The sequence below is a fragment of the Nocardia nova NBRC 15556 genome (genome assembly GCF_001613005.1).
GTDB lineage: Bacteria > Actinomycetota > Actinomycetes > Mycobacteriales > Mycobacteriaceae > Nocardia > Nocardia nova.
In genome coordinates this window covers 1-56277 of record NZ_BDBN01000066.1, presented here as the reverse complement: position 1 = coordinate 56277, position 56277 = coordinate 1, and the positions used below count along the sequence as shown (strand labels likewise).

Sequence of the window (56277 nt, the reverse complement as noted above, 5' to 3'; positions counted from 1 at the left end):
GATCGAATTCCTTCAGCGGCAACGTCACCGATTTGCCGTTGACCTGCACGGTGTGGCGGTCCACATCCATGCGCACCGGGCCGGCCTCGAGGACGCCGCTCTCGCCGGACCCGTCCATCTCCTCACCGGCGCCGCGGCGCAGCACCGCCCGGATGCGGGCGATCAGCTCGCGTGAGGAGTACGGCTTGGTGACGTAATCGTCGGCGCCCAGTTCCAGGCCGACCACCTTGTCGATTTCACTGTCGCGGGCGGTCACCATGATCACCGGCACACTGCTGCGGGTGCGCAGCTGCTTGCACACGTCGGTGCCGCTCATCCCGGGCAGCATCAGATCCAGCAGGACGATGTCGGCGCCGGAGCGGTCGAATTCCGACAGCGCGGATGGCCCGTCGCCCACGACCGTGACCTCGAAGCCCTCCTTGCGCAGCAGGAACGCGAGCGGATCGGCCAGCGACTCCTCGTCCTCGACGATCAACACACTGGTCATCGGGTTGCCTCCACACCGTTTTGTCCGGTCCGCCGGCGCGGACCGTCGTCGTTCTTGCCCACCCCGATTGCGGTGGGGCTCTTCCTCTCCGCCGGGGCGGCGGAATTCTGGTTGCCTGATTCGACCGCGGGAATACGCAGCGTGAACGTGGAACCGGTACCCAATTTGCTCCACAACGTGATTTCCCCGTTGTGATTGGCGGCCACGTGTTTGACGATAGCCAGCCCGAGTCCGGTTCCGCCGGTGGCGCGCGAACGCGCCTTGTCCGCGCGGAAGAAACGTTCGAAGACCCGTTCCTGGTCTTCCTTGGCGATACCGATGCCGCGATCGGTGACCGCGATATTGACGTGGCCGTTGCGCAGCGACCGGCTCACCGATACGTGCGAGCCCTTCGGCGAATAGTTGATCGCGTTCTCGACCAGATTCGACAGCGCCGTCACGAGCAGAGTTTCGTCGCCGAGTATTTCCAGTCCACTGTTGGCATCGGTGCTGACGGTGATTCCGGCGGCCTCGGCGGCGGTACGCGACCGTTCGATCGCGGCATTGACCACGGTGTCGACGTCGACCGCCTCGAGCTGCGGCAGCTTCTCGGCCCCCTGCAGCCGCGAGAGCGCGATCAACTCGGTGACCATCTTGCCCATCCGGTTCGATTCGCTGACCAGACGCTGCCCGAAATGCCGCACCGAATCCGGATCGTCGGCCGACTCCAGCATGGCCTCGGCGAGCAGACTCATGGCGCCGACCGGCGTCTTGAGCTCATGGCTGACATTGGCGACGAAATCGCGGCGGGTGGCCTCCATACGGGCCTGTTCGGAGTCGTCGTCGGCGAACAGCACGACGAAGTTCGAATCACCGCGCGAGAGCGGGCGGGCCACACCGCGCACGGCGATGCTGTTGCGGCCGGGCAGCGGATTCTTCAGCGTCTGGTCGAACTCGACATCCTCGCCGGTGGCGATCACCTTCTCCACCGCCGCCCACGCGCGTTCGTCCAGCAACCGGTTGCGGACCAGGCCCAGTTCCTCGGCGCGCGGATTGACCAGCACCACGTCGCGATATTCGTCCACCACGGCGATGCCGCTCTCGGAGGCCAGCACGATCAGATCCAGGACCTGCGACATGGTCAGGCCGGATTCGGCCGCTCGACGCTCGGCTTGCCTGGCGTTCATGTACGGGATGACCAGGCCACCCACGGCCAGACCGACTACGGCCGCGAGGACTGCAAGCAGCACGGCCTGGGGAACGCTCACATAGAGAATCGTACGGTCGCGGACACGTACTCCAAACCCGGGTTGACGAAGTTTCGCGCAGGTCACGGCTGATTCCGCGATCGTTGGCCGGGTGTTCACACAAAGTTGGCCGAGCCCCGGATCGGCCCCGACCGGCGGTTTTCGGCCGCCGGGCAATGGTCGCGCGAACAGTTTTCCTTGCGGCACCGCACATCTGGAGTCCGCGCGAATCGCGCGTGAACACCTCCGGCGTGTCGATCCGCCGCGGCGCTCGTCCAGCGACCCGCGCCGAGTGTGAGGTGCGCCTCAATCTCGCACCGCCGACACCGGCCGGAGACGAAAAGTCCCGGGTACGTACGCCGTTGTACGTTCCCGGGACCGTCGGGGAGCCTCCTACCGGCTCACCAGCCGGAGTCTCCCTTGACCGGGATGTTCACGAAGCTAGGGGCATTCGGATCCAGTTGCAGGTGTTCGGGTTTTAGGCCGGTGTCCGCGAGCATCGGCGCGATCGGCAGGCCCTTGGGGAAGTTGCCGGCGAACACGTCCACCCGCAGGCGATGGCCGGGCGCGAGGACGGCCTGCGTGGCGGGCAGCGCGATGTTCAGTTCGGTCACTTCGCCGGGAACCGTCGGCTGCCGCTTGTCCAGCGAGGTGTAGGCCCGCGGGTCGGTGTAGTCGCCGTTCTCGGACCGGGTGCTGTTCGCCTCGTCGACCTCACGTAGCGAGGCCATCAGTTGCCCCGAGGACAGCACGGTCGACTGCCCGTCCGGCGCGACGTCGTTGACCGTCACCGTCCAATACCCGTCGGCGGCGTCCTGAACGGTGTTGAGCCGCACCGCGATCGGGCCCGAGATGGTGGTCTCCCCGGCGACCGGGGCGCTGGTGAAGGTCAGCGCGTTGGTTTCCGCGATGCGCGAGTCCTTGCCGCAGCCGTCGATGACGGCGAGCACACCGGCGGTCGCCTGCGCGGCATCGTTGGAGCACAGCGTGGTGAGCCCGGGCGCCACCGTCAGACGTGTCGGCGCACCGGTGAATTCGCCGGTCAGCGAGCCGTCGTAGACACTGTTCGCGGTACCGCTGCGGTCGCCCGACAGGTACATGCGACGGTACTTCGCGGCCTCCTCGGCCGGCGCCGACGGTCCGAAACCGCCCTGGGTGATCCAGCCGCCGCCCTGTTCGCGCAGCGTCACCGGACCGTAGGTGTCGATGCCGTTGTCGATTCCCTTGAGCCACTTGTCGAACCACGCGCGCTGCAGTACGTCCAGCCGCGGCGGCAGACCGGGCTTGCCGTACTCGTTGCCCGAGTTGAGGTGGTAGGTGTTGCCCATGAACAGTTGCTTCTGCCCGGGCGGGAGCGGAATCCGGTTGTAGATCTTGGATTCGGAGTAGGTGAACAGATCGTGCCACCCGCCGGTGACGAAGGTCGGCACCTGAATCCGGCCCGGATCACCGATCCACGCCTGCCGTTCCGAGGACATGTCGTTCAACATGTTCTTCACCCGCGGATCGAGGGTGTTCATATCGGTGTTGGTGTAGGCACTCAGCAGTACATCCATATAGGTGTACGGATCGCTGATCCGGTCGTTCAGCCACGTGCTGTCGAATTTTCCGGTCACGATCGACTGCACGTCCGGCACCCATTTGAGGGTGTTGATCGCGGTGAGCCACAGCGGAATGAAGTTGAACCCGAAGCCGCCGCCGGGGGCGAGAACATCGTCGACCAGATCGCTGCCGGGCACCACCGGGAAAATCGCCTTCAGCGCGGGCGGCTGCTTCTCCGCCACCTGCACCTGATTGATGCCCGAATAGGAAATGCCGGTCATCCCGACCTTGCCGTCCGACCACGGTTGCCGCGAAGCCCAGTCGATCACCTCCACGGTGTCCTGCTGCTCGCGTTGGCGCAACATATCCCATTCGCCCTGCGAGAAGCCGGTGCCGCGGACATCGACCACGACCTGGGTGTAACCGCTCTTGATCAGCTGCCGGTCGACGGAGAAGTTGCGCAGCTCGCCGCCGCCGAAGGCCTTGGTCAGATCGGTGACCCCGGACAGCGCGGTGCCGCTCATGTCGATCTGGCGGAACAACCCCAGCAGCGCGTCGGACAGCCCCGGAACCGAGCCCGCGTGGTCGGCCAGATTCGAGACCAGTTTGGTGTAGGGCGTCATGTTCACGACGACCGGCGTGCGGGTGTCGACCGGACGGCTGGCGGCATCGGCGGGCCGGTACACATTGCCCTTCAGCACCGTGCCGTCGCTCATGGTGATCGGCACATCCCAGTCGATGTGGATGTTCGGATACTGCTGCGGGCCGTCCTCGGTGGCGGTCCACGCGGCGCCGGCGGCACCGCCGTCCGGACCGGTCGCGACGGGCCCGGCCTGAGCCGGAGTGGCGAAGAACGGGACGGTCACCGCGGCGGCGACGGCAGCGACTGTGGCGCGTAACGCGTACTTCATCGAACGTGATCCGCCTCTCGAAATGGTCGAACGCCCGAGAGTGTATCTACTGCGGAGTAAGTTGCAAACCAGCGGTTACAACTTCTGCAAGAAAAAACTCTCAACTTCTCAGCCCCTCATCCACGTCGATGACCAGCGGAAAGCCCGGCGGTTTACCTACCGGAAGTTATCCACACCACTCCCCACCGGCCCGGACGCTACTACCGGCGGTGCGCATCGGGGCACGAACCGCCGCTCGGCAATTCGATAGCTACGAATCGGCAGAAGAGATGCAGCTCACAAAACGCTGAGTATCGCATATTCATACGCGCGACCGAGGGAACTTCGACATTCGGAAACCGTACGCACGCAGCGGGTTCGAGATATACGACAACGCGCCGCGGTCGATGACCGCGGCGCGTCGGAAAGTGCGGGAATCCGGTTTATTTACCGCCCTGGCTCGCGACCGCGGCCGCACCCGCGGCTGCCGCCTCGGGGTCCAGATACGCCGCGGGACCGATCGGACGCAGATTCTCGTCCAGTTCGTAGCGCAGCGGAATACCCGTGGGAATGTTGAGGCCGGCGATATCCTCGTCGGAAATACCGTCCAGATGTTTCACCAGTGCGCGCAGCGAATTTCCGTGCGCCGCAACCAGAACGGTCTTTCCGGCCACCAGATCGCGGGAAATCGTGGACTCCCAATACGGCACCATGCGGGCGACGACGTCCTTCAGGCATTCGGTCGCCGGCACGTCGATACCGGCGTAGCGCGCGTCGCCGCTCTGGCTGTATTCGCTGTCGGCCTCGATGGGCGGGGGCGGGGTGTCGTAGCTGCGGCGCCACATCATGAACTGGTCGTCGCCGTACTGATCGCGGATCTGCGCCTTGTTCTTACCCTGCAGCGCGCCGTAGTGCCGCTCGTTGAGCCGCCAGTCGCGGACCACCGGAATCCAGTGCCGATCCGCGGCGTCCAGGGCGATATTCGCGGTGCTGATCGCCCGGCGCAGCAGCGAGGTGTAGACGATATCGGGCAGGATGCCGTGCTCGGCCAGCAGTTCACCGGCCCGTTTACCCTCGGCGACACCCTTGTCGGTCAGGTGCACATCCACCCAGCCGGTGAACAGATTGAGAGCATTCCATTCGCTTTCGCCGTGGCGCAGCAACACGAGGGTGTACGTCATGCAGGTCATGCTAGCGGTGCCGCGCCGGCGAATTTCAGCTGCGCCGGATCGGGCGCTCGCGACCGCCACGAGCCGCGACCTACCAGCTCACGGTCAGATCGTAGGCCGTCAGAATCGCCTGCAGGGCCGGGTTGATCGGCGGAGGCAGCACCTCCACGCCCGGATCCGCCGACGTGACGAGTCCGTTGGAGGTGTGCGCGAGTCCGGTCCGGCGCAGCCAGATGGCCCAGCAGTCCCATTCGCTGCCGTGCCGCGAACCGTAGGCGATCCCGTGCGCGAGGCTGTCGTCGTCGAGCGTGATCTGCCAGATCCGCGTGGAGATCGCCGTCGTGAGCCAGCGCTCGCCGCCACGCAGTTCGGCGACCGTGACCTCCCGCAGGCCGCGCTCCACGAGTGCGATCGGGGCATATCGCGCGATCGCCGAGAGGCTGGAGGCCGCCTCGATATCGATGAACCATCCGTGCGTCGGCAGCGTCAGATGGTAGAGCCGATATTCGCTGAGCCACAACATGTTCAGCTCGCGGGGCGGCCGATATCCCGAACTCTGCCATTCCTCTTTGATCAGCGATTCGAGCTCGTCGTCGGAGCCGACATCGTCGAAATAGTGGGACGCGCGCCGGGGAAGTTTCGGTTTGAGGGGTGCGAGAAGCTCTCCGTACGCGCCCTGTTCGGTACTGGCGGCGTACACGGTCTGCTGACCTTCGACGTCGTAGCGGTTCCACTCCGCCCGTGATTCGTCGCTGGAAATCCCGCGCTGGAGCGGATTGAGCGGTCCATAGGAAGGTTTCGCCAGCCGATAGACCTCGCGAGACGCCGCGGGGAGAAGCGCGAATCCGGTCTTGGCGCAGCGCCGAGCATTTCGGGTTTCGCGCACAGACACCGGTCTCCCTCTTCCGACAGCCTCCCAAAGGGGGAAGTTTATCGAAAGGGAGCTTTCCCGCGCGGCCAGGTCGACCGAGTCAGTTGTCCGAGCCGTCGACGAATGCGACTGCGGCAGCGATGGTCTCGCGGAATCGGTCCGTACGGATCGCCAGGGCGGGCGACTCCTCACCCAGCCGCGGATTGGCTCCGATGAACCACGACCGCGCCACATCGCTGTCCTCGGCGGTCGCCAGGATGATCCAGCACCGATGCGCGACCTGCAGGCGAGCCAGTGCGGCATCCCGGGGCGTCGGCCCTTCGGCATGGGACCACTTGTGCGGCAGCTTGCGGTCGCGGACTCCGGCGATCAACGCCACCAGCGTGGGACCCAGATGTTGGACGAGTTGTCGCGCCAGCTCCGCCGGACGCAGTTTGGCCGTATCGACATGACTGGTGATGGCGAGAGCGTTCGCAACGGTCATCTGTCTCAACCCTCCAGTGCACGTGCCGGCCGCAACACGGGCGGATAGTTCAGTGTAGCCGAAAATGCCACCCTAATGCAACCACTTCTGCTACCTTATCAACCTCCGTATCACCCGTCCGGAACACCGCACTCCCGCTAGGACCTCCCTGTTCCATGCGACTGTCGAGAAATACACGCGGAAGTCACTCCTCGGGACTGCACAGTCCCCCGTCGCCGCCCAGCGACGCCGACGCCCTGACCGTGAGCCTGCACTACCTGGTCTATTACCGGAACGAGTACGAACGCTCCCGGCTGGTGGTCAAGACCCGGGCCAAGCGGGTGGTCGTATGGACCGCCGTCGCCAACGGTGTCATCGCCGTCCTCGGTACCGCGGTCGCCGTCTTCCAGGCTCCCTGGATCGGTCTGCTCAGCACGGGCCTCGCCGCGTCGATCGGCGTGGTCACCGCCTGGGACGGCTTGTATCGCCACCGCGAGATGTGGATTCAGCGCAGCGTCATCATCGGCCAGCTCCAGACACTGCTGCGCGGCGTCGAACTCCGGCGCGCTCAGCACGAAGACCGCGATGTGCTCGCGCGAGAGGCGATGATCGAACTCAATGCGATCCTCGCCGAAGATCTGGAAGCCTGGACCTCGATGCGCCGGACCCAGCCACTGGCGCGCGAAGCCGCCGACACGAGCAAGGACCGCTAGTCCCGCTCTGCTCGAATCCGGTCCGCCTCTGAGGGGTTGTGATCGCTACGAAAGAGTCTCCGGACAGCCGGCAGCGGGCGACATTTCTACAAGACGCGCGGCCGCGACCTCCGGGACGGTAAGGGCATCAGCCGTCCTCAGGAGGAGATATGAAAACTGCCGCTGCCGGTCGGGCGAGACGCGTGGTGCTGCTGCTGGTCAGCGCGCTCGTCGCACTGCTCGTCGGGAACACCACAGGGGTCGCGACGGCCGCACCGGACGATTCCGTGGACCGGATGGTCCCGCTGCCGGACGGCGATATCCACGTCGTCACCAGCGGAGCGCCGAGCGCACGGGCGGTGGTGCTGATCCACGGGACCGGCGGCTCGGTCTCGTGGTGGGATCCGGTACTGGCCGCGCTGGCGGACTTCTACGTGGTGCGGGTGGACCTGCTCGGTCACGGCCGCTCGGCCAAACCGGACAGCGGTTACGGCATGGCCGAACAAGGACGTCGGGTCGGGGCGGTCCTCGACCGGCTCGGCGTTCGGCACGCGATCGTCGTCGGGCACTCCACCGGCGGATACGTGGCGACCGAACTCGCCGCTCAGCGCCGGGATCTGGTGAGCGCGATCGGATTGATCAGCACCGGGTCCCGCCTGGACGCGTTCACCGACAACGGCCCGCTCGGCAACCTGCTGTTCGTCCCGCAGATCGGGCAACCGCTGTGGCCCCTGCTTCCGGACGCCGCCATTCGGTACGCCCTGAGCAGCGCGTTCACTCGCGATGTCGCGATTCCGCAGCAGCTGGTGGACGACTTCCACGGCATGACCTACCGCAGTATCACCGCCACCTCCGACGCATCGGATGTCTATCTGCGGGAACGGCAGGAACCCGACCGCCTCGCCGATCTCGGGCTGCCGAGTCTGGTGCTCTACGGTTCCCGGGACCACCGGTGGCCGGCCGCATCCTTCCAGGACTACCGGCGCGTGCCGGGTGTGCGGATCGAATCGCTCGACTGCGGCCACAGCCCGATGATCGAGGAGCCCGGCCCCACCGGAGAACTCCTGCGCGACTTCGCCGGTCGGCACTGAAGCCGCACGACGCGCCTTCGAGCGCCGGGAGTTCGTGACCCACATCACTGTGCGAGGTGGATGAGTTCTCCCGGCGCGTTCCGTCTACCCGAATATGAGCGCACAGAGCACCGCAGCGGTGAAGGGTCCCGCGTCCTACTTCCCCGCCATCGAGAAGAAATACGGTCGGCCCGTCGAGGAATGGTTCGACATCGTTCGCGGATCGGAGCTGACCAAGCATATGGAGCTGGTCGCCTGGTTGAAGAGTGAGCACGGGCTGGGGCACGGGCACGCGAATGCGCTTGTCGCGCATGTGCGCAGCATCGACAACGGGTAGGCAGCGCGGGACCGGCCCGACAGCGCGCAGGCGCCGGCCGTCGAACCGGCACACGTCCTCAATCGGTCGCGAGAGCCGCCGCGCCCACCAGCGTGGCACCGTCGGTGATCGGGGATTTCAGGACACGAAGTTCACGGATGAAGCCGAGGCCGGCATGTTTCACCACCGCCGCCCGCAGCGGATCCCACAGGGGCGCGCCGGATTCGGCGAAACCGCCACCGATCACGACACGGTCGATGTCGAGCATCGCTGCGGCAGACGAAATGGCTTGTCCCAGAGCTGTCCCCGCGCGCGACAGCGCGGCCGCGGCGACGGCGTCACCCGCTCCGGCGGCGCGTGCCAGTTCCATCCCGGTCGTTCCCGTCCAGCCCTGTGCGCGTGCCCACCGGACCGAGGACATGCCACTCGCGACGGCCTCCACACATCCGACACCGCCGCAGGCACACGGCACATCCCAGCCCGGTACCACGATATGGCCGACGTGCCCGGCATTCCCGGTGCGGCCCACGAGAACTCGGCCGTCGCTGACGATGCCGCCGCCGATTCCGGAGGAGACCGTCATCGCCAACCCGGAACGAACACCGCGTAAACCACCGACGCGACACTCCGCCAATGCCAAGGCCGCGCCGTCGATCGCGAATCGAATATCGGCCTCGGGGAACAGTTCTCGCATCGCGGCGACGATCGGGAAACCGTCACGCCACTCGGGAATGTTCAAGGGCGCGGTGCTACCGGCACCGACATCCACCGGGCCGGCGGCGGCGATTCCGATCGAGCTCACCTCGAATTCGCCGGTGCCACAGGTGTCGTCGGCCGATGCGGCAGCTACCACCTGCCGCAGCAGCTCGCGGCATGCTTCCCAGGCTCCCCGGGAAGGCACGTCGACTCGGCGCATGTGCCGCAACAGGGACAGCGATCGGGGTCGCGCTGCGGGGTCGTCGTACGAAACGGACTCGATCGGCGCCGTCGCGACGGCCGCGGCGAATTTCGTCGCGCCGATATCCACAGCCAGCACGCCCATCTCGCCACCGCCTCCTCAGCGCATCACCCGATCGGATGCACGGTACCCACTCGGCGAGCGAGAGCTGTCAGGACTCCTCGGTATCCACCAGATGCTCGAACGCCCGCAGGTTCTTCAGCGATTCACCGCGCGAGACACGCCATTTCCATTCGCGCCGAATGGATTCCGCGAAACCGAGCTCCAGCAGCACATTGAAGTCGCCGTCGACCGCCTCGAGAATCTGGCCGAAGATGCGGTCCAGTTCGTCGGCGGTCACGGCATGGGTCGCGATGCGGCCGACCAGATAGATGTCACCGACCCGGTCCAGGGTGTAGGCGACACCGTAGAGGCGGCGGTTGCGGCGCAGCAGATACTTGTAGACACCCTCGAAGTTCTCGTCGGGTTTGCGGCAGACGAAGCATTCGAAGCGCACGCCGTGCTTGCCGACCGTCAGCATGACCGTCGTCTTCAGCTTGCGCTCACCGGGCAGCACCACGACGAAGGTGTCCCGGCCCTCGCGGGTGTAGTCGATCTCGCGCTCACGCACGGTGTCGTCGATCAGCTGCGCGGTCTGCGCGATGGTGTCACTCACCGGCGTACCACTCCCATCCGGCGCCGCCACAGCGCCCGCGACCTGGCTTGACTGCTCTCTGTCAGCAACGTACCCGGCATTCGCGAACGCACACCCCGATGCCCGGCCAACGCCTCGGCATAGCAGTCGAGCAACCCGTCGGCGGTGTGTTCCCAGGAGAAACCGGCCGCATGATCCACCGCTGCCGCGCCCATCCGCCGCAACCGTTCCGGATCGTCGAGCAGCCCGCGCAGGGCGGCCGCCCACTCGTCGGCCTGGTGCCCGGACACCAGCATGCCCGAAACACCGTCTCGCACAGCGGTACTCAACCCGCCGACGTCGGCGGCCAGCACCGGTGTGCCGCTGGCCTGCGCCTCGATGGCGACCAGGCCGAACGACTCGTTGTAACTCGGCACCGCGACCATATCCGCGGCCCGGTACACCTGCACCAGACGATGCGGCGGCTGCGGCGGCAGGAATGTCACCCGATCCGAGATGCCGAGCGTGGCGGCCAACTCGATCAGGGCGTCCGGGCGATCCAGACCGGTGCCCGAAGGCCCACCCACGATGAGCACCCGCAGCTTGCGTTCGGGTTCGGCGCGCAGCACCTCGGCCGCCGCGAACACGAGCACATCGGGAGCCTTGAGCGGCTGGATCCGGCCGACGAAGGCCACCACCTGCTCATCCGGCTCGATACCGAATTCGGCGCGCGCGGCCGCCCGGTCACCGGGGCGATAGCGGGACAGATCCGCACCCGGGGGCACCACGTCGATGCGCTCGGATTCGGCGCCGTAGAGCTCGACGAGCTGGCGGGCCTCCTCGGCGGTATTGGCGACCAGCCGATCCGATTCGGCGATGATCTGTTTCTCGCCGACCACCCGCGACAGCGGTTCCGGCGTATCGCCCTCGGCCAGGAATGCGTTCTTCACCGCGGCCAGCGTGTGCGCGGTGTGTACCAGCGGCACCCGCCACCGATCCCGGGCCAGCCAGCCCACCTGCCCCGACAGCCAGTAGTGCGAATGGATCAGGTCGTAGTAGCCGGGCAGCTGCCGGGCCTCCTGACGCAACACCTCCGCCGCGAACGGGCACAGCTGAGTCGGCAGATCGTGTTTGTCCAGCCCCTCGAACGGTCCCGCCACCACATGCCGCACCAGCACCCCCGGCGCGGCCTCGACCACCGGCTCGTCGTTGGAGGATGTCGCACGCGTGAAGATCTCCACCTCCACGCCGCGGCGAGCCAGCTGTAGCGCCGACTGCAGCACGTAGACGTTCATCCCGCCCGCATCGCCGGTACCCGGCTGTGCGAGCGGAGAGGTGTGCACCGACAACACCGCGATCCGATGCGGACGTTGATCCGGGCGATAACTCACACACTCCAGTGTGCACGCCTCGACGCGTCAACCGTTATGCGCTCGTGCCGCGAGTGAGCGTAGTCACACCCATGGCTGGGAGGTGGTGGTGGACGGGATCATCCGAGCGAGACAACGAATTCCGTGAGCTCATCGGCGAAGCGCTGGGGATCCTCGACGAACAGGCCGTGCTGGGCGTCGTCCCAGAACGAGGTGCGCGCCTCGGGGGCGTGCTCGGCGATGTAGCGGCCGTTCGCGACGGGCACCACGGGATCGGCGGTGCCGTGCATGACGAAGACCGGAACGTCGAGGTTGCGCAGGGTTTCGGTGTTGTCGACGGTGCGGTAGAACAGCGCCTTGCGGACGCGGGGCGGAGTCGCGAGGCTGCCGCCGAACAGGCGCTGGGCGTCCTCGCCCTTGTCCCGGCCGGGTCCGGTGTTGGCGTTGCCGAAGGCGGCGAAGCCGCGCATCGCCCGGCCGGCGCTCTCCTCGAACACGTCGGGGATGGCCTTCTGCATCGCCGGCCCGGGCTGGGAACCCTCGACGCCCCGGCCGATCCCGGCCTGCGATCCGCAGTACACCACCCCGGCCACGGCGCCGGTGCCGTACGCGGTCAGGTAGTCGCTGAGCACGATGCCGCCGTAGGACCAGCCCAGCAGCACGGCGTCGGCGGTGATGTTCTCCGCGGCCAGCACCGCGGCGACGTCGGCCGCCCAGTTCTTCGGATCGTCGTATCCGGTCTCGGGCGCATCCGAGTACCCGTGCCCGCGCAGATCGACGGCGACCACGCGGAAGGTCTCGGCCAGAATCTCCGCCGCACGGCCCCAGCACCGCAACGTGCCGGCCCACCCGTGCAACAACACCAGCGGACGTCCCTGTTCGGGCCCGGAGACCTCATACACGATATTGGTTCCGTCCGCGCTGACCACATCCCGAATCGCCATGCTCGCCAGGTTAACGGGGACGCTAGGCTCGATTCCCATGAGCACTCGTCACGCCGTCGTCACCGGAGCGAGCTCGGGAATCGGTGAGGCTACCGCCCGCGAGCTCGCGAAACAGGGCTATCACGTGTACGTGGGGGCGCGCCGGATGGACCGGCTGCAGGCGCTGGCCGACGAAATCGGCGGTACCGCAATCGAATTGGACGTCACCGACGAGTCGTCGGTACGCCTGTTCACGGATGCGGTCGAACGGGCCGACGTGCTGGTCAACAATGCCGGCGGGGCGAAGGGGCTGGCGCCGGTCACCGAGGCCGACCTCGACGACTGGCGGTGGATGTGGGAGACCAACGTGCTCGGCACGCTGCGGGTGACCAAGGCGCTGCTGCCGAAGTTGATCGACTCGGGTGACGGGCTGATCGTCACCGTCACCTCGGTCGCCGCCCTGCAGCCCTACGACAACGGCTCCGGCTACACCTCGGCCAAACACGCGCAGGCCGTCCTGCATCGCACACTGCGCGGCGAGCTGCTGGGCAAGCCGGTGCGGCTCACCGAAATAGCGCCGGGCGCGGTCGAAACCGAATTCTCGCTGGTCCGGTTCGGCGGCGACACCGAGCGCGCGGCCAAGGTCTACGAAGGTATCGACCCGCTGTTCGCCGCCGACATCGCCGAAATCATCGGCTTCGTCGCAAGCCGCCCCCCGCACGTCAACCTCGACACCATCGTGGTGAAGCCGCGCGACCAGGCCGACGCCGGCCGCTTCGCCCGCCGCTGAGCCTGCACCCGGCGCAGCCGGACGCGACCACGACGGCCCGGACTCGACGGGCCGGTCAGCGGGTTCTAGCTGCCGCCGCGCACGGGTCCCGGCGCCACCGGAGTCGCCGATACCACCGGTGCGGGCTGGCCCTGGATCGCCGACATGGTCTTCCAGGTGTCCCAGTCGATGGTCCAGTCGTAGAGGTCGCCGTCGGCGGCGGACAAGGCGATCGACGTGCCGGTGACCTCGACCGGGTCGCCGTACATGGCCGTCGGGAAGTACTGCTGGGCGTCGCTGGTGCTCAAGTTGATGCAGCCGTTGGTGACGTTGGTATTGCCTTGCGCGGAGGCCGATTCCGGGTTCGCGTGGATGAATTCGCCGTTGTTGGAGATGCGTACCGCCCAGCGTTCGCGAACGTTGGTGTAGAACGGCGGATTCGACATCAGGAAGTCTTCGTACTTCTCGGTCACCACGTGAATGCCCGAACGCGTCACGTTGCGCGCCTCGTTGCCCTCGCCGAAACTGCACGGGAAGTCGAACAGCGTCGAACCGTCCCGGATCACCTGCACCCGGTGGCTGGGCGCGTAACCCTTCACGATCTGGCTGCGGCCGATGGTGAACTGCGAGGACAGATCGGAGTTGCCGTAGGCGCCGCCGCCCAGGTCCAGGCCGTACAGCTTGGCGGCGAAGGTCACCGCCGTGCCGGGCGCCCAGTAGTTGCGCGGGCGCCAGTGCGCGCGGGACCCGCCGTTCTCGTCGGGCAGCCAGGCCCAGCCGCCCTCGGTCTCCGGAGTGGTCGTGACGGTCAGCGCCTTCTCGACCGCCTCCTTGTTCTCGACGTGCTTCTTGAACTGCACGATGATCGGCGCGGCGATGCCTACCTCCTGCCCGTCACCGATGTTGATGGTGGCGGGCACGGTCTGTTTGGGGGCGAGGGTGGTGAATTTCGACTCGATCGGCACGGGCTTGTTGTCGGTGCCGACCGCCGTACCCGACCAGGTGTAGGTGACGCCGTAGCCGAGCGGCTCGTTGACCTTGAAACTGCTCCTGTCGGGCGACAGGATGCCGGTGACCTGCTTACCGTCCGGATTGGTCAGGGCGACCTGGTCCAGGCGGCCACTGGTCACGGTCACCGAGACGGGCGCGATCGGGTTGACGTCGCCGGTTCCGTTCCCGGGCTCGAATTTCAGCTTCGCGACCGGGCCGGACTCCTTCGGGGCGGACGAGCCGCTCCCGCCGCCGCCCGAACATCCGGCCACCAGCGCGGCCACCGCCAGCTGGCCGGCCCCGACCAGAACGGCCCGGCGGCCGGCAATTCCTCGAATGTTCACTTCCGCGAATTTACCGCGCCCCTCCGACAGCCCGGCCCGATCGGAACGTGGCGCCCGCCACCCGTCAGAGCTCGAGACCGACGGTCACCGGTTCGGGTTCCAGCCTGATTCCGAAACACTGTTCGACGCCCGCCCGCACGGTGCGCGCCAGGTCCACCAAGTCCGCGGCGCGGGCAGAACCCCTGTTGGTCAGGGCGAGTGTATGTTTCGTCGACAACCGGACGGGAGCGTCCGGACCTGGGAAACCCTTGCCGAATCCCGCGCGTTCGATCAGCCAGCCGGCGGAGAATTTCACCCCGCCCTCGGCGGCATAGGTCGGAATAGTGATATCGCCCACATGGGCCCGGATCGCCTCGACGACGGCGGGCGCCCGATCGTGCGCCACCACGGGATTGGTGAAGAACGACCCGGCGCTCCAGGTGTCGTGGTCGGCCGGATCGAGCACCATGCCCTTGCCGGCGCGCAGGGCGAGTACCGCCTCGCGCACGGCCGCGGCCGGACGGGACTCGCCGTCGGCGGCATCGAAGGCGCGGGCCAGTTCGCCGTATCGCAGTGGGGCGCTGGCACCGTCGGGATTCACCTCGAACTCCACCGCCAGCACCACCGCCCGATCGGAATGCTTGAGCACCGAGGTGCGGTAACCGAAGCCGAGTTCCTCCGGTGCGGCCCATCGGATTTCGCCGCTGACGCGATCCAGCAGGTGAATCCGGCGCAGCGCCTGCGCCACCTCGACGCCGTAGGCGCCGACGTTCTGCACCGGCGTCGCGCCGGCCGAACCCGGAATTCCGGACAGGCACTCGAGTCCGCCGAATCCGGCGGCGACCGTCGTGGCGACCACGCCGTCCCAGTCCGCGCCCGCCTCGGCCGTCACACTGTCGGCTCCGAGCTCGACGGCGTCGGTGGCGATGCGGACGACGACGCCGGCGAATCCGCTGTCGGCGATCAGCAGGTTGGAGCCACCGGCCACCAGCAGCACCGGAACGCCCGCGGTGTCGAGCGTGCGCACCGTCTCGACGAGTGCCTCGGTGGTGCGACATTCGGCGACCGTCGCGGGCCCGCCGACCCGCAGGGTGGTCAGCTGCGCCAGCGGCACCGATTCGCGCACCTGCGCGCCGGTCGCGGCCAGCAACTCCCGCACATTGTCGAATGCCACCACTCGAGATGTCTGCACATCGAAAGACGGTAGCGTGTCACACCATGGCGACACCCCTGGCGTACACAGCTCACTACGCGCACCCCGCCGCGGCGGTGCGTGCTGCGCTCGCCGACGAGCAGTACTGGAAGGACCGCATCGAGGAGGTCGGCGGGCCCGGTGCGCGGCTGGACTCCTTCTCGGCCGACGGGGACCGGCTGCGCGTGGAGATGGTGCAGACCATCCCCGCCTCCGAACTGCCCGCCGCGATCACCTCGGTCCGCCCGGGCGATCTGATCATCCCGCGTACCGAAACCTACGAGGGCCTGTCCGGCGTTTTCGAAGCGCATGTCGAGGGTGCGCCGGCGAAGGTGCGCGGCACGGTCACCCTGACCGGTTCCGACACCGCCTCCCAGGCCGTGGTCGACGGCTCGGTCGAGGTGACGATCCCGTTGTTCGGCAAGAAGATCGAGGCCGTGGTGGCCGAGAAACTGCTGGAACTGCTGGCCTCGGAGACCGACTTCACCAACACCTGGATCGCCAACCACTGATCGGGGCGCTCCCCGGGGACCAGTACCCTGGTCCCCCATGGCCCGCCGATTGGACTATTCCGCTCGCTATCCGCTGCACACCACCGAAGAGGTGTACGCGGCGCTGTCCGACCGCGCCTACTGGGATGCGCGGATGGAGGAGATGCGCAAGCACTCGCCGAACGAGGTGGTCCACCTGCAGGCCGACGGCGACGGTATCGAGGTCGAGGTCCGCCACATCCTGCCGCGCGACATGCTGCCCGAGATCGCGCAGACCGTGATGCGCAAGGACCTGGTGATCACCCGCAAGGAGAGCTACGGGCCGTTCGGTCCCGAGGTCGAGGGTGAGTTCAGCGCATCGATTCCGGCCGGTCCGGGGACGCTGACCGGCACCGTGCGCTTGTTTCCCACCGAAACCGGCTGCACCCTGCGCACCTCACCCGTGGCCAAGGTCTTCATTCCGATGCTGGGGCCCAAACTCGAGCAGATGATGCTGGTCAACCTCGTGGACCTGTTCCGCGCCGAAGCCGAATTCACCCAGCAGTGGCTCGAAGAGCAGCGCCCGACGGCCTGAGTTCCGTGGCTCCACCGCACGCCTGCATCACCACGATGAGACCGCCGGGCCGGCCCCGTGCTGCGAACATCGGACATCTCGGCTCGGCCGGCCACTCGCGCACCGCCGCCGTACCGTCGGCCGGGGGTACGTCCAAGCCGGTGGGCGCCATCACGCGCGGAACCACCGGGATCAATCGGCTGCGCCGCAGCGACCGCTGGCTGAGCCACGATCCACTCGTCGTCGAGCGGCTGCGGTCGGCCGCGGACCCGCTGGTGGTCGATCTGGGCTACGGGGCGAGTCCGGTGACCACGCTGGAATTGGCGGCCCGGCTGCGCCGGGTGCGCGCCGACATTCGCGTCGTCGGTCTGGAGATCGATCCCGAGCGCGTCGTTCCCGCTCGCGACGGCGTGCACTTCGCCCGGGGCGGGTTCGAACTCGCGGGACTGCGGCCGGTCCTGGTGCGGGCGTTCAATGTGCTGCGGCAATACGACGAGAGCGAGGTCGCGCAGGCGTGGGCGACAATTCTCGGCGGATTGGCTCCCGAGGGACTCCTGCTCGAGGGCACCTGTGACGAACTGGGCCGCCGCTGCGCGTGGATTCTGCTCGGCCGCGACGGCCCGATCTCGCTGACGCTGGCCTGGGATCCGTTCACCGTCGCCAAACCCTCCGATATCGCCGAACGGCTGCCGAAGGCGTTGATCCACCGCAATATTCGCGGTGAACGCGTGCACACGCTGCTCACCGCGGCCGACCGGGCGTGGGCGCATGCCGCGCCGATGGCGGTGTACGGGCCGCGCGTGCGCTGGCGGGTGGCGGCGGAACTGTTGCGGGAACAAGGCTTTCCGGTGCGGAACTACCGGCGGCGGATGCGTGATTGCGTCCTGTCGGTGCCGTGGGAGTGTGTGCGGCCCGACTGAATTCGCGGTGCGCGATCGCCGGGTTCAGGCCGCGGCGAGGGCGCGGCGCACCCGTGCGGCCGCATGCGGCGGCAAATTCGCACTCGCCGAAGCGATTTCGTGCGGAATGCAGCGATGGATGGCGACCGCGTCGGCGACCACCTCGTCCAGCGCCCCCTGTCCGATCCCGGTTTCGGCGAGGTCCAGTACGGTCCGCACGGGGGTGGTCACCAGGAACGCACCGGCCGACTCCACATCACCGCGATGCAGCTCGCGGCGCAGGACGACCAGCCGCGGGGCCGCGGGCGGGCGGCCCGCACTCGCGGACAGGTGCAGAAAGCGCGGGCGCAGGCGGCCCAGGCCGTGCAGTTCGGCAGCGCTGTGATGGGAGACGGCGGCGGCGCCGTCGAACCAGGCCGCCCACATCGCGTATTCGTCGAGCGGGCCGTCCGGCCAATCGGCCATGCGCAGAATGCCGAGGCCGGCGCGGATCACGGAACCGTCGGCGAGGGCGCCGCGGATCCGGTGCTCACAGCCGGCCCGCAATACGATGCGCGTGGTGAAGTATCCGGCGTGCCGATCGGCCAGCCGGCGCAGCACCCACCAGCCTTGCTCGGAATCCCCCGGTCGGCGCGCGGCCGCGGCGTCCCCTGCATCGTGCGCGGACATGGGATCAGGTTACGCCGGACCGCTGTGCCTCATGTCACAATCGCGTCGGCACTGCATGACAAGCCTCACAGGCTCCACAGAGCGGGCTCAGAAAGCTCGGGAAGAATCGGTTGCCATGACCACTCCGGACACCGCGGTACCCGCTCCCGCACCGGCGGGTGAACCCAAACGCCGCAACGGGCGGCGGATCGCACTGATCGTCGGACTCGTCGTGCTGCTCGCGCTGGTCGGCACCGCGGCGGGCGCCGAAACCTATCTGCGCCACAAGAATCAGCAGTGCATGGCCTCCCAGGTCGAGAAGGAGCTGGGGTCGAAGGTCGATGTGGGATTCGGGCCGAAGCCGTTACTGCTCACCGCCGTCGACCACAAGGTCCAGTACATCACCGTCGACAGCGACGACGCGAAGTTCGGGCCCGCCGTGGACATGAAGGTGCACGCCCGGCTCAACGACATCACCCTGCTCGACGGCGGGCGCGGCGGCGCGAAGGTCGGCAGCAGCTCCGCCGACGCGACCTGGAGCAACGAGGGCATCGCCCAGACCCTGACCGGGCTCGTCTCCGGCGTGGAATCGGATCCGGCCGGCGGCACCCTGGACGTCAAGGTGCTCGGCGGTATCGCCGATCTGAAGGTTCAGCCGCACATCGTGGACGGCAAGATCGAGGTCAGCACGCAGTCGGCCTCGCTGCTCGGGCTGGGGCTGCCCACCGATCTGGTCGACAGCATCGTCCAGTCGATGACGCAGAGCCTGCAGAACTACCCGCTGGGTATGCAGCCGACCAGCGTGAAGGTCACCGACAACGGCATCTCGGTGTCGCTGCGGGGCGGCCCGACCACCCTGCAGGGCGGTGGCGACACGGAGATCCGCTGCTGATCGAGCCGGGGTGCAGCGAGCCCGGCGCCGCTCGCGGGCTCTACTCCGGGAAGCCGGCCAGCACATCGGCCGAGCGGGACAACCCCAGCCGGGTCGCACCGGCGTCGATCAGTTCGGCGGCCGCGGCGGCGGTGCGAATTCCGCCGCTGGCCTTGATGCCGAGCCGCCCGCCGACGGTCTCCCGCATCAGCCGCACGGCCCGTACCTCGGCGCCGCCCGCGGGGTGGAATCCGGTGGAGGTCTTCACGAAATCGGCGCCGGCGCGTTCGGCGGCACGGCACACCTCGACGATCGCCGCATCCGACAGCGCCGCGGACTCGACGATCACCTTGAGCAGCGCCCGATCCTCGACCGCCTCGCGGACGGTGACGATATCGGCGAGGACCGCGTTGTAGTCCCCCGCGACGGCCGCGCCGATGTCGATCACCATGTCGACCTCGGCCGCGCCCTGCTCTACCGCGAATCGCGCCTCGGTGCCCTTCACCAGGGAGTGGTGTTTGCCGGAGGGAAAGCCCGCGACCGTGGCGACGACCAGCCCGGGCGCGGTCACCGGCAGCATCGACGGAGACAGGCACACCGCGTAGACACCCAGTTCACGAGCCTCGGCGATGGTGTTCGCGACGTCGGCGGCGGTCGCCTCGGGGGCCAGCAACGTGTGATCGATCATCGCGGCGACCTGGGCGCGGGTGTAGGCGGTGGGAACGGTTTCGGACATGGGGACCAAGTCTGGCACAGCCCGCGAGCGTTCAGGGCCGCCGAGCGCTCGCGATCCGATGCGGCCCGCGAATTCGCTTACCCCGGACCGGCTTTGCGGCTCGCTGCCCGGGCGGCGTGATCGAACCGCGTGCGACCTGCGAGGATCGTGCCCATGAGTGGCACCGCGTCAGCCGATGATCGGCGTTTCGTCCTGAGCCTGGGCTGTCCCGACCGACCGGGCATCATCGCCCGCATCACCTCGTTCATCGCCGAGTTCGGCGGGTCGATCGTGGAGGCCGGTTATCACTCCGATCCCGATACCGGCTGGTTCTTCACCCGCCAGGCCATCGCGGCGGCGACCGTGCCGTTCGGCATCGACGAGTTGCGTGAGCGCTTCACCGTGGTGGCCGCCGAACTGGGGCCGCAGACCGATTGGCAGCTGCTGGATTCCGGGCGTCGCCGCCGCGCGGTCCTGCTGGTCAGCCGCGACGGGCACTGCTTGCACGATCTGCTCGGCCGGGCCGCCAGTGGCGAGTTGCCCGCCACTATCGAAGCGGTGATCGGCAACCATCCGGATCTGGGCGAGATGACCCGCGCGCACGGTATTCCGTTCCACCACGTGCCCTTCCCCGCCGATCCGGCCGAACGCGGCCCGGCCTTCGAGCGGGTGCGCGAGCTCACCGACGCCCACGATCCGCACGCGGTGGTGCTGGCGCGGTTCATGCAGGTGCTGCCGGCCGAATTGTGCGAGCACTGGGCCGGGCGCGCGCTGAACATCCACCACAGCTTCCTGCCCTCGTTCGTGGGGGCGCGGCCGTATCACCAGGCCTTCGCCCGCGGCGTGAAGCTGATCGGCGCCACCTGCCATTACGTCACCGCCGACCTGGATGCGGGGCCCATCATCGAACAGGACGTCAGCCGCATCGACCATGCCGACACCGTGCGCGACATGGTCCGGCAGGGCCGCGACATCGAACGCGTGGTGCTCGCGCGCGGACTGCGCTGGCACCTGGAGGGGCGGGTGCTGGTGCACGGGCGGCGCACCGTCGTTTTCTCGTAGCGCGTCTTCTCGTAGCCGGTCTTCTCGTGGCCGGTCTTCTCGTGGCGACGCGGCGGGCCAAGACCGGGCGCCCTTGACCGGCCTTGGCGGACAACACGATTCAGCATCGTGTTGCCGTCCTCGCCGCGCGGAGCCGGCAGAGCGGCTCCGCTACGACAGGTCTTGTGGCGACTTCCCGATCCGAACGTGGGTCACCAGGATGCACCCGCGCCGCGAGTACGTCCAGCCCCGGCGGACAGTCGCCGGGCGCTCAGCCCGCCACCGCACGGCGGCCGAAGCGAGTGACCTCGATCAATCGGCGCAGTTCGGCGTTGAACTCCGCACTCGCCTCGACATTCGCCAGATGTCCGGTGGCGAAGACCGAATAGCGATCCAGATTGCCCGCCGCGGCGAGCTCGTCGGCGATCTTGCGCGACATGCTCTCCGGCAGCAGATTGTCGTAGGCCCCGGCCACGACACTGGTCGGGATGCACAGATTCGCTGCGGCGCCGTGAATTTCGAGTTCGATCAGCGCCAGCGCGTACTTCGCCCGCACCAGCGGACGGCAGGAGCGCACGATCGAGAGCCCGAAGTCCACCTGATCCGCTGTGGCGTACCGATTCATGATGCGCGCCTTGAAGATTCCGCGCACCGGAGCGCCGGCCGGGAACGGCACGGGCTGGCCGAACAAGGCGCGGCCCAGCCAGTCGGGGGCCGGGACGATGTCGTTGAAGATCGGCAGAACCCGGGTTTCGGCGGCGATATCGCCCGCCGTCGTGGTCAGCAGCAGGGCCGCGCTCGCGCGCTGCGCCACCTGCTCCGGATGGAATTTGGCCCAGGCCTGAATCGTGATGCCGCCCATGCTGTGTCCCACCAGGACGGCCTTACGTCCCGCCGGCACAACCGCGTCCAGGACGGCGCACAGATCGTCGGCCAGCTGTTCGGCGTCGAACCGGCCCGTCCCCAGGGTGCTGTCGCCGTGACCGCGCTGGTCGAACGCGATCACGCGGTGGTCGCGGGCGAAGGAGTTGATCTGCGGGTTCCAGTATTCGAGGCAGCAGGACCAGCCGTGCACGAAGACGATCACGTCGCCGTCGGCAGGGCCGTACGCGTGTACCCGCAGCCGGGCGCCGTCGGTCGTCGTGACCGAGACGACCTCTGCGTCGGGCGCGCAGTTCAACTCGGCCGTGCGGTAGGTACGCGAACGCATTTTCGCGCGGTATCCGCCGGTCAGAGCGCCGATGCCGGTCCGAAGGGCGGCAACGTTCTCGGGCAGGTTCACCAGCATGAGCACTCCTTTGTGTCCTACCGCACGTTACCGCGCTAGCAACGGTGCTTGCTAGTGCAAGCAGCGAAGAATTTCCGGTTTCGCACTTTTGTCCGGCGAAGCCGCACCTCAGCGCTGCTCACACCCCCACAGAGACCGAATACCCATTCCGCCCAACGGCATTCACATCCGCCGGCGCAACGTCCCACTACCCGCTTCTATCGGCCGGCGCCACAGAAGTGCTACGCCGAATTCGCCAAGCGATTGCCGAACCGGCTAGGCGGTCGCCTCGCGCACGTGCCGCGAGGCGTACGTCTCGTCCAGCACCTCGGCGAGTTCATCGTTGAACGCCTCGTATGCCTCGACGTTGCCGAGGTGGCCGGTCGACAGTTCGACCAGCTTGCGGAACGCGCCGACCGAGCGCAGTTCCTCGGCCAGGCGCTCGGAGTGCACCGGCGGCGTCATATCGTCCACGGAACCGGAGATCACCGTGGTCGGCACGGTCACGCAGCGGGTACAGCTCTGCAGGGCCAGCTCGGCCAGCAGGAAGCCGAAGCGCGAACGCACGCGCGCCGGGCAGGAGCGCACGATCGCCAGGGCGAAATCGACCACCTCACCGGCCGCGGCCAGAGTCATGATCTGGCGGCGGAAGATCCACTTCACCAGCCGGATCGGCGGGAACACCACCGGCAGGCCGAGTCCGAGGCGACCGATCGGGAACGGCAGCGCGAGCGGACCGCGATTGAAGCGCGGCACCACGGTGGTCTCGGCGATCAGGTCACCGGAGGCGGTATTGGCCAGCACCACCGCATCGGCCCGCTCGGCGACCTGCCGCGGATACCGGCCGGCCCAGGCCTGAATGGTCATTCCGCCGAGACTGTGCCCGACGAGGACCGCGCGCTGACCGGGGCGCAGCATGGCATCCAGGACGGCCGCGAGATCGTCGGCCAGCAGATCGGTGGACAGCGGTGCGGTGCCGGATTCGCTCTCGCCGTGACCGCGCTGGTCGTAGGCGATCACCCGGTATTCGCCGGCGAAGGCGTTGATCTGGGGATTCCAGTATTCGATGCAGCAGGTCCAGCCGTGCGCCAGCACGATCGCCTCGCCGTCGGCGGGGCCGTAACTGTGCACGCGCAGCCGGGCGCCGTCGGACGCGGTCACCGCGGTCACCTCACACGGCACCGCCGGGGAATTCAGTGCGGGCAGGTCGTAGGACCGGGTGCGCAGTGCGGCGCGATGGGCGGCCGGCAGCCCGCGGAGACGCTTCACGATCCCCGCCACCGTGCTGGGCAACGTTGCCTGCATGAGAACACTCCTTTGTGTGTTACCGATCGATACAGTAACCCGAAGGAGTGGGTGCTTGCTAGTGCAAGCGCGGGGTTCGCTGTTTTACCAGCGCGGACCGCGCTGAATTTCGTCGACCTTAGGCCGCACATCGGCCAGATAGATACCCGTGGCGATCACCGCGGCGATCCCCAGCAATCCCACCGGCGTGCGAGCGAGCAGCAGGAAACCGAGGGCGACCGCCAGAATCGACACCCAGATCGGTTTGGTGAGTTTGTCCACGGCCGTGAACGCGTCGGCGCGCTGCCGGATCGCATGCACCAGCGCGAAGATGGTCGCGGCCATCGCGGCGAGCCAGAGCAGCCACAGGATTGCACTAGTCAGCTGGTACACAGCACCCATGATAGAAGCAACGCCCGCATGCGGCAGTGCGCATGCGGGCGTTGCGGGATCCGGTACGACCCGGATCCGTGTGACGGTTCCGGATTACCCCTCGGCCGGTCTTTGCTGCGGCCGAATTACTTCTTGGCCGGAGTGGTCTTCTTCGCGGTGGTGGTGGTGGTGGGCTTGGCCGGCGCCTTCTTGGCGGGGGCCTTCTTCGCCGGGGCCTTCTTGGCCGGGGCGGGCTCCTCGGCGGCAGCCTCGGTGGTCACCGCGACGACCTCGGCGTCGACGACCGCGGCGGCCTCGTCGGCCTGCTCGGCCGCTTTACCCAGAAACCCGCGAGCCTGATCGGACACCTTGGTCAGCACATCCTCGGCCCGGGTGACGACATCGGTGTAGATGTTCTCCACCTTGTCGAAACGCTCGTCGAAGCCGGGGTTGGAACGCAGCCGGTCGACGGTCTCCTCGCCGCGCACGGCCAGATCCGAGTAGAGATCCACCAGCTGGCGGTAGTACTGGTCGACCAGCTTGCGCAGCTCCTCCGGGGTGAACTTCTCGCGCAGTTCGGCGAGGTCGTCCGGCAGTTCGGAGGGCAGTCCGGTCAGGCGGCCGCGCAGCGTCTCGATCTGATCCTGCACATCGGCCGGCAGATTCGACAGGCGCTCGCGAGCCTCCTCGACGCGGGAGTTCACATCGACGGTGGCGGCGCGGTCGCGGACGCGGTCGACGATGTCGTTGACCGCCGCGTAGAGCGCGTCACCGGCTCCGACGGTCGCGTAGATCGGCTTGGTCACAGTGACGTTGGGCTGGGTCATGGTTGTTCGCTCTCCTGGCGTGGCGAGATTTCGGTAGTACTGCCATCGGTGGCATGGTGCGGAACCTCGTTGTCCCTTGGGCTTTCGGGTGCACCGCCCCTCGGGCTCTCGGGCACACCGCCCCTGCTCCCCCCTGGAACGCCCCCCTCGGATTCCCCCTGAACGGATTCCGAGACGTTCCCTCCGTTGTCGTTCCCCCCGTTTTCGCGGCGGAACGATTCGTAGATGTCCAGGAGCACCTGCTTCTGCCGTTCCGTGATGTCGGTATCGGCCAGCAGTGCGTCCCGCACCGGGCTGTGCTCTCTCTGTTCGAGATAGCCGGCCCGGACGTACAAGACCTCCGAAGACACGCGCAGACCCTTGGCGATCTGCGTGAGTACCTCGGCGGACGGGTTGCGCAATCCGCGCTCGATCTGACTCAGGTACGGATTGCTCACCCCCGCCAGCTGTGCGAGCTGACGCAACGAGACCTGAGCGGCCTCCCGCTGCGCCCGGATGAAGCCTCCGATGTCGTGCGCCGCGTTGGCTACGCGACCCACCCGGTCTCCGGGAACCGCAGACGTCTCTGCGGTTTCCCCCGTGTTCCGATCAGAAACCTCTGGTTCCTGTGCCATCACACTGCTCACCTTCCGGCGGTTGTACGGTCGATTCTAAATGAGGGTGCTAACTCTTGCAAGCACCCTTGTTAGCACTATTTCAGCAAACTTCGGGCAGCGGCCGTCAGAAGCCTGGGAAGAGTAAATGGGATACGGCGTAAATCGCCAGGCCGGCAAGTGATCCGACCACCGTTCCGTTGATCCGGATGAATTGCAGATCGCGCCCCGCCTGCAATTCGATCTTGCGACTCGCCTCCTCGGCATCCCAGCGGGCAACCGTGTCGCTGATCAGGGCCGCGATCTCGGAACCGTAGTTGGCGACGAGATATCTCACACCGCGTTCAACCCAAGCGTCCACTTGTTTTGTCAGTTCGGGTTCGTCGACCAGACGCTGACCCAACTGCTGCACATTCTCCGAGATCTTGCGGCGCAAGGTGCTGTTCGGATCGTCGGCCGATTCCAGGATCATCCGTTTGGCCGCACGCCAGGTCGCACGCGCCATTCCGGTTATTTCCTCGCGCCCCATGATCTCGGCCTTCACCCGCTCGGCCTTGGCGATCATCGCCTCGTCGTACTGCAGATCGCGAGCGAAATCCTCGAGAAATCGGTTCGCCGCCATTCGCACTTCGTGATCGGGTTGTGAGCGAATCTTCCAGGTGAATTCCACCAATTCCCGGTAGATCTTCTCCGAAAGCAGGATATTGGCGAATTTCGGCGCCCACGACGGGGCGTCGCGCATGACGATCCGGTCCAGGGTCTCCTGACTCGCCAGCGCCCACTGGTGGGCGCGTTCGGCCAGCAGATCCAGCAGCGGCTCCTGCCGGTTCTCGGCCAGCAGTTCGGCGAGCACCCGCCCGATCGGCGGCCCCCACTGCGGTTCGGCGATGCGCTTGACGATGGTCTGGTCGATGACCTGCTCGACATCGGAGTCGCGCAGCGCGCCGATCACCGCACGCAGAATGGTCGACGACTCCTCCGACACCCGCGCGGCGTGCCGGAAATCGGCCATCCACGTTCCGAGGCGCAACGAGATCTGCGCCGAATTCACCTTCGTCGCCACGGTGTCGGGCGAGAGGAAATTGGTGCGGACGAAATCGCCCAGGCTGGTGCCGAGCTGATCCTTCTTCTTGCGGATGATCGCGGTGTGCGGAATGGGCAGGCCCAGCGGATGCCGGAACAGCGCCGTGACCGCGAACCAGTCCGCCAGCGCGCCGACCATGCCGGCCTCCGAGGCCGCGCGCACGTAGCCGACCCAGCTGCCGCCGATACCGTTCGAGCCGAGCCAGCAACAGACCAGATAGACGACCGTGGCCGCCACCAGGAAGCCGGTCGCGACCATCTTCATCTTGCGCAGATCGCGTTTCTTCCCGGATTCGTCCATCAGGTCGGCGAACGAAGACGGTGGTCCGGGCGCGCCCCGGGCCGAGGACCGTGTGGCATTTCCCACTCCCGCCCGGGTATCGGGGTGCGCGTTCGCTTCCGCCAGGACGGGGGCGCTGCCGGCAGATTGCTCCATATCCCCATTCTGGCCGGAATATCGGCGTCGCCGGCGTGCGCCCGCGCACCCCCCGCCCGCGCCCGCCTCCGGCGAACGCCCCCGAGCCGAGAGCCGGGCCACTCGGCGAACCGGGAACATCACCTCGGCGAAGGACTTAAGCTGGTGGTGCCCTTATCCCCGGATCCAGGAGTCCCCTCGAGCATGACCACACATCGTGCCGCGAGCGCTGCCGTCGACTCCGCTGCGGTGCGCCCCGGCCGGGTGGACGGTCGCAAGCGGCGCTGGCACCAGCACAAGATCGACCGCAGGGAAGAACTCGTCGACGGCACCCTCGCCGCTATCCGCAAACGCGGCGGCGATGTCGGGATGGACGAGATCGCCGCGGAGATCGGCGTATCCAAAACCGTCCTCTATCGCTACTTCTCGGACAAGTCCGATCTGACCCGCGCCACCATGGAACGGTTCATCGAGACCACGCTGATGCCGCGGATCTACGAGGCGATCAGCGACGACGCCGACGAATATCAGCTGGTCCGCAACACTCTGGCCGCCTACGTGCACACCGTCGAGGCCGATATCGACGTCTACCGCTTCATCATGGGCAACGGCTCGACCACCGACAAGTCCAGCCTCGCCGATTTCGAGAAGCTGTTCGCCGACGTGGTTTCGGTGGTGGTGCAGACCAAGGCCTTCGATCGCGGCGTCGACACCGAGGGCGTGCTGCTGTATTCGTACGTGATCGTCGGCGGTGTGCAGCTGGCCACCGACTGGTGGATCAGCAACCGCTCGATGTCGGCCGATCGCATGCTCGACCATCTGGCGATGATGGTGTGGAGCGCTATCGAGGGCATGGTCCGGGCGGGTGGTTCGCCGGAGAAGTTCAACGCCGTGCCGCACGAACTTCCCGAGGCCGACCTGGGCTGATTCGCCCGCGAAGGAATCCGTGCTCGCCGTCTCTGGGCCGACGGCTCGCGCTTGGCTACGCTGAAGACCGGCCAGGCGGGGCATCAACGGAGGTCATCAATGGCGAAAGAGCTGCCGACGTCGCGGCTGGCGCGGGGGACGAAACTGGGTGTGGCCGTCGCCGGCAACGTCTTACGTGCGCAGAAGACCCGCCGTTCCATGCGCGGACGCTCCGAAGCGGTGCGCGAGCGGATGGCCGAGGAGTCGATGATCCGCGCCACCGAGCAGATGGTCATGGTGCTGGGCACCATGAAGGGCGTGGCCATGAAGCTCGGCCAGATGCTCTCGGTGCTGGATCTGGATCTGGTTCCGCCCGAACATCGCGAGCGATTCCAGCGCCGGCTGGCCGTCTTGCGCGACAGCGCGCCGAAGGTCTCCTTCGACACCATGCGCGGCGTCATCGAGAAGGATTTCGGCCGCACGCTCGAAGAGCTGTTCGCCGAATTCGAGGACGAACCGATCGCGGCGGCCTCCATCGGCCAGGTCTACCGGGCGCGACTGCACGACGGGCGCGCGGTCGCGGTGAAGGTGCAGTATCCGGGCATCGATACCGCCGTGCGCGCCGATCTGAAGAATCTCGCGATGTTCCGCCGCGTCCTGCAGTCGGCGATGCCGTGGGTGACGCCGGCGGTCCTCGACGAACTGCGGCTGAACCTCGAGAGCGAACTGGACTACGTGGCCGAGGCGCATACCCAGCGCGAGGTGGCCGAACTGTTCGCCGACCATCCGTTCATCGTGGTCCCGGCCACGATGCCCGAGCTGTCGAGTACGCACGTGCTGGTCAGCGAGTATTTCCCCGGTCGCGGTTTCGAGGAGATCCGCCGATTGCCGGAGGCCGAACGCGACCGGGTCGGCGAGATCATCTACCGCTTCTACGTCGGTTCGCTGTTCACCTTCAACGAATTCTGCGGGGACCCGCATCCGGGCAATCTGCTGCTCGGCGAGGACGGCCGGGTCGCCTTCCTGGATTTCGGGCTGTTCAACCGGATGGATCCCGAACACGTCCGGTTCGAGGCCACCTGCATCCGTGCGGCGGCCGAGGAACGTGCCGAAGATCTGCGCCAGTTGATGATCGACCACGGCATCATCGATTCACTGGAGGAGATCACCCCCGAGGACTGTCTGGAGTATGTGCTCGCCGCGTGCGAGTGGGCACTGATCGACCAGGACCTGACCATCACCCCCGAATTGGCCAGCGGCGCCTTCGTGCTGGCGGTCGATCCGCGCGCGAGTGAGTACGCCGGGATGAAGCAGCAGAATCTGCCGCCGGAACATCTGTTCTCCCGGCGTGCGGATTTCCTGACCTTCGGGGTACTCGGCCAGCTGGAAGCGACCGGGAACTGGCATCGGATCGCCCGCGAGTGGCTCTACGGTGACGACCCGGTGACCGAACTCGGTAAGCAGCACCACGCCTGGCTGGCCCGGCGCGGCCTGCCGCGCAAACCTGCCAAGCGCGCCGCGCCACGCAAAGCCGCCGGCGGAAAACGTACCAGCACAAAGTAATCGGCCACCACGAGAATGGGATGGGCATGACCGACAGGGAATTCGACCTCGTACTGTTCGGCGCGACGGGGTTCGTCGGCCGGCTGACCGCGCAGTATCTGGCCGAGGCCGCGCCCGCGGATGCGCGTATCGCCCTCGCGGGCCGTTCGCCGGAGAAACTCACCGCGGTGCGCGACGAACTCGGCGGCGGGGCGGCGATCTGGCCGCTGCTGGTCGCCGATTCCTCCGACCAGGCGGCACTGGACGCGCTGGCGGCCCGGACCAAGGTCGTGGTCACCACCGTGGGCCCGTATCTGCGGTACGGCCTGCCCCTGGCCCAGGCCTGCGCGAATGCCGGCACCCACTACGCGGACCTCACCGGCGAGCCGCTGTTCATCCGCGAATGTATCGATCGGTTCGGCGAGCGGGCCGCCGAAACCGGCGCGAAAATCGTGAATTCTTGTGGCTACGACTCGATTCCGTCGGATCTGAGCGTTTATCGGCTCTACCGCCGGTCGGTCGAGGACAACACCGGGGAGCTCACCGACACCACCCTGGTGGCCTGGCTCAAGGGCGGCGCCAGCGGCGGCACCATCGACTCCGGGCGGGCGATGATGGAGGCTATCGCCACCGATCCGGCCAAGGGTTCGGTGCTCTCGCACCCGTATTCGCTGAGCCCCGACAAGTCGATGGAACCCGATGTGGGCCGGCAGTCCGATCAGGCTCTCTCGCGCGCCTCGGCGATCGACCCCAGCCTCGACGGCTGGGTCGCCACCTTCGTGATGGCCGCGCACAACACCAAGGTGGTGCGGCGCAGCAACGGCCTGCTGGGCTGGGTGTACGGCAAGAACTTCCGCTATCGCGAGGTGATGAGCGCCGGAAGCTCGCCGGCAGCACCGCTGGTCGCCGCGGGTATGGCGGGCGGCATCGTCGCCACTATGACCGCCGGCGCCCTGCTCTCCCGCGTATCGGTGGGGCGCCGGCTCCTGGACCGGATCCTGCCGAAGCCGGGCACCGGCCCCGGCGAGCAGGCCCGCCGTAGTGGCTGGTTCACCATGAAGACCTTCGCCGACACCACCTCGGGCGCACGGTACGTCTGCACCTTCGCCGGACAGGGCGACCCCGGCTATCAGGCCACCTCGGTGATGCTCGGCGAGGCCGGACTGTGCCTGGCCTTCGACGAACTCCCGGAATTGGCGGGCATCCTCACGCCCGCCTCCGCCATGGGCGATCCCCTCACCGATCGCTTGCGGCGGGCCGGGATGACCATCGAGGTCGAGCGCGCCTGAACGACGGAAGAGCTTGCGGCGGCAGGCCCGTTCACAGATCGTCGGGCAGTGAACGGGTCAGCCGCCACAGCGCGTGCACCGCCGCGCCGTCGAGCATGCCGACCTCGTCGAAATAGCGCAGCATCGGCTCGGACAGGAAACTCATCGTCCGCCGGTACTGCGGGCCGGTGAAGGCCGCGGCGAATCCGCGCCGGGGGTCGATACCCACCGCGCGATAGACCTGCGGATTGACGAGCATCGGATACAGCACCAGCGCGAAGTAGGCCAGCAGGAGTTGATGCGGCAGCCGCTGCCACCGCGAACGCCGGGCCATCCCGCGCGCCAGCGCATCGCGGGCGAAACCGATGTGCCGCGCCTCCTCCAGCACGTGAATCCGCATCAACTGCCGCACATGCGGCTGAACAGTGCTGTCGGCCATGGCTTCTCGTTGACCGCGATCGAGGATCTCCTCGATCAGCAGCGTGCCGGCGTAGACGACCGGACCGATCGGGAAGTGTTCGGCGACCCGCAGCTGCATCCGGTTGAGCGCCACCGGCCGATACGGCGGTATTCCGGTCTTGTCGATGAGCCGCGCGAACATGATCGAATGGCGCGCTTCCTCGCTCAGTTCGGTGAGCGCGTACATCGCATGCTGCGAGGTCGGGTCGCGTGCGACGATGCGCAGCAGATACTTGCTGAGCAGCCCCTCGGCGACGATCCCGAACGACAGCAGGCTCACCAATTCGTGTTTGCCGAGTTCGATCCGCTGCTCGGCAGTGAGCCGATCCCACAGCGGAGTGCCGTAGAGCGAGATCCGGTGTTCGGGCAGCCACGCCTTGTCCGGGGCCCACGGCTGCTCCCAGTCGATGTCGATATCGGCGTCGTAGAAGTGTTCCGCCGACGAGCGAAGCAGCCGCTGGGCCACGCGCTCGCGCCCGTCGAAACCGTCCCCCGCGAGATTGTCGGTGTGCTGTGTCATCGGCTTCACCGTTCTGCCGCTACGCCGCGGCCGGCGCGTTGTCCGTGCTCACCGTCGGCGCATTTGCCGACCGATGTGAGCGGTGGCACACTCGATATTACCTATTACTCATTGTCACGGCTATAGTGCGGCAGGACCTGACGCGCAGCTCGGAAAGGCGATCATGCGGCAACCCGATGCGGATTATCTGGGGCCGGCCGTCGTCGTGCTGGGCGATCGGGAGTTCGCCGTCCGAGTGCGGCTGCGCGGCCATCGCCAGCCGATCGACGGCATCTACCGCTGGTACGGACGCGTCGATCCGGATGCGGCGCTGGATGCGGCGGCCGGCAACCGGAAGCAGCGCGTCGAGTTGCGGACCACCGAAGGCGCCGCGAACGCGATCCTCGGTGATCGCGACTTCTGGGGGCGACTGCGGCTCGTCGGGCACAGCGCACCGCCGTACCGGATCTCGACAGCAGACGACCTCGACGCGAGGATGACCCGGTGAATCTCGCACGCCGCACCATGAACAATCCGGTCTTCGCCCTGCTCTACGAGCGGGCGTGGCGGCCGACCAGCTTTCTACTGGCCACCGGGCGCACCATGCAGGCCGATCGCCGTGACGCGGTGCGGACCTTGCGCCTCGACGCGGGCGACCGGGTGCTCGACATCGCTTGCGGGCCGGGCAATTTCACCCATTACCTGAGTGAACATATCGGCCCCGGATACGCGGTGGGCATCGATTTCTCGGTGCCGATGCTGCGGCAGGCCGTCGCCGACAACTCCGGCCCACGGGCCGGCTACGTCCGCGGCGACGCTCGCCGGCTTCCCTTCCCCGACAACAGCTTCGACGCGGTCTGTTGTTTCGGTGCGCTGTATCTGATTCCGAATCCGCTGACCGCCGCCGCCGAGATGATCCGGGTGCTCGCGCCCGGCGGTCGCATCGCGATCAGCACCAGTCACCGCCCGCAGGGCTGGGTGGGCGAGGTCTCGAGCGCGGTCGGCGGGGCGGGCGGGCTCCACGTATTCGACCTCGACACGTTCCCGAAACTGTTCGCCGAATCCGGGCTGGTGGATATCGTGCAGGAAGTGCACGGCCTGCTGCAGTACGTCAGCGCCCGGGCGGCCGACGCCGCCTGAAACAGACAGCGCCACAGTGATTTACACATTTTTCGCGCCCATCGATGTGCGCATTCACAATGCGTCGCCACGCGCCCGGCGACCGCTGCTCCGGTAAGCTCGCTCGCGGGAAACTCTCGGGCGGAAGGGGATCATCACGGTGCCGATTCCGGAGACCGGCCAGCATCTGGCGCGCGAGTTGTACGCCGCGGCAACAGGTTCCGGAGCGGAGGTGTTCGAGATCGCCGAGGACACCGCGCGCAATCTCGCGGCGGCCTGCGACCGTCTCGTCGAGGATCTCCATGCCGCTCGCAGCAGCGGCGCCGTACCGACGGCGGTGCGCGGCTTCGGCGAACTCGCCTCCGGCCGGTCCCTGGCGCGCGGATTCTCCCGCAAAGGAGGCGAATTCCTCGACACCGTCCTCTCGTTCCAGCAGACGGCACTGCTGTTCAAGGCCGCCTATCTGGCCGCGGGGAAACACTTCGACGAGGCCGAGGCCGCCAACCGCGCGGCGCTGGCGCTGATCCGGCCCGAGCCGGGAGTGTGAGGTGACCGACGCATCGCATGTCGATCCGCCCTTCGTCGCGGATCGGGAGGTGTACGGCTCCTACAGCCACCGGCAACTGTGGGAGCTGGTGCACGAGACACTGGATCCGGCCGCGCTCGGTGAGGCGGCCGCGGCCTGGCAACAGCAGGCCGACGCCGTCGCCGCGGCGTTCCGGACCTTCGCCGAGGCCACGCACGCCGAATTCGAGCATTGGTCCGGGCGAGCCCGCGCGGCGGCCGAACCCGCGACGGCGGCGTTCGTCGAACGAGGCGCCGCCGCGGCCGAGGTCTGCGCCCGGCTGCGGCAACTGCTGGAGGCCGATGCGGAAGCGGCGCAATCCATTCGGGACGCCCTGCCCGCGCCGCGGGCCTATGTTCCGCTGCCCGACCCGGTCGCCGAGGTGGTGCACGGCGGCGCCCGCCGGATGACCCACGACGTCGCCGCCGCCGCGGCCCTGGCCGACGCCCGCGACATCATGACCTTCCGCTACAACAGCACCCTGGTCGCCTCCGGTGACCGGGTGCCGCGCTTCGTTCCCGCACCCCGGCCGGATTCGGGTGGGGGTCATCCGTAGTGAAGTGGGTGCTGACGCCGGACGAGTTCGCCCACGTCTGGGCCACCGAAACCGATCTCGACCGCCGTCCCTATCCGGTGAACATGATCCCGGAATCCACCGTGCGCACCGAATCCGAATATGCCGCACTGGGTTTGCGCACCCGCTATGCGCGCAACACGGATCCGGATCTCACCGCCGCACTGCTGCTGTGCACGCGGCCGGACGCCACCACGATCACCGTCTCCGGCCGGCGCTCCACACCGGCGGACGAGCCGGAACTGATCCTCGCCTTCGCCGCCGTCGTCCACCGGCACGCCGGGCTGCTGATCGCGCGGCCCGACGCCGTCACGGTCGCCGTCTGCCACGCGCGCGGGGTGGGCGAACGGCTGGTGGCCGCGATCGGCTCGGCGCCGGCGGGCACACGCGGGCCGATGCGCGAACCGCAGCACGCGGTGCTCGACATCGGGACCGACGCCCATCCCGGCGGCGATATCGACACACCGCAGGATCCGGGCGCCGCCCGCTTCCGCCGCACGCTGCGCGCCCCGGTCGACGCGCGCGGATTCATCACCGTCACCGTCGCACCCGACAATCCCATGTCGCCGCCGACGCGGCATCGCACCTGGCTCGACATCACCGGCGACGGACGTTATCTGCTCACCACGGCCGCCGAGCTGGTGCTGACCCCGGTCGACGACGCCGAATTCGCCGCACAGTTGACGAGACTGGCCGGAATCGGCTGACTCACGGGCACGATCACCGCCCGGCTGTCGGGGCTGCCGACCATACTCGACGGTTATGGCGAAATCTCCGTGGACCGAACCGCCCACCACCGCGTTGCGAGCCGCCGGGGTCCGGCTCGATTCCTACGACCTGTCCGCGACGCCCGGATTCACCGGCGACAAGAAACTCGGTGAGCAATTGCTGCCCGAACGCGGCCAGGTGCTGTCGGAGCTGCAGGAGATGCTGTTCGCGAACGGCCGCTCGGGTGACCACCGCAACCTGCTGCTCATCCTGCAGGGTATGGACACCGCGGGGAAGGGCGGCGTGGTGCGCCACGTGATCGGCATGGTCGACCCGCAGGGGGTGCGGCATGCCGCCTTCGGCGTTCCCACCGAGGAGGAACGCCGGCACCACTATCTGTGGCGAATCCGCCACCGGCTGCCGGCCGGCGGTCAGATCGGCGTCTTCGACCGGTCCCATTACGAGGACGTCCTCGTGGTGCGGGTGCAGAACCTGGTGCCGCGCGAGGAATGGGAGTCGCGCTACGACGAGATCAATCGGTTCGAACGGGAAATCACCGAGGCGGGCACGACGATCGTCAAGGTCGCGATGTTCGTCTCGCTGGAGGAACAGAAGCGCCGCCTCGGCGAACGGCTGGAACGCTCGGACAAGTACTGGAAGTACGACCCGAGCGATATCGACGACCGCGCGCTCTGGCCCGACTATCAGCAGGCCTATCAGGACGTATTGGACCGCACCGATACCGACCACGCGCCGTGGTTCGTCGTTCCGGCCGACCGGAAGTGGTTCGCCCGCCTGGCCGTCACCGAACTGCTCATCGATGCGCTGGGTGGTCTGAAGCTGGGCTGGCCCGCGCCGCAGTTCGATATCGACACCGAGAAGGCGCGGCTCGCCGCGAGCTGATCGGCACGGAGACGCCGGTCACCACCGCGGATATTTCGACCCGAATCTCGGGGATCTCTCAGGTTGACCGGGAATCATGTGGTGCCGAGTGTGCCTCGCGTGGCCGCCCGCCCGCGATGCAGCACCGCGACGGCGTGGCGGACGGCCCGTACGATCGCAGGCGGCGCCCGGCCGCACAACACCGATGTCACACACCGACACGTAACACAGGAAAGGCGTGGTGAACTCCGAGGTGAGCAAGAATCCGCGTGGGAAGAACTCGCTGACGGCGGTGCGAGGCGGAGATCGCACGCGCACGATCCTGATTCAGGTGGGTGTCGCGGCCGTGCTGATCGCGCTCATTGCGGCCATCGGCATCAGCATCGCCGTCAAACAGTCCAACAAGAACGACACCGGGCCGGTGCCCTCGGTCGCCGCGCAGCCGGCCTCGCCCGACGCGGTCACCGGCTCGATCACCGACCAGGGCGAGATCAAGATCGGCAAGCCCGGCGCCAAGGTCGACATCCGGGTCGTCGCCGACCTGCAGTGCCCGGCCTGCAAGATGTTCGAGACCGCCAACGCCAAGGCCATCGAGGACGCGGTGAACGCCGGCACGGCCAGCGTGCGCTACAACATCATCGCGTTCCTGGATCAGTCCTCGGGCGGCACCCGCTACTCCTCGCGCGCGGCCAACGCCGCCTACTGCGTCGCCGGCTCCGACCCGACCAAGTTCCTGCCGTGGCTGACCACCATGTACGAGCAGCAGCCCCCGGAGGGCGGCACCGGCCTGCCCGACGAGAAGCTGGTGCAGATCGCCCAGGCCGCCGGCTACACCGATCCGGCCGTGGCCGAGTGCATCACGTCGGACAAGTACGACAAGTACGTGCAGAAGACCACCAAGGACGTGCTCAACAGCGGCATCAAGTCCACGCCGACGGTGTACGTGAACGGTAAGCAGATCACCAGCTCGCAGCAGCTGATGCAGCCCGACGGTCTGCGCCCGGTGATCGAGGCCGCGGCCAAGTGATCACCGTCCGGCCCCGCCCCGCGTGGCTACTCCTGCTCGGCACCCTGCTGGGCTGGCTGGCCGCTGTGACGTTGACGATCGAAGACTTCAAACTGCTGAAGGATCCGTCCTACCGGCCGTCGTGCAGCATCAATCCGATCCTGTCCTGTGGCTCGGTGATGGCCACCCACCAGGCGTCGGTGTTCGGATTCCCGAATCCGATCATCGGCGTCACGGGATTCTCGGTGGCGGTCACCATCGCGGTGCTCGCGGTGGCCGGTGTCGGCCTGCCGCGCTGGTTCTGGGGCGGGCTGTGGATCGGCCTGGTCGCCGGGATGGGCTTCATCTTCTGGCTGATCTTCCAGAGCCTCTACCGCATCGGCGCGCTGTGCCCGTACTGCATGGTGGTGTGGACGTTCACGCCGGTCTGCCTGGCGGTCGTCACCGATCAGCTGTGGGGTGGGGCCCGCGGGATCATGGGCATCGTCGCGCAGTGGCGGTGGACGATCGTGGTGGTCTACTACGCGATCGTGCTGCTGCTGGTCTTCCTGCGCTTCCAGGACTACTGGCTCTCGCTGTTCTGATCAGTTGGGCGGGCCGGCGGCCAGCGTCACCGCGAGCGTGCGGTGCGTGCCGTCCGGCTCGACCAGATCCAGCCGGATCACCTCGTCCGGCCGGCGCACGTTGAGCGCTGCCTTGAGCGTCTGCGCCGAGGTGACCGGTGTGTCGTCGACCGCGACGATCACCTCGCCGGAATCGAGCCCGGCAGTGAAGGCCGGCAGCCCGTAGATCGCCACGTCCACCCGGGCGCCGGAGGGTTTGGCATCGGAGGTCAGGACGCCGAGTGTCGCGGTGGGGCCGACGTGGACCGTATCGGTCGGAATGCCGGTGCGGATCTGGCGCACCACACTCAACGCCCGATCGATCGGCACCGCGTAGCCGCTGGCCTGCCCCTGCTGCCGGGACAGTTCGCCCGAGGCGGCGGTCACCACGCCGATCACCGCGCCGGTCCGGTCGACCAAGGCGCCACCGGACTGTCCGGAGACCACCGGCGCGGCCACCTCGATCATGCCGATCAACGCCTTGCGCGACAGATCGGCGGTATCGCGCGCCACGATCGAGGCATCCAGCGCGGTGACCGTGCCCGGTGTCGCGGTCGGGGAACCGGTTCCGCCCGCATTGCCGATCGCCAGCGCCTGATCGCCCACCCGGACCCCGGCGGAGCTGCCGATGCGGGCCACCGACAGCGCCGCCGCCCCGCTCAGCGACAGCAGGGCGATATCGGCGTCGGAGTCGTAGCCGAGCACCGTCGCCGGATAGTGCCCGCCGTTGCCGAGATCGCCGACGGTGATGGTCTCCGCGCCCTTCACCACGTGGTGGCTGGTCAGGATCTCACCGTCGGGACTGAGCACGATGCCCGATCCGGCCGCGCCCATCCCGCTGGGCCGGATCGACACGTTGATGTTCACCAGTTCGGGTTCGACGGCCGAGGCCACCGCCGCGGGATCCATCGGCGGCACGGGCGGCCCGAACAGCGCCGAGGTGGAGTGGCCCGCGGGCACCGCCCACCGTGGCAGATCCCCGCGGTAGCCCAGGAATGCCGCGCCGACCAGGGCCATGACGAGCACGAAGACGACCGTCGACAGCCACCCGCCGCGAGCCGGACGCGATTGCCGGCCCGAATGCTGCTCGTCCATCGCCGCTCCCGATTCTGCATGCCCGGGGTGGGCTGGCGGAGTTTGTGCTTTTATGTGTACCAAATCGGCGCGGCGCCCGGTATCAGTCCTGCAATGCCGCCACCGCGAACATCAACGCGGCACCGGCGATCGTGCAGAACAGCACGGTGCGCGACGGGCGGCCCGAATGTGCTTCCGGCAGAATGTCACTCGTTGCCAGATACAGCAGGAATCCGGCGAAATATCCCAGATACAGGCCCGCGACGTCGGGAGGCACCCGGATCACCGTGCCGATGATCGCGCCCGCCACCGGCGCCAGCGCATCCAGGAACAGCAGGGTCAGCGCCCGCCGCCGGGCATTGCCGTACAGCGTGGGAATGGTGAAGGCGTTGAATCCGTCGGCGAAGTCGTGCGAGATCACCGCGATCGCGACCGAGATGCCCAGCGCCGTGCCGGCCTGAAATCCGACGCCGATGCTCAGACCGTCGAGCATGCTGTGGAAGATCAATCCCCCGGTGGCGACCAGTCCGACCGACGGGAAGTCGTGGGTGTGGCGGCCGAAATCCTGCTCGTGCCCGATGTGGATCGCCATCTCACGTTCGATGATGTGAATGGTGAAGAAGCCGATCACGGCCGCCACGAGCACGCCTGGTACACCCGAGACGACCCGGTCGGATTCGGCCAGGGCATCGGGGATCAGGTCGAAGGCGACCACGCCGAGCATGATCCCGGCGGCCAGGCCGAGGATCAGCCGCTTGCGCTCCCCGATGCGCGCGGCCGCCAACCCGCCTGCCAGCGTCGAACACATCGATATCAACGCCAGCACGATCGCCACCGGATCAGCATCCGATATCGGCGCGAGCCCGCCGAGCACATCCGACCGGCGGGTCGCCGGTGGTGGGTATGGCCCCCGCTCCGGTCGCGTCGCTCCAGGCGGGTGGTTTGCGTAGGCATCCATGCGGGGGTAGGCATGAACGCATGACGACAGCTGCCGCGTATTCCGTTTCCGCGCCCGACGGCCGGTTCACCAAGACCACCATCGAACGCCGCGCACTCGGCCCGCACGACGTGCTGATCGACATCAAGTACGCCGGCATCTGCCACTCCGACATCCACACCGCCCGCAACGAGTGGCACGGCACCAAGTACCCCTGCGTCCCGGGCCACGAGATCGCCGGTCTGGTCGCCGCGGTCGGCCCGGAGGTGACCGAGTTCTCGGTCGGCGACCGGGTGGGCGTGGGCTGCATGGTCGATTCGTGCGGACAGTGCGAGCCGTGCCTGGCCGGTGAGCAGCAGTACTGCGTGCGCGGCGCCACCATGACCTACAACGGCGCCGTCCCGGAGGAGATCCAGGCCGGCGGCTACACCCTCGGCGGCTATTCCAGCCAGGTGGTGGTGACCGACGGCTTCGTGGTGAGCATTCCGGAGGGCATCGGACTGGACGAGGCCGCGCCGCTGCTGTGCGCGGGCATCACCCTGTATTCACCGCTGCGGCACTGGAACGCGGGCCCGGGCAAGCAGGTGGCGATCATCGGCATGGGTGGGCTGGGCCATGTCGGGGTGAAGATCGCCGCCGCGATGGGCGCCGAGGTGACGGTGCTGAGCCATTCGCTGAGCAAAGAGGACGACGGCCGGCGGTTCGGCGCGCACCACTACTACGCCACCACCGACCGCCAGATCTTCCGCGATCTGCGCAACCGGTTCGACCTGATCATCAACACCGTCTCGGCCGATCTGCCGATCGACACCTATATGCGTCTGCTGAACCTCGACGGCACCATGGTGATCCTCGGCCTGCCCGAGCAGCCGCTCGCGGTGCGCCCCTTCACCCTCACCGGCAACCGCCGGTCGCTGGCCGGGTCGAATATCGGCGGCATCCCGCAAACCCAGGAGATGCTGAACTTCTGCGCCGAACACGGCATCGGCGCGGAAATCGAGGTCATCTCCGCCGACCGCATCGACGAGGCCTACGAGCGCGTGGTCGCCAGCGACGTCCGGTACCGGTTCGTCATCGACGCCGCCACCATGTGAATTTCGAGGCGACGCCGGCGTCCGCGCGCTCGGCGTCGCCGCCGGAGGGCGAAACCGAGCCGTCCGCGGATGGCGGAACCGAGCCGTCGGCGGATGGCGTTCCCGCGCGGCCGGCGGTGCGGTGCAACAACTCCGCGAGATTGCGGCGCACCCGGCCCATCTGGGCGCGGCTGTGATCGTTGGTGTCGTATTCCACCTGCACCGTCAGCCGCTCCCCCAGGGTGAACGCGGTCAGCTTGGGCGGCATGCCGGGCCCCATGGCGAGCAGGTTGTCCCGCACCAGCCGCACCCCCTCGGGGAGGATATGGTCCGGCACCCGCCCGATGTTCGACAGCGCGATAGTGGGCTGTTCCGCGAGTATCCGCGCGGTGGCCTCGTCGCGAATGTACCGGCCCGCCAACGCCAGACGCGCGGGGTCGCGGCGCTCCAGGGCCGCGCGGACGTCGGCGTGCACCACCCTGCCCAGTTCGAACGGATCGGCGGATTCGGCCACCGCCAGTAGCGTGCCCCAGCCGGAGGCGCAGTTGAGGACCGTCTCGTCGGGCAGCCACGGATCCACCGCGGCCCGCATATCGGCGGCATAGCCGCAGACCATCGGCAGTGCGCCCACGCCGCCCAGTTCGGCCCGGACCGCGGCCAGCGCACACCCGCTCAGCAAGGCGTTCACCCCGATCCCGGCCGAGCGCGCCGCGGCGGCGAAGGCCGCGGTCTCCTCCGGTTCCAGCTCGATCCGCTCGGCGACGAACAGACCGCGCCCCGACCCCGCCGTGCCGTCGCGCGGCAATCGCGCGGGCGGCTCACCGATGATCGTGCGCATCGCCGCGAGCAGTTCGTCGACCTCCGCCCCGGAGACGACCGCGGCGAGGCGCTCGTCGACCGCTTGCGGCAGTTCGTGATTCGCGCGCACCGGCAGCGGCGCCCCGCGGCGATGCGCGGTGTAGCGCCGCCACATCTCGTCCAGCAGTGCGAAAGACGAACGGCCGTCGGTGATTCCGTGATGGACGACGAGCACGATGCGGGTCCGGTCGTCCTCGCGGAACACCCGCGCGAAGAACAAGCCCTCGTCCCACGGTTGCGGCTGGTTGACGAAGTCGACGTATTCGATGTCGCCACCGGGACTTTCGATGGCCGCGGGGCGATAGCCCTCGACATGGCGAAGTACCGGCACCCCGGCGTCGTCGAATCGGCGACAGCTGAGCAGCGGATGCTCGGCGGCCAGTTCGGCCAGCACCGTGCGCAGCAGTTCGGTGTCGAATTCCCCTTCCACGGTCGACCCGATGAACAGCGCCATCCCGCCGACCGGCACGGAACCGAAGGTGGCGTGTTCCTGGAAGTAACCCGACTCGAAGGGCGATATCGGACGTTGCGTGACCATCTGGCACCTCTCGGACGATTCGGAGATCACACGGAGAACCATACAGCCGTTTCAAACACTTGTCACAAACATTTGTTTGAAACATTCGTCAGCGGGCGCTTGCTACCCTGCCGACGTGGGAACACGTGAGGATCTGCTCTCAGCGGCCAAACACTGCCTGGCCGAACGCGGCTACGCCCGGACTACGGTGCGCGATATCGTCGCCGCCTCGGGCAGCAATCTGGCCGCGATCAACTACCACTTCGGCACCCGCGACAACCTGCTCACGCAAGCCATGATCGAATCGTCCGCCGAGGCCGTACAGCAGATCCTCGACGCGCTCGCCGAGAGCAGCGAACCGCAACCGGCGCAGCGGCTGCTCACCTTCCTGGGGCGTCTGACCGCCACGTTCACCGAGCAGCGTGCGCTGTGGGCGGCCAATATCGAGAGTCTCGCGCAGGCATTGCATTCCGGTGAGGTGAAGGCCGACATCACGACCAAACAGCGCGAGGGCAAAGTAGCACTGACCCGAATGTTGTTGCCCGACAGGGATATCGAGGACGACGACGGCGGCCCGATCGGCGTGCTGCTCTGGACGCTACTCGACGGCCTGCTCGTCCAGTGGCTGCTGGACCCGAAGTCCGCCCCCTCGGCCGAGCAACTCGTCGCCGGCCTGCGCACCCTCGCCCCGATGCTGTAGCGGCCGGCCCGGGCGCGGCCCGCATCCGGTCATCCGCGCCCAGGTCCCGGCGAACGTCACGCGCCGAGAACCACCCGAAGCACAGTGCCCGTTCCCGCAGTGACCAGCAGCGCGCGATCGTCGGTGGGGACCTTCGCGACCGAGGTGGCCGGCACGCCGAGGTCGGCGACCGTGCAGACCCCGCCGGTGGCCGGGTCGACGCGGACCAGACGACCGGTCGTGGTCGCGACGTACAGCATGCCGTCCGGACCCATGGTGAGATCGTCGGGCAGGGCGGTCAGCGGGAGCGCCCCGACAGTGACCGAAGCGACGGTCGTCTGCGACTGCGGAGCATCGACGGGGATGCGGACGATGCGACCGTCGAGGCTCTGATAGAGCGTCGCGTAGAGCGAATCACCCTGCAGCACAATGCCGTTCACCCCGGCTACCGCGGCGCGCGCGGTCCAGTCGGCGTCGACGGAACCGCCGGGCCGCACCTTCACCACTCCATGTGCCGTATCGGCGACATACAGATTGCCCGCGCCGTCGAAGGCCGCACCGTTGGCCATGCCGAGACCGGAGACGTAGACCTGCGGCGCCGGATGGTCGGCGCCGGGATCGAACCGCACGACGCCGGAGGAATGCGCCCCGGGCAGCAGTCCGGCCGACGAGTCACCGAAAACCACGTACAGCGCACCGTCGGGACCGAGCCGGACCGCACCGGGCGCGTCCACGGGTACCTCGGCGGTCACGTGCCCGCCGGAGTCGTAGCGCTGCACCACATTTCGGAAGACGCGCGAGACCCAGAGGTTCCCTCGAGCGTCGTAGCCGAGGTTCTCCGCGAAATCGAGCAGCGGGGCCTGGGCGGGCAGCAGCTGTTCCACCGACGAGGCCGGGCAGCCGGGCGCCTCGGCGTGAACCGGAGCGAGCGCGGACGGAAGAACGGCCGCAGCGCTGATCCACACTGTCGCGAGAACGCCCGCACTCGCGACATGTCCGACGGGCCCGTGCGCACCGCCCCGGCCGCGCCGAGAGATCCGTCGCCGGCCACGGCGCGCACCCCGTGGGAACGAACCACCCATCACGGCCCTCCTGCCGTTCGCCGCCATACCGCGCAACCGTCTTCGCGGCGGGCATCGACGCCATCCCCGGTTCGCGGGTCCGGCCGAATCCTACGTGCCGTGATCCGGACACGCCCAGGCTCACGAATACCGAGCACCCCGCTCAGGAGCCGGCCGCATCACAGCGGAGCAGGTGGCGAGCGACCGACACGCGGTCGTCGGGCGCCGAGTAATCTGTAATCGCCTGTGTACCTTCATATTCGGCGGAAGCACTGCACTGCCTCTGCGCCCCGCCCGGACCCGCCGGCCCCGGCCGCGATTCGCTACCTCCGAACTCCGCTCCCGACCGCCGCACACAGCGTAAGGTCGACCCTGGAACCGGGTCCGGGACGGTCTCTGCCGCTATAACCGCAGGTCGGCCCCTCCGGATCCGTGTCGGTGTTCGGCAACCGTGCTGGAGGTCCTCGCGTGCCCGACCGTGAATCGTTCGACTACATCATCATCGGAGCGGGGAGCGCGGGCTGCGTCCTCGCCCATCGCCTCACCGAGGACCCCCAGGTCTCGGTCCTGCTGCTGGAGGCCGGTCCCGACGACCGGGCCGACGAGATCAAGATACCGGCGGCGTGGGGGAAATTGATTCGCACCCAATGGGATTGGCGCTACGAGACCACACCGCAGAAACATCTCGGCGGCCGGCGCGCGTACTGGCCGCGGATGAAGGCGCTGGGTGGATGCTCGTCGATGAACGCGATGATCTTCATCCGCGGCAACCGCGCCGACTACGACGGCTGGCGGCGCGACTTCGGCGCGGTCGGCTGGAGCTACGAGGACGTCCTGCCCTATTTCCTGCGGTCGGAGACCAACACCGGCCTGCGTTCGCCGTATCACGGCACCGACGGCCCGTTGCACGTCGAGAACCGCCGCTACACCCACGAACTGACCGATGCCTGGATCGCCGCGGCCGCGGCCGCGGGCATTGCCCGCACCGACGATTTCAACGGCGCGACGCAGGAGGGCGTGGGCCGCTACCAGGTCACCCATCGCAACGGCCGCCGCTGGTCCACCGCCGACGGCTATCTGCGCCCGGCGCTGGACCGGCCGAACCTGACCGTGCGGACCGAGGCGCACGCCACCGCGCTGGTGCTCGACGGGACCCGCGCGGTCGGCGTGACCTATCGCCGCCACGGCAGCGAGCACACCGTGCATGCCGAGGCCGAGGTGCTGCTCTCCGGCGGTGCGGTCAATTCGCCGCAGTTGCTCATGCTCTCCGGTATCGGGCCCGCGGCGCACCTGCGCGAACTGGGCATCGAGGTGGTGGTGGACCTGCCCGGCGTCGGCGAGAATCTGCACGACCACCCGGTGACCCCCATCCTGTGGCGCACCCGCGGCGTCTCCGATCTCGCCGATTTCGAGACCCCGTTGCGGCTCGCGCAGTGGCAGGCGCTCGGCCGCGGGCCGCTGACCTCCAATGTCGGCGAGGGCGGCGGATTCGTGCGCACCCGGGAGGGACTCGAAGGTCCCGACATCCAATACCACGTCGCGCCGACGGCGTTCTACGACAACGGTTTTCACGAGAACATCGCGCCGATGTTCACCGCCGGGCCGACGCTGGTCGACGTGCACAGCCGCGGGCGGCTGCGGTTGCGGTCGGCCGATCCGCTGTGGAAGCCGGAGATCGATCCGGCCTACTTCTCCGACCCGCGCGATGCGGATGCCCTGCTCGCGGGCTGCCGGCAATTGCTCGAGATCGCGCGGCAGCAGCCGCTGGCCGCCCATCTCGACAGTTCCTACCTGCCCGAACGCGCCGACCGGATCGACGAGGACGGCTGGCGGGCCCACATCGCACGCTGGACCCAGACGCTGTTCCACCCGGTCGGCACGTGCGCCATGGGCAGCGGCGAGACAGCGGTGGTCGACCCCGAACTGCGCGTCCACGGTGTCAGCGGACTGCGCGTGGTCGACGCCTCGGTGATGCCCCGCATCGTCCGCGGCAACACCAATGCGCCGACCGTCATGATCGGCGAGAAGGCGGCCGACCTGATCCGCGGCCGCACCCCGTCGTCCAGCACCGGCACCGCTACCAAGGAGGCCACCCGATGACGACCGTGAACGAGATCGGTGAGATCGACACGCACGCCACCTTCGATGTGCACGATCCCGGCACCGGCGAGGTGGTGGGCACCTACCCCATCCACACCGAGGCCGATATCGAGGCGGCGGTGGCCCGCGCCCGCACGGCATACGAGTGGTGGTCGAGCCTCGACTACGGCGAGCGGGCCCGGCGCCTGGCCGGATTCGCGGGACTGCTGGCCCGCCGGATGCGGCAGCTGGCCGCGGTGATGCACGACGAGACCGGCAAGCCGTATTCCGATGCCGCGCTCGAGGTGGCGCTGAGCCTGGACCATCTGAAGTGGGCGGGCCGCAACGCTCCGAAGGTGCTGGGCCGCAAGAGCGCTCGGGTGGGGCTGCTCACGATCAATCAGGCGGCGTCGGTGGAGTACAAGCCGCTCGGCGTGATCGGCGTGATCGGCCCCTGGAACTATCCGGTGTTCACACCGCTGGGTTCGATCGTGTACGCGCTGGCGGCGGGAAATGCCGTGGTGTTCAAACCCAGCGAATACTCCCCCGGCGTCGGCCGCTGGCTGGTCGACATGTTCGCCGAGGTCGTGCCGGAACAGCCGGTGCTGCAACTGATCACGGGCGAAGGGGCGACCGGTGCGGCGCTGTGCCGATCGGGCGTGGACAAGATCGCCTTCACCGGCTCCACGGCGACGGCCAAGAAGGTGATGGCCGCCTGCGCCGAGAGCCTCACGCCGCTGGTCGCCGAATGCGGCGGCAAGGATGTGCTGCTCGTCGACGCCGACGCCGATCTGAACGCCGCGGCCGACGCCGCGCTGTGGGCCGGAATGGCCAATGCCGGCCAGTCCTGTATCGGCACCGAACGGGTCTACGTCCACGAGCGCGTCTACGACACCTTCCTCGACACCTTGGTGACGAAGGCGAAACAGCAACGCGCGGGCAATGATCCGGGCGCCAAGATCGGCCCCATCACGATGCCGAAGCAACTCGACGTGATCCGCCGCCACATCGAGGACGCCGTCGCGCGCGGCGGCCGGGCACTGACCGGCGGCGCCGACACCATCGTCGGACAGGTGGTGCAGCCCACCGTGCTGGTCGACGTGCCCGAGGACGCCCCGGCCGTGACCGAGGAAACCTTCGGGCCCACCCTCACCGTCGCGAAGGTGCCCGATATGGACACCGCGATCGCCCGCGCCAACGACAGCCGCTACGGCCTGTCCGCGGCGGTGTTCTCGAAGGCGCGCGGGCGGGAACTGGCCGATCGGCTGCGTACCGGAATGGTCAGCGTCAACGCGGTTTTCACGTTCCCGCAGATTCCGTCGCTGCCCTTCGGCGGTGTGGGCGACTCCGGCTTCGGCCGCATCCACGGCCCCGACGGACTGCGTGAATTCACGTACGCCCACGCCGTCGCGCGGCAGCGCTTCCCCTCGCTGCTCGCCCTGACGACCTTCGACCGCACACAGAAGGCCGACGACACCATGGCGACACTGATGGCGCTGCTGTTCGGCCGGCACTGATTCGCACAGCACGAAGGCCACGTCCGGCGCGAAGCCGGGCGTGGCCTTCGCCCCTGTACCACCTGTGCGTGGTCTACTTCTCGGTCTGCTCGTGCAGCGCCTTCTTCGCGGCCTGCTGCGCGGCGTCGACCTGCTTTTCGAACTTGCCGCCGGTCTGCTTGTCGACCAGATCGCCGACCTTGTCGATCACCGGGTCGAGTTTGTCGGCATTCTTGGCCGCCAAGTCGGCCGCCTTGCCGGCGGCATCCTTGAGCTGGTCGAACATACCCATGAGCGGTTCTCCTGATCTCGAAACAGTAGTCGTAGGCTAACGCACTCGGGGCGAGCGAATCTTCGGCAACAGCTGTGAGTTTCGCCCGGGTGGCGAACCACCCGGGCGATGCGGATTGCGCAGCGGCAGGAGCTATTCGGCCGCTTCGGCGCGACGCCGCACCCGGCGGGCGGCGGCGACCATATTGCGCAGCGAAGGATCCAACTGCCAGTAGTGGCGGGTCTTCAAACCGCCGTCCGGATTCGCCCACAGCCGCTGCGGGGTCACGGCTTCGGCTGCGGCGGTGAGCAATTCGTCGATCTCGTCGATATCCGGAATCCGCGCCGAACGGCTCTCGTACACACCCGGGCCCACGCCGTGGCTCAGGCCGTGCCCTTCCTCGACATCCTCGGTCAGCGCCTTGAGCACCCATTCCAGCGAGCGGGTCGCGACGATGGCGGTGACGTCGGCGTCGAGTTCCTCGATGGCACGCACAATTTCGGAGCGGGCCGAATAGGCGATATGGGTGTGGATCTGGGTGTCGGGCCGAACCCCGGAGGTCGCCAGCCGGAACGCGTTGACCGCCCAGCGCAGATATTCGGTGCGCCCGTCCGGCCGCAGCGGCAGCAACTCGCGGACCGCCGGTTCGTCGACCTGGATGATCGCCACGCCGGCCTTCTCGAGATCGGCCAGTTCGTCGCGGATCGCGAGCGCCACCTGATCGGCGGTCTCGTACAGCGGCTGGTCCTGGCGCACGAACGAGCGCGCCACCATCGTCACCGGACCGGTCACGATGCCCTTCACCGGCTTGTCGGTGAGCGACTGCGCGTAGGTGATCCACTCCACCGACATCGGCTTCGGCCGCGACACGTCGCCGTAGATGATCGGCGGCCGCACACACCGCGATCCGTAGACCTGCACCCAGCCGAAGTGGGTGGTCGCGAAACCGTCGAGCAGTTCGGCGAAGTACTGGATCATGTCGTTGCGTTCGTGCTCACCGTGCACGAACACGTCGAGGCCGATGTCTTCCTGCAGGCGGATGGTCGACTCGATCTCGGCCTCGATCCGCTTGCGGTACTCCTCGTAGGACAGCCGGCCTTCGCCGAGGTCGTAGCGGGCCTGGCGCACCGCGTCGGTCTGCGGGAAGGAGCCGAGCGTGGTCGCCGGAACCAGCGGCAGATTCAGCCGCTCCCGTTGCGCCTTCGCGCGCACCTCGTACGGTTCACGCTCGCGCATCTGCGGCGTGACGGCGTAAACCCGTTGCCGCACAGCGTGTTTCTGCTTGAAATGCACCGATGTCGGGCGCTTCGCCCACTTCGCCGCGGTCTCGCCGCCTTCCCCGCCCCGATGCACTTCGGTCAATGCCTTCGCCAGCGAAACAACCTCGAGCACTTTCTGTTTCGCGAATGCGAGGCGGTCGGCGACATTGCCCTCGATGTCGTATTCGACCAACAGGTCGTAGGGCACGTGCAGCAGCGTGGTCCCGGTGGACACGACGAGGTCCGGGCACACCTTCGACAGCGCGTTGAGGTATTCGAGGGTGACCAGCCGGTCGGCACGCCAGACGTTGGTGCCACTGATCACGCCGGCGTAGAGCCGCTTGCGCCGGATTCCGGGAATCTCGGCGAGTTCCTCGGGCCGGGTGCGGTGGCCGGCCAGATCGAGCCCGATCGCCTCCACCGCGGTACCCGCCAGAATCCGCACGGCCTCACCGAAATCGCCGTACTGGCCGGTGACGAGGATGCGCGGACGCAGCGCGGCCGTCGACAGTCGCTGGTAGGCACGCTCGAACGCGGCCAATTCCTCAGGCGTGCGTTCACTGGTGAAGCACGGCTCGTCGAACTGCACACAGGTGGAACCGCGCTTGGCCAGGATCTCGAGCAGCTGCTCGTAGACCGGCAGCAGCTTGTCCAGCAGGGTCAGCTTGTCGAATTCGGTCTCGCCCGGCACCTGCCCGGCCTTGGACAGCAACAGCAGCGACAGCGGGCCCAGCACCACCGGCCGCAGTTCGATGCCGCGGTCCATCGCCCGGTCCCACTCCTCCAGCAAAGCCTCGGGGTGCAGCGAGAATTCGGTATCGGCGTCGAGTTCGGGCTGACGGTAGTGGTAGTTGGTGCCGAACAGGCGAACCAGCTCCAACGGCGGCAGATCCGGCCGGCCGCGCGCCATCAGGAAGTAGAAGTCGAGCGGGTGCAACTCCTCGCGATACGGCTCGAACCGCTTCGGCACCGCGCCGAACAGCAGCGCGTTGTCGAGGATGTGGTCGTAGAAGGAGAAGGTGTTACCGGGTACCTGCGTCAGTCCGGTCGCGGCCAGCTCGGAGAACTGGGTGTCCTGGATGTCGCGCCCCACCGCGAGCAACTCCTCGCGCGAGAGGGTGCCGTGCCAGTACGACTCCAGCGCACGCTTGAGCTCCCGGTGCGGACCGATCCGCGGATAACCCAGGATGCTCGATCCGAAACCGTCGGTGACGTTGACCATGAGCGGGACTCCCTTTCGAGCTGCGGTCGAGGACCTTCTCCGCAGCCTATGCCTGTGTTGGTTGGCCTACGCTTCGCTCCGGCGGGTTCGCGGCACCCAGGGCTCGTCGTTCGGGCACCGCCGCTTGCTCTTTCGTCGCCTACGCAGCGGCACCCGAACGACGAGCCGACCGGCTCCGAGAAGCCCGATCGTCAGCGGTTGTACTGGTAGAAGCCGGCCCCCGTCTTCTTACCGAGCAGCCCGGCCTCCACCATGCGCATCAGCAGCGGCGGCGCCGAGTAGAGCGGCTCCTTGAATTCGGCGTACATGGAGTCGGCGATCGACTTCACGGTGTCGAGGCCCACCAGGTCGGTCAGGGCGAGCGGGCCCATGGGGTGGGCACAGCCGAGCACCATCGCCTTGTCGACGTCTTCCTTGGTGGCGAAGCCGGATTCGACCATGCGGATGGCCGAGAGCAGGTACGGCACGAGCAGCGCGTTGACGACGAAGCCGGAGCGGTCGGCGGAGCGCACGACCTGCTTGCCGAGGACCTCACCGGCGAAGGCTTCGGCGCGCGCGGAAACGGCTTCGCTGGTCTTGAGGGTGGTCACGAGCTCGACGAGCGGCAGCACCGGCACCGGGTTGAAGAAGTGCATGCCCACGACCCGCTCGGGGTTGTTGGTGGCGACGGCGATCTTCATGATCGGAATCGAGGAGGTGTTGGAGGCCAGCACGGCGTCGGGGTCGGTGACGACCTTGTCGAGTTCGCTGAAGATCGCGGTCTTGACGTCTTCGCTCTCCACGACGGCCTCGACGACCAACTGCCGGTCGGCGAAGTCACCGAGGTCGGAGGTGAACCGCAGCCGCCAGGCGGCCTGTTCGCGCTCGCGCTCGGTGATCTTGCCGCTGCTCACACCGCGATCCAGCGATCGCAGGATGCGGGCGCGGCCGGCGGCGGCCAGTTCCCGGGTCTGTTCGAACACGAGCACATCGACATGCGCCCGGGCGCAGACCTCGGCGATTCCGGCGCCCATCTGTCCAGCGCCGATGACTCCGACGCGTTGAATCTTCTCGCTGCTCACTGTTCCGCCTCTCCGGAATTTTTGCGGGCGGCTGAGTGCCGCGGTAGTCGTGCATCCGTTGTTGCGTCGGGTGCCAAACCGGTTCTGGATGTACCCGATGAGTTACCCATGTTCTTACGAAATCAGTTGTCTCGTATCGAATTTTGCCGGGCACGTTGTCGACTGTCGGGGTTCTAAGGGAAAAGCCCTCCCCGCCGGGGCTGTTCGACGGGAAGGGCTGCGGGCGCTCGTTGCAGGAGTGCCCATATCTGGTGGTGAGGTGAACCGGCGACAGCTGCCGCCGGTTCAGGTCACCGTCGCCCGGGACGGGCGACCGGGTTCAGCTCAGTGGAACTGGCCCTCTTCGGTGGAGCCCTTCAGGGCCGCCGTCGAGGTGTTCGGGTCCACGGTGGTGGCGATGGTGTCGAAGTAGCCGGCACCGACCTCACGCTGGTGCTTGATGGCGGTGAAGCCACGCTCGGCGGCAGCCTTGAACTCGCGCTCCTGCAGGTCGACGAAGGCGGTCATACCCTCGCGGGCGTAACCGTAGGCCAGGTCGAAGGCCGCGTAGTTGAGCGAGTGGAAGCCCGCCAGGGTGATGAACTGGAACTTGAAGCCCATCGCCGCCAGCTCGCGCTGGAACTTCGCGATGGTGGCGTCGTCCAGGTGCGCCTTCCAGTTGAAGGACGGCGAGCAGTTGTAGGCCAGCAGCTGGTCCGGGAACTCGGACTTGACGCCCTCGGCGAACTTGCGGGCGACCTCCAGGTCCGGAATACCGGTCTCCATCCAGATCAGGTCGGAGTAGGGGGCGTAGGCCTTGGCACGCGCGATGCAGGGCTCGATGCCGTTCTTGACGTGGTAGAAGCCCTCGGCGGTGCGCTCACCGGTGATGAACGGACGGTCGCGCTCGTCGACGTCGGAGGTGATCAGGGTGGCGGCCTCGGCATCGGTGCGGGCGATGACGACGGTCGGGGTGTCGGCGACGTCGGCGGCCAGGCGAGCCGAGGTCAGGGTGCGGATGTGCTGCTGGGTGGGGATCAGCACCTTGCCACCGAGGTGGCCGCACTTCTTCTCCGACGCCAGCTGGTCCTCCCAGTGGGTACCGGCGGCACCCGCGGCGATCATGGCCTTCTGCAGCTCGTAGACGTTCAGCGCGCCACCGAAGCCGGCCTCACCGTCGGCGACGATCGGAACGACCCAGTTGTCGACCGAGGTGTCGCCCTCGACCTTGGCGATCTCGTCGGCGCGCAGCAGCGCGTTGTTGATGCGGCGCACGACCGACGGCACCGAGTTGGCCGGGTACAGCGACTGGTCGGGGTAGGTGTGGCCGGACAGGTTCGCGTCACCGGCGACCTGCCAACCGGACAGGTAGATGGCCTTCAGGCCGGCACGCACGGCCTGCACGGCCTGGTTACCGGTCAGAGCGCCGAGCGAGTGGATGTACTCGCCCTCGGCGTTGACGCCCTCCCACAGCAGCTCCGCACCCCGGCGGGCAAGCGTGTGCTCCTCGACGACATTGCCCTGCAGCTGCACGACCTGCTCGGCCGTGTACTCGCGGGTGATGCCCTTCCAGCGCGGGTTGGTGTCCCAGTCCTTCTGGATCTCCGCAGCGGTCTTCGGGGTGCCGACGTTCGACATCTGATGACTCCACTTCTTCGTTCGGTCTCGGTTGCCCCGCTCGCCGAACATCCGCGCCGACTACGGGTCGCGATGTCCGAACTCTGCTGGAGCGGCAATTTGCAGGGTTGCTATGCCCATCGGGTGTACTTCCACACGATGGCACAACTAAAAATTGCCGTCTACCTGTTGCAAGTGTGAATCTCGGCTAGCTTTGCGGGGGTCTTTGCTAAGTCTGCAAAATTTGCCTGTTAATTGCACGCCCCACTTCTACTGGCGAGTAGGCCTGACATGCGGTTTTACGTAACGCCCGTACTGTTTCAGTGAGCCTTACCACCGCGGCGATTCGGGAGCACGCATTGCCGACTGTGAGGACCTTCACAAGCGCGGGCGGCTGCCCTCGGTGTGCGCCGCGCCACTCCCGGCTCCGTACGATTCGGACATACCTCGGCGGCTCGAACGAGCGGCTGCGACACTGATCGTCGTGCCCCAGGGGTCGGCACCGGAACCCGGAAAGGAACACGATGCGCACACTGTGGACCGCGGTCGCGGGCGTCGCCTGCTCCCTGGCACTGGCCGCGACGGCCGCCGTGATCGAGGCGCCCGGCGCCGCGGCAGACACGCCGGCGGTGCAATCGGTGGAGCCGTTGTCCGCGGCCGCGACGCTGCCCGGCTCCGTGGATTCCCAGCGCATCCTCTATACGACGAGCACGGTCGGGAATCAGCCGACGGTCGCGAGCGCCGCGGTGTATTTTCCGCCGGGCCCGGCTCCGGCCGGCGGCTGGCCGGTCGTCGCGTGGGCGCACGGCACGGTCGGCCTCGGCGACAGTTGCGCCTACAGCATCGCCGGCCCCGGCGCCGTGGATCGGGACTGGGCGTATCTGGGCACCTGGCTGAAGCAGGGCTACGCGATCGTGGCCGCCGATTACGCCGGCCTCGGCACCCCCGGCGATCACCCGTATCTCAACGGCGTCGTCGAGGCGCACAACGTGGTCGACGCCGTGCGGGCGGCCGTCGGCCACTACTCGCAGCTGTCGCGCAAATGGGTCGTGGTCGGCCAGTCGCAGGGTGGCGGCGCGGCGATGTTCACCGCGCGCTACGCGACCGAGTTCGGTGGCCCCGACCTCGACTACCGGGGTGGCGTCGGCACCGGCGTACCGGCCTATATCGAGGACATCCTGATGCCGCTGGGCCCGGGCATCCCGCCGGTGAAGCTGAGCCCGCACACCACCGGATACGTTCTCTACATCCTGAACGGCCTGCGCACCACGTTCCCGGAACTCGGCATCGAGTCCTTCCTGACCGACTCCGGCCGGAACTGGCTCGACCGCGCGAAGGACGAATGTCTCACACCCCTCGGTGACGATCTGGCCGCCGCGGGCGTGGTCATCGGCAATCTGTTCACCCGCCCGTTGTCGCAGATTCCGAATCTGCACGGTTTGCTGTCCGGCTACCTCGGCTTGCCCGAAACCGGTTACGACAGGCCGATTTTCATGGGCCAGGGCCTGCGCGACACCGATGTGATCACCCCGGAGACACTGCGCTACGCGGGGGTTCTGACCGCCAACCGGCAGCCGCTGACCTTCCGGATCTATCCCACCGATCACGACGGCACGGTGAACGCCTCACTGGTCGATTCGTTGCCGTTCGTTCGCGGCCTGTTCGCCTGACGGTACAACTCGGTCGGTTATTCGGTTGTGCTATGTCACAGCCGGATTCCCGCGCCGATCGGTGCCCGTCGGGGAATTCCCATCGCCGACACGACGCCGCGCACGGGAGCGGTTATCGTGGCCCTCACGTGTGACGATCTGGCGACGGGACGCGACGACCGGCGGGCCCGCCCACTCGCGCACGCTGATCGGGAGCATGTGATGCGTGACATCGTCGAGGACCTGCTACGGGTCTGGCACAGCGGCCGCACGGGCGGCCTGGCAACCCTGGTCCGCACCTTCGGAAGCTCCCCCTTACCGGTGGGCTCGGCGATGCTCGTCGACCCCGACGGCGGTGTGCACGGATCGGTCTCCGACGGCTGCTACGAGGCCGCCGTCTACGAGGCTGCGGTGGAGGCCGCGCGCACCGGCCACCGAGAGCTGCGGCGCTTCGACGCGACCTCCGGATTCGATGTGAGCGCGGAATGCGGAACCATCGACGTGTTCGTAGAACCGTTCTCCCGCAACGACTTTCCGGAATTCGCGGCGGTGGCCGGGGATATCGCGCGGCACAAGCCCGTCACGGTGTTCACCGTCGTGTGGCACAGCGACCCGGAGGTGATCGGCCAGCATCTGGTCACCGACCGCCGGCACAACACCGAGCTGGTGTCGCTGCCGGAATCGGATGTGTTCGTCTCGTCCCACACCGCGCCGCCGCGACTGATCATCTTCGGCGCCAATACCTTCGCCGCCGCCTTGACGACCCAGGGCCGGCTGCTCGGCTACCGCGTGACCATCTGCGATCCGCGCGAGGCCTTCGCCGTGCCCGCCTCGTTCCCGGGCGCGGAAGTGGTGGTGGACTGGCCGCACCGCTATCTCAACGCCCAGGCCGGGATCGGGGCCATCGACCGCACCACCGCGATCGTCGCCGCGACCCAGGACCCGAAGTTCGAGATCCCCCTGCTCACCGTCGCGCTGCGCCTACCCGAGCTGGGCTATCTGGGCGCGCTCGGCTCGCATTCGGCGCACGACCATCGGCTCGAGGCATTGCAGGCCGGCGGATTCGGCGCCGACACGCTGGCCCGGTTGCACGCGCCGGCGGGCTTCGACGTCGGTGCCCGCACCCCGATGGAACATGCCATGGCGATCGCCGCCGAACTGCTCGCGGTGCGGTCCGCGGGTTCGAGGCGGACCCCGGCACACGCCACCGCCGCCGCCTCCTGATCGTCCGGGGCCGACCCTAGGGTTCGAACCAGTCTCGGGCCGAACGTCGCAGCAGCAGCCCGGCGACCAGCACGGAGACCACCGGCCCGAGCCAGCCGGGCGGGCGGCCAACGACGATCGAGGGCACCGTCCACAGTGCGTTGAGCACCGCGAGCAGAACCGCGCTGATCCGGATGCTCGCGCCGACGGCGCCGAAGGCCAGGGCGACCGCGCCCAATATCCAGCTGGCGACGAACGACAGCCCGGTGATCAGCGCGACATGCCACCCGGACACCCAGCCCGCGGTGACGGTGCAGCCGACGCCGACCACGGCCAGGCCGAGCGCGAGGACCTGCGCCGCGCGAACCGTGAAAGGCATCCGGGGGATCGGCACGTCGTCGGCAGGGGTTGCGGCGCCGGGCTCCGAGACGGAGTCGGACTCGAGGGCGGGATCGGACTCACGAGCGGCATCGGACTCACGAGCGAGGTCGGACTTACGAACGGCGTCGGACTCACGGGCGCGATCGGACTCACGGGCGTGGTCGGGCTTACGGGCGAGGTCGGGCTCGAGCGCCGGGTCCGTGGCAGGCGCGAGGTCGCGGCCCGTGACCGGCTCGGGAGCGGCAGCGGGGTCTGGTGCGGGGTCGGGCATCAGCTCACCTCTTCCGGAAACTCCGGTTCGACGATCCTCTGGTTCGGCGATCCGAGGCACCGAGCATCGGCCCACGGCACGCAGACAACGACAAGCCCGTTCGCAATGTACCGCCCGCCACCGCCGCGGTCACCGCACGGACGCGGCGCGGCGCAATCCCCCTCGGCCCGAGCCGCCCCGGGGCCCGAGGCAGCGCCGCACCGGAAGGGTCAGCGGTCGCCGACCGGATCGGCCAGCTTCTCGACCACGACCTCCGCGAGCACCCGCTGCCGCAGCGACAGGTCGATCTCGCCGGCCACGGCCATCACCACCGCCGCGGCCGAGGTGGCAACCGCATCGGCGAGTATCGCGGGCCACTCCGGCCGGTCGGGTCCGGCCAGCGCGGCGATCACCGCCGCGGCCGCGGCATCACCGGCCCCGGTCGGATTGCCGCACAACGGCTCGGGCAGAACGGCCGACCACGCGCCGTCCGGTGTCACCGCGACCATGCCGTCGGAGCCCCGCGTCGCGATCACCGCTCCCGCGCCGGCGCCCACC

General features: G+C 67.9%; 57 protein-coding genes (1 of these 57 only partly in view). 26 read left to right on the top strand and 31 right to left on the bottom strand.

Going from position 1 to position 56277, the window contains the following annotated elements:
- From NN2_RS24700 to NN2_RS24675, 6 genes are all read right to left on the bottom strand, one after another.
- On the bottom strand, positions 1-487 hold the 5' portion of the coding sequence (locus tag NN2_RS24700) for a response regulator (protein ID WP_030516181.1). The gene continues 203 nt to the left of window position 1, outside the view; only the first 487 of its 690 coding nucleotides appear in the window; it begins with the start codon at positions 485-487; its stop codon lies off the left edge, out of view.
- Complete coding sequence (locus NN2_RS24695; protein ID WP_030516180.1) at positions 484-1734, bottom strand: sensor histidine kinase; 1251 nt, start codon at positions 1732-1734, stop codon at positions 484-486. The genes NN2_RS24700 and NN2_RS24695 overlap by 4 nt, the downstream gene beginning before the upstream one ends.
- Before the next feature lie 380 nt (positions 1735-2114).
- Positions 2115-4166 (bottom strand): CocE/NonD family hydrolase, encoded by a 2052-nt coding sequence (locus NN2_RS24690; protein ID WP_063016280.1) that lies wholly within the window; start codon positions 4164-4166, stop codon positions 2115-2117.
- Between the two features lie 422 nt (positions 4167-4588).
- Positions 4589-5326, bottom strand: a complete 738-nt coding sequence (locus NN2_RS24685) for a phosphoglyceromutase (RefSeq protein WP_063016293.1) — start codon at positions 5324-5326, stop codon at positions 4589-4591.
- Between the two features lie 79 nt (positions 5327-5405).
- Positions 5406-6206, bottom strand: coding sequence for a hypothetical protein (locus tag NN2_RS24680; RefSeq protein WP_146098766.1), 801 nt, complete (start codon positions 6204-6206; stop codon positions 5406-5408).
- Positions 6207-6285: 79 nt separating this feature from the next.
- Positions 6286-6669 carry a hypothetical protein gene (locus NN2_RS24675; RefSeq protein WP_063016278.1) on the bottom strand — a complete coding sequence of 128 codons (384 nt, stop codon included), beginning with the start codon at positions 6667-6669 and terminating at the stop codon, positions 6286-6288.
- 155 nt (positions 6670-6824) lie between these two features.
- Between NN2_RS24675 and NN2_RS24670 the strand changes: the two genes are divergently transcribed.
- The 3 genes from NN2_RS24670 to NN2_RS24660 all read left to right on the top strand — a co-directional run bounded on the left by NN2_RS24670 (position 6825) and on the right by NN2_RS24660 (position 8747).
- The gene (locus tag NN2_RS24670; RefSeq protein ID WP_146098765.1) at positions 6825-7361 is read left to right on the top strand and encodes an SLATT domain-containing protein; all 537 of its coding nucleotides are present in this window, start codon (positions 6825-6827) and stop codon (positions 7359-7361) included.
- 149 nt (positions 7362-7510) lie between these two features.
- Complete coding sequence (locus NN2_RS24665; RefSeq protein ID WP_063016276.1) at positions 7511-8431, top strand: alpha/beta fold hydrolase; 921 nt, start codon at positions 7511-7513, stop codon at positions 8429-8431.
- Positions 8432-8525: 94 nt separating this feature from the next.
- Positions 8526-8747, top strand: coding sequence for a DUF4287 domain-containing protein (locus NN2_RS24660; RefSeq protein WP_063016274.1), 222 nt, complete (start codon positions 8526-8528; stop codon positions 8745-8747).
- Positions 8748-8805: 58 nt separating this feature from the next.
- On the opposite strand, the gene NN2_RS24655 is transcribed toward NN2_RS24660, so the two are convergent.
- From NN2_RS24655 to NN2_RS24640, 4 genes are all read right to left on the bottom strand, one after another.
- Complete coding sequence (locus tag NN2_RS24655; protein ID WP_063016272.1) at positions 8806-9768, bottom strand: ROK family protein; 963 nt, start codon at positions 9766-9768, stop codon at positions 8806-8808.
- A 67-nt stretch (positions 9769-9835) separates the two neighbouring features.
- Positions 9836-10339 (bottom strand): type III secretion system chaperone family protein, encoded by a 504-nt coding sequence (locus tag NN2_RS24650; RefSeq protein ID WP_439955863.1) that lies wholly within the window; start codon positions 10337-10339, stop codon positions 9836-9838.
- Positions 10336-11688, bottom strand: coding sequence for a D-inositol-3-phosphate glycosyltransferase (gene mshA, locus NN2_RS24645; RefSeq protein ID WP_063016270.1), 1353 nt, complete (start codon positions 11686-11688; stop codon positions 10336-10338). Before mshA ends, NN2_RS24650 begins: the two co-directional genes overlap by 4 nt.
- Before the next feature lie 98 nt (positions 11689-11786).
- Positions 11787-12611: an alpha/beta fold hydrolase gene (locus NN2_RS24640; protein WP_063016268.1), complete on the bottom strand. Its 825-nt coding sequence runs from the start codon at positions 12609-12611 to the stop codon at positions 11787-11789.
- A gap of 37 nt (positions 12612-12648) precedes the next feature.
- Here NN2_RS24640 and NN2_RS24635 point away from each other — a divergent pair, with 37 nt between their 5' ends.
- Positions 12649-13380, top strand: a complete 732-nt coding sequence (locus tag NN2_RS24635; protein ID WP_063016266.1) for an SDR family NAD(P)-dependent oxidoreductase — start codon at positions 12649-12651, stop codon at positions 13378-13380.
- Positions 13381-13445: 65 nt separating this feature from the next.
- Here the strand turns inward: NN2_RS24635 and NN2_RS24630 are convergent, their stop codons facing one another.
- Both NN2_RS24630 and NN2_RS24625 read right to left on the bottom strand, forming a co-directional pair.
- Positions 13446-14693 carry a L,D-transpeptidase gene (locus NN2_RS24630; RefSeq protein WP_063016264.1) on the bottom strand — a complete coding sequence of 416 codons (1248 nt, stop codon included), beginning with the start codon at positions 14691-14693 and terminating at the stop codon, positions 13446-13448.
- 64 nt (positions 14694-14757) lie between these two features.
- Positions 14758-15849 carry a UDP-N-acetylmuramate dehydrogenase gene (locus tag NN2_RS24625; protein WP_082857234.1) on the bottom strand — a complete coding sequence of 364 codons (1092 nt, stop codon included), beginning with the start codon at positions 15847-15849 and terminating at the stop codon, positions 14758-14760.
- A gap of 41 nt (positions 15850-15890) precedes the next feature.
- Here NN2_RS24625 and NN2_RS24620 point away from each other — a divergent pair, with 41 nt between their 5' ends.
- From NN2_RS24620 to NN2_RS24610, 3 genes are all read left to right on the top strand, one after another.
- Positions 15891-16376, top strand: coding sequence for a DUF2505 domain-containing protein (locus NN2_RS24620; RefSeq protein ID WP_063016262.1), 486 nt, complete (start codon positions 15891-15893; stop codon positions 16374-16376).
- Between the two features lie 37 nt (positions 16377-16413).
- Positions 16414-16929, top strand: a complete 516-nt coding sequence (locus NN2_RS24615; RefSeq protein WP_063016260.1) for a DUF2505 domain-containing protein — start codon at positions 16414-16416, stop codon at positions 16927-16929.
- A gap of 140 nt (positions 16930-17069) precedes the next feature.
- Positions 17070-17828 (top strand): hypothetical protein, encoded by a 759-nt coding sequence (locus NN2_RS24610; RefSeq protein WP_063016287.1) that lies wholly within the window; start codon positions 17070-17072, stop codon positions 17826-17828.
- 24 nt (positions 17829-17852) lie between these two features.
- On the opposite strand, the gene NN2_RS24605 is transcribed toward NN2_RS24610, so the two are convergent.
- Positions 17853-18476 (bottom strand): hypothetical protein, encoded by a 624-nt coding sequence (locus tag NN2_RS24605; RefSeq protein ID WP_063016258.1) that lies wholly within the window; start codon positions 18474-18476, stop codon positions 17853-17855.
- Between the two features lie 115 nt (positions 18477-18591).
- On the opposite strand from NN2_RS24605, the gene NN2_RS24600 reads away from it, so the two are divergent.
- On the top strand, positions 18592-19347 hold the full coding sequence (locus NN2_RS24600) for an LmeA family phospholipid-binding protein (RefSeq protein ID WP_051756433.1): 756 nt from the start codon (positions 18592-18594) through the stop codon (positions 19345-19347).
- Between the two features lie 40 nt (positions 19348-19387).
- Here the strand turns inward: NN2_RS24600 and deoC are convergent, their stop codons facing one another.
- Positions 19388-20062 carry a deoxyribose-phosphate aldolase gene (deoC, locus tag NN2_RS24595; protein WP_063016257.1) on the bottom strand — a complete coding sequence of 225 codons (675 nt, stop codon included), beginning with the start codon at positions 20060-20062 and terminating at the stop codon, positions 19388-19390.
- A 153-nt stretch (positions 20063-20215) separates the two neighbouring features.
- On the opposite strand from deoC, the gene purU reads away from it, so the two are divergent.
- Positions 20216-21103, top strand: coding sequence for a formyltetrahydrofolate deformylase (gene purU / locus NN2_RS24590; protein ID WP_030516159.1), 888 nt, complete (start codon positions 20216-20218; stop codon positions 21101-21103).
- A 250-nt stretch (positions 21104-21353) separates the two neighbouring features.
- Here the strand turns inward: purU and NN2_RS24585 are convergent, their stop codons facing one another.
- The 6 genes from NN2_RS24585 to NN2_RS24560 form a co-directional block, all read right to left on the bottom strand.
- Complete coding sequence (locus tag NN2_RS24585) at positions 21354-22370, bottom strand: alpha/beta fold hydrolase (protein WP_063016285.1); 1017 nt, start codon at positions 22368-22370, stop codon at positions 21354-21356.
- A gap of 255 nt (positions 22371-22625) precedes the next feature.
- Positions 22626-23654, bottom strand: a complete 1029-nt coding sequence (locus NN2_RS24580; protein ID WP_063016256.1) for an alpha/beta fold hydrolase — start codon at positions 23652-23654, stop codon at positions 22626-22628.
- An 84-nt stretch (positions 23655-23738) separates the two neighbouring features.
- Positions 23739-24035, bottom strand: a complete 297-nt coding sequence (locus tag NN2_RS24575) for a DUF2516 family protein (RefSeq protein WP_030516156.1) — start codon at positions 24033-24035, stop codon at positions 23739-23741.
- Between the two features lie 116 nt (positions 24036-24151).
- Entirely contained in the window at positions 24152-24832 is a 681-nt protein-coding gene (locus tag NN2_RS37850; RefSeq protein ID WP_063016255.1) for a hypothetical protein, read from the bottom strand.
- Complete coding sequence (locus NN2_RS38710) at positions 24829-25446, bottom strand: helix-turn-helix domain-containing protein (RefSeq protein ID WP_245008092.1); 618 nt, start codon at positions 25444-25446, stop codon at positions 24829-24831. The genes NN2_RS37850 and NN2_RS38710 overlap by 4 nt, the downstream gene beginning before the upstream one ends.
- Positions 25447-25552: 106 nt before the next feature.
- Complete coding sequence (locus NN2_RS24560; protein ID WP_063016254.1) at positions 25553-26809, bottom strand: DUF445 domain-containing protein; 1257 nt, start codon at positions 26807-26809, stop codon at positions 25553-25555.
- Between the two features lie 318 nt (positions 26810-27127).
- Here NN2_RS24560 and NN2_RS24555 point away from each other — a divergent pair, with 318 nt between their 5' ends.
- From NN2_RS24555 to NN2_RS24545, 3 genes are all read left to right on the top strand, one after another.
- Positions 27128-27850: a TetR/AcrR family transcriptional regulator gene (locus NN2_RS24555; RefSeq protein ID WP_030516152.1), complete on the top strand. Its 723-nt coding sequence runs from the start codon at positions 27128-27130 to the stop codon at positions 27848-27850.
- Between the two features lie 99 nt (positions 27851-27949).
- Complete coding sequence (locus NN2_RS24550) at positions 27950-29392, top strand: ABC1 kinase family protein (RefSeq protein WP_063016252.1); 1443 nt, start codon at positions 27950-27952, stop codon at positions 29390-29392.
- Positions 29393-29412: 20 nt separating this feature from the next.
- The gene (locus NN2_RS24545) at positions 29413-30660 is read left to right on the top strand and encodes a saccharopine dehydrogenase family protein (protein ID WP_030516150.1); all 1248 of its coding nucleotides are present in this window, start codon (positions 29413-29415) and stop codon (positions 30658-30660) included.
- A gap of 31 nt (positions 30661-30691) precedes the next feature.
- On the opposite strand, the gene NN2_RS24540 is transcribed toward NN2_RS24545, so the two are convergent.
- Positions 30692-31618 (bottom strand): AurF N-oxygenase family protein, encoded by a 927-nt coding sequence (locus tag NN2_RS24540; protein ID WP_063016250.1) that lies wholly within the window; start codon positions 31616-31618, stop codon positions 30692-30694.
- A gap of 163 nt (positions 31619-31781) precedes the next feature.
- Between NN2_RS24540 and NN2_RS24535 the strand changes: the two genes are divergently transcribed.
- From NN2_RS24535 to NN2_RS24500, 8 genes are all read left to right on the top strand, one after another.
- Positions 31782-32105: a DUF4873 domain-containing protein gene (locus tag NN2_RS24535; RefSeq protein WP_063016248.1), complete on the top strand. Its 324-nt coding sequence runs from the start codon at positions 31782-31784 to the stop codon at positions 32103-32105.
- Positions 32102-32737 carry a class I SAM-dependent methyltransferase gene (locus NN2_RS24530; protein WP_063016246.1) on the top strand — a complete coding sequence of 212 codons (636 nt, stop codon included), beginning with the start codon at positions 32102-32104 and terminating at the stop codon, positions 32735-32737. Before NN2_RS24535 ends, NN2_RS24530 begins: the two co-directional genes overlap by 4 nt.
- A 139-nt stretch (positions 32738-32876) precedes the next feature.
- The gene (locus NN2_RS24525) at positions 32877-33263 is read left to right on the top strand and encodes a hypothetical protein (RefSeq protein ID WP_063016243.1); all 387 of its coding nucleotides are present in this window, start codon (positions 32877-32879) and stop codon (positions 33261-33263) included.
- Position 33264: 1 nt separating this feature from the next.
- Positions 33265-33837 carry a hypothetical protein gene (locus tag NN2_RS24520; protein ID WP_063016241.1) on the top strand — a complete coding sequence of 191 codons (573 nt, stop codon included), beginning with the start codon at positions 33265-33267 and terminating at the stop codon, positions 33835-33837.
- Positions 33837-34562 (top strand): ESX secretion-associated protein EspG, encoded by a 726-nt coding sequence (locus NN2_RS24515; RefSeq protein WP_030516144.1) that lies wholly within the window; start codon positions 33837-33839, stop codon positions 34560-34562. The genes NN2_RS24520 and NN2_RS24515 overlap by 1 nt, the downstream gene beginning before the upstream one ends.
- Positions 34563-34617: 55 nt before the next feature.
- Positions 34618-35466, top strand: coding sequence for a PPK2 family polyphosphate kinase (locus NN2_RS24510; RefSeq protein WP_063016239.1), 849 nt, complete (start codon positions 34618-34620; stop codon positions 35464-35466).
- Positions 35467-35686: 220 nt separating this feature from the next.
- A complete protein-coding gene (locus tag NN2_RS24505) occupies positions 35687-36472 on the top strand; it encodes a DsbA family protein (RefSeq protein ID WP_227462677.1) in 786 nt (261 codons plus the stop codon).
- Entirely contained in the window at positions 36469-37035 is a 567-nt protein-coding gene (locus NN2_RS24500; protein WP_063016237.1) for a vitamin K epoxide reductase family protein, read from the top strand. Before NN2_RS24505 ends, NN2_RS24500 begins: the two co-directional genes overlap by 4 nt.
- Here NN2_RS24500 and NN2_RS24495 read toward each other — a convergent pair whose 3' ends face one another.
- Both NN2_RS24495 and NN2_RS24490 read right to left on the bottom strand, forming a co-directional pair.
- Positions 37036-38148, bottom strand: coding sequence for a S1C family serine protease (locus tag NN2_RS24495; protein WP_063016235.1), 1113 nt, complete (start codon positions 38146-38148; stop codon positions 37036-37038).
- 82 nt (positions 38149-38230) lie between these two features.
- A complete protein-coding gene (locus NN2_RS24490) occupies positions 38231-38962 on the bottom strand; it encodes a ZIP family metal transporter (RefSeq protein WP_063016284.1) in 732 nt (243 codons plus the stop codon).
- A gap of 143 nt (positions 38963-39105) precedes the next feature.
- On the opposite strand from NN2_RS24490, the gene NN2_RS24485 reads away from it, so the two are divergent.
- Positions 39106-40158, top strand: coding sequence for an NAD(P)-dependent alcohol dehydrogenase (locus tag NN2_RS24485; protein WP_030516138.1), 1053 nt, complete (start codon positions 39106-39108; stop codon positions 40156-40158).
- Here NN2_RS24485 and NN2_RS24480 read toward each other — a convergent pair.
- On the bottom strand, positions 40136-41533 hold the full coding sequence (locus tag NN2_RS24480) for a phthiocerol/phthiodiolone dimycocerosyl transferase family protein (protein ID WP_063016233.1): 1398 nt from the start codon (positions 41531-41533) through the stop codon (positions 40136-40138). The two genes, NN2_RS24485 and NN2_RS24480, sit on opposite strands and share 23 nt — an antisense overlap.
- Positions 41534-41648: 115 nt before the next feature.
- On the opposite strand from NN2_RS24480, the gene NN2_RS24475 reads away from it, so the two are divergent.
- Positions 41649-42212 (top strand): TetR/AcrR family transcriptional regulator, encoded by a 564-nt coding sequence (locus tag NN2_RS24475; protein WP_063016231.1) that lies wholly within the window; start codon positions 41649-41651, stop codon positions 42210-42212.
- Between the two features lie 56 nt (positions 42213-42268).
- Here NN2_RS24475 and NN2_RS24470 read toward each other — a convergent pair whose 3' ends face one another.
- Positions 42269-43156 (bottom strand): SMP-30/gluconolactonase/LRE family protein, encoded by an 888-nt coding sequence (locus tag NN2_RS24470; protein ID WP_063016229.1) that lies wholly within the window; start codon positions 43154-43156, stop codon positions 42269-42271.
- Positions 43157-43720: 564 nt separating this feature from the next.
- Between NN2_RS24470 and NN2_RS24465 the strand changes: the two genes are divergently transcribed.
- Positions 43721-45352 carry a GMC family oxidoreductase gene (locus NN2_RS24465; protein WP_063016227.1) on the top strand — a complete coding sequence of 544 codons (1632 nt, stop codon included), beginning with the start codon at positions 43721-43723 and terminating at the stop codon, positions 45350-45352.
- Complete coding sequence (locus NN2_RS24460) at positions 45349-46848, top strand: aldehyde dehydrogenase family protein (protein ID WP_063016226.1); 1500 nt, start codon at positions 45349-45351, stop codon at positions 46846-46848. The genes NN2_RS24465 and NN2_RS24460 overlap by 4 nt, the downstream gene beginning before the upstream one ends.
- A gap of 73 nt (positions 46849-46921) precedes the next feature.
- On the opposite strand, the gene NN2_RS24455 is transcribed toward NN2_RS24460, so the two are convergent.
- From NN2_RS24455 to aceA, 4 genes are all read right to left on the bottom strand, one after another.
- On the bottom strand, positions 46922-47119 hold the full coding sequence (locus NN2_RS24455; RefSeq protein ID WP_051757293.1) for an antitoxin: 198 nt from the start codon (positions 47117-47119) through the stop codon (positions 46922-46924).
- 132 nt (positions 47120-47251) lie between these two features.
- A complete protein-coding gene (gene metE / locus NN2_RS24450; protein ID WP_063016224.1) occupies positions 47252-49579 on the bottom strand; it encodes a 5-methyltetrahydropteroyltriglutamate--homocysteine S-methyltransferase in 2328 nt (775 codons plus the stop codon).
- A 191-nt stretch (positions 49580-49770) separates the two neighbouring features.
- Positions 49771-50640: a 3-hydroxybutyryl-CoA dehydrogenase gene (locus NN2_RS24445; RefSeq protein WP_030518802.1), complete on the bottom strand. Its 870-nt coding sequence runs from the start codon at positions 50638-50640 to the stop codon at positions 49771-49773.
- Between the two features lie 324 nt (positions 50641-50964).
- The gene (aceA, locus tag NN2_RS24440; RefSeq protein WP_030518801.1) at positions 50965-52257 is read right to left on the bottom strand and encodes an isocitrate lyase; all 1293 of its coding nucleotides are present in this window, start codon (positions 52255-52257) and stop codon (positions 50965-50967) included.
- A gap of 503 nt (positions 52258-52760) precedes the next feature.
- Between aceA and NN2_RS24435 the strand changes: the two genes are divergently transcribed.
- Positions 52761-53906 carry an alpha/beta hydrolase gene (locus tag NN2_RS24435; protein ID WP_063016222.1) on the top strand — a complete coding sequence of 382 codons (1146 nt, stop codon included), beginning with the start codon at positions 52761-52763 and terminating at the stop codon, positions 53904-53906.
- A 117-nt stretch (positions 53907-54023) separates the two neighbouring features.
- On the top strand, positions 54024-55109 hold the full coding sequence (locus NN2_RS24430) for an XdhC family protein (RefSeq protein ID WP_369689970.1): 1086 nt from the start codon (positions 54024-54026) through the stop codon (positions 55107-55109).
- A gap of 16 nt (positions 55110-55125) precedes the next feature.
- Here NN2_RS24430 and NN2_RS24425 read toward each other — a convergent pair whose 3' ends face one another.
- Together NN2_RS24425 and NN2_RS24420 are read right to left on the bottom strand one after the other, a co-directional pair.
- Positions 55126-55740 carry a UbiA family prenyltransferase gene (locus NN2_RS24425; protein WP_063016220.1) on the bottom strand — a complete coding sequence of 205 codons (615 nt, stop codon included), beginning with the start codon at positions 55738-55740 and terminating at the stop codon, positions 55126-55128.
- Between the two features lie 209 nt (positions 55741-55949).
- Positions 55950-56277, bottom strand: a 328-nt coding sequence (locus tag NN2_RS24420; RefSeq protein ID WP_245658839.1) for a PfkB family carbohydrate kinase, incomplete at its 5' end; no start/stop codon positions are given.

Bases quoted from the DNA above. Each gene is read 5' to 3' on its own strand.
- NN2_RS24690 (WP_063016280.1), bottom strand. From the start codon at position 4,166: ATGAAGTACGCGTTACGCGCCACAGTCGCTGCCGTCGCCGCCGCGGTG.
- NN2_RS24685 (WP_063016293.1), bottom strand. From the start codon at position 5,326: ATGACGTACACCCTCGTGTTGCTGCGCCACGGCGAAAGCGAATGGAAT.
- NN2_RS24675 (WP_063016278.1), bottom strand. From the start codon at position 6,669: ATGACCGTTGCGAACGCTCTCGCCATCACCAGTCATGTCGATACGGCC.
- NN2_RS24670 (WP_146098765.1), top strand. From the start codon at position 6,825: ATGCGACTGTCGAGAAATACACGCGGAAGTCACTCCTCGGGACTGCAC.
- NN2_RS24665 (WP_063016276.1), top strand. From the start codon at position 7,511: ATGAAAACTGCCGCTGCCGGTCGGGCGAGACGCGTGGTGCTGCTGCTG.
- NN2_RS24660 (WP_063016274.1), top strand. From the start codon at position 8,526: ATGAGCGCACAGAGCACCGCAGCGGTGAAGGGTCCCGCGTCCTACTTC.
- NN2_RS24655 (WP_063016272.1), bottom strand. From the start codon at position 9,768: ATGGGCGTGCTGGCTGTGGATATCGGCGCGACGAAATTCGCCGCGGCC.
- NN2_RS24640 (WP_063016268.1), bottom strand. From the start codon at position 12,611: ATGGCGATTCGGGATGTGGTCAGCGCGGACGGAACCAATATCGTGTAT.
- NN2_RS24635 (WP_063016266.1), top strand. From the start codon at position 12,649: ATGAGCACTCGTCACGCCGTCGTCACCGGAGCGAGCTCGGGAATCGGT.
- NN2_RS24620 (WP_063016262.1), top strand. From the start codon at position 15,891: ATGGCGACACCCCTGGCGTACACAGCTCACTACGCGCACCCCGCCGCG.
- NN2_RS24615 (WP_063016260.1), top strand. From the start codon at position 16,414: ATGGCCCGCCGATTGGACTATTCCGCTCGCTATCCGCTGCACACCACC.
- NN2_RS24605 (WP_063016258.1), bottom strand. From the start codon at position 18,476: ATGTCCGCGCACGATGCAGGGGACGCCGCGGCCGCGCGCCGACCGGGG.
- NN2_RS24600 (WP_051756433.1), top strand. From the start codon at position 18,592: ATGACCACTCCGGACACCGCGGTACCCGCTCCCGCACCGGCGGGTGAA.
- deoC (WP_063016257.1), bottom strand. From the start codon at position 20,062: ATGTCCGAAACCGTTCCCACCGCCTACACCCGCGCCCAGGTCGCCGCG.
- purU (WP_030516159.1), top strand. From the start codon at position 20,216: ATGAGTGGCACCGCGTCAGCCGATGATCGGCGTTTCGTCCTGAGCCTG.
- NN2_RS24585 (WP_063016285.1), bottom strand. From the start codon at position 22,370: ATGCTGGTGAACCTGCCCGAGAACGTTGCCGCCCTTCGGACCGGCATC.
- NN2_RS24580 (WP_063016256.1), bottom strand. From the start codon at position 23,654: ATGCAGGCAACGTTGCCCAGCACGGTGGCGGGGATCGTGAAGCGTCTC.
- NN2_RS24575 (WP_030516156.1), bottom strand. From the start codon at position 24,035: ATGGGTGCTGTGTACCAGCTGACTAGTGCAATCCTGTGGCTGCTCTGG.
- NN2_RS37850 (WP_063016255.1), bottom strand. From the start codon at position 24,832: ATGACCCAGCCCAACGTCACTGTGACCAAGCCGATCTACGCGACCGTC.
- NN2_RS38710 (WP_245008092.1), bottom strand. From the start codon at position 25,446: ATGGCACAGGAACCAGAGGTTTCTGATCGGAACACGGGGGAAACCGCA.
- NN2_RS24560 (WP_063016254.1), bottom strand. From the start codon at position 26,809: ATGGACGAATCCGGGAAGAAACGCGATCTGCGCAAGATGAAGATGGTC.
- NN2_RS24555 (WP_030516152.1), top strand. From the start codon at position 27,128: ATGACCACACATCGTGCCGCGAGCGCTGCCGTCGACTCCGCTGCGGTG.
- NN2_RS24550 (WP_063016252.1), top strand. From the start codon at position 27,950: ATGGCGAAAGAGCTGCCGACGTCGCGGCTGGCGCGGGGGACGAAACTG.
- NN2_RS24545 (WP_030516150.1), top strand. From the start codon at position 29,413: ATGGGCATGACCGACAGGGAATTCGACCTCGTACTGTTCGGCGCGACG.
- NN2_RS24540 (WP_063016250.1), bottom strand. From the start codon at position 31,618: ATGACACAGCACACCGACAATCTCGCGGGGGACGGTTTCGACGGGCGC.
- NN2_RS24535 (WP_063016248.1), top strand. From the start codon at position 31,782: ATGCGGCAACCCGATGCGGATTATCTGGGGCCGGCCGTCGTCGTGCTG.
- NN2_RS24510 (WP_063016239.1), top strand. From the start codon at position 34,618: ATGGCGAAATCTCCGTGGACCGAACCGCCCACCACCGCGTTGCGAGCC.
- NN2_RS24495 (WP_063016235.1), bottom strand. From the start codon at position 38,148: ATGGACGAGCAGCATTCGGGCCGGCAATCGCGTCCGGCTCGCGGCGGG.
- NN2_RS24485 (WP_030516138.1), top strand. From the start codon at position 39,106: ATGACGACAGCTGCCGCGTATTCCGTTTCCGCGCCCGACGGCCGGTTC.
- NN2_RS24480 (WP_063016233.1), bottom strand. From the start codon at position 41,533: ATGGTCACGCAACGTCCGATATCGCCCTTCGAGTCGGGTTACTTCCAG.
- NN2_RS24460 (WP_063016226.1), top strand. From the start codon at position 45,349: ATGACGACCGTGAACGAGATCGGTGAGATCGACACGCACGCCACCTTC.
- NN2_RS24455 (WP_051757293.1), bottom strand. From the start codon at position 47,119: ATGGGTATGTTCGACCAGCTCAAGGATGCCGCCGGCAAGGCGGCCGAC.
- metE (WP_063016224.1), bottom strand. From the start codon at position 49,579: ATGGTCAACGTCACCGACGGTTTCGGATCGAGCATCCTGGGTTATCCG.
- aceA (WP_030518801.1), bottom strand. From the start codon at position 52,257: ATGTCGAACGTCGGCACCCCGAAGACCGCTGCGGAGATCCAGAAGGAC.
- NN2_RS24435 (WP_063016222.1), top strand. From the start codon at position 52,761: ATGCGCACACTGTGGACCGCGGTCGCGGGCGTCGCCTGCTCCCTGGCA.
- NN2_RS24425 (WP_063016220.1), bottom strand. From the start codon at position 55,740: ATGCCCGACCCCGCACCAGACCCCGCTGCCGCTCCCGAGCCGGTCACG.